Origin of the sequence: Modicisalibacter tunisiensis (assembly GCF_020148005.1) — a bacterium.
GTDB lineage: Bacteria > Pseudomonadota > Gammaproteobacteria > Pseudomonadales > Halomonadaceae > Modicisalibacter > Modicisalibacter tunisiensis.
Window position 1 is genome coordinate 3,091,906 of sequence record NZ_JAGXFD010000001.1, and the last position, 56,130, is coordinate 3,148,035.

General features: G+C 68.2%; 49 protein-coding genes and 1 pseudogene (2 of these 50 cut by a window edge). 15 read left to right on the top strand and 35 right to left on the bottom strand.

The window, feature by feature from the left end:
- Positions 1 to 678 (bottom strand): annotated as a pseudogene (egtB, locus tag KGQ91_RS14485) (ergothioneine biosynthesis protein EgtB) (it extends 623 nt beyond the left edge of the window).
- A gap of 101 nt (positions 679 to 779) precedes the next feature.
- The gene (locus KGQ91_RS14490; protein ID WP_224414604.1) at positions 780 to 1,961 is read right to left on the bottom strand and encodes a BaiN/RdsA family NAD(P)/FAD-dependent oxidoreductase; all 1,182 of its coding nucleotides are present in this window, start codon (positions 1,959 to 1,961) and stop codon (positions 780 to 782) included.
- A 117-nt stretch (positions 1,962 to 2,078) separates the two neighbouring features.
- Here KGQ91_RS14490 and KGQ91_RS14495 point away from each other — a divergent pair, with 117 nt between their 5' ends.
- The gene (locus KGQ91_RS14495; RefSeq protein WP_224414603.1) at positions 2,079 to 2,492 is read left to right on the top strand and encodes a SpoIIAA family protein; all 414 of its coding nucleotides are present in this window, start codon (positions 2,079 to 2,081) and stop codon (positions 2,490 to 2,492) included.
- Positions 2,493 to 2,531: 39 nt separating this feature from the next.
- Here KGQ91_RS14495 and KGQ91_RS14500 read toward each other — a convergent pair whose 3' ends face one another.
- The gene (locus KGQ91_RS14500) at positions 2,532 to 3,050 is read right to left on the bottom strand and encodes a hypothetical protein (RefSeq protein WP_224421308.1); all 519 of its coding nucleotides are present in this window, start codon (positions 3,048 to 3,050) and stop codon (positions 2,532 to 2,534) included.
- A gap of 259 nt (positions 3,051 to 3,309) precedes the next feature.
- On the opposite strand from KGQ91_RS14500, the gene KGQ91_RS14505 reads away from it, so the two are divergent.
- Positions 3,310 to 4,065, top strand: coding sequence for a helix-turn-helix domain-containing protein (locus KGQ91_RS14505; RefSeq protein WP_224414601.1), 756 nt, complete (start codon positions 3,310 to 3,312; stop codon positions 4,063 to 4,065).
- A gap of 56 nt (positions 4,066 to 4,121) precedes the next feature.
- The gene (locus tag KGQ91_RS14510) at positions 4,122 to 5,120 is read left to right on the top strand and encodes a ribose-phosphate diphosphokinase (protein ID WP_224414600.1); all 999 of its coding nucleotides are present in this window, start codon (positions 4,122 to 4,124) and stop codon (positions 5,118 to 5,120) included.
- 27 nt (positions 5,121 to 5,147) lie between these two features.
- Here KGQ91_RS14510 and KGQ91_RS14515 read toward each other — a convergent pair whose 3' ends face one another.
- On the bottom strand, positions 5,148 to 6,209 hold the full coding sequence (locus tag KGQ91_RS14515) for a hypothetical protein (protein ID WP_224414599.1): 1,062 nt from the start codon (positions 6,207 to 6,209) through the stop codon (positions 5,148 to 5,150).
- Positions 6,210 to 6,339: 130 nt separating this feature from the next.
- On the opposite strand from KGQ91_RS14515, the gene KGQ91_RS14520 reads away from it, so the two are divergent.
- On the top strand, positions 6,340 to 7,989 hold the full coding sequence (locus KGQ91_RS14520; protein ID WP_224414598.1) for an FMN-binding glutamate synthase family protein: 1,650 nt from the start codon (positions 6,340 to 6,342) through the stop codon (positions 7,987 to 7,989).
- A gap of 7 nt (positions 7,990 to 7,996) precedes the next feature.
- Here the strand turns inward: KGQ91_RS14520 and KGQ91_RS14525 are convergent, their stop codons facing one another.
- Positions 7,997 to 8,587, bottom strand: coding sequence for a DUF4202 domain-containing protein (locus KGQ91_RS14525; RefSeq protein ID WP_224414597.1), 591 nt, complete (start codon positions 8,585 to 8,587; stop codon positions 7,997 to 7,999).
- Between the two features lie 126 nt (positions 8,588 to 8,713).
- Here KGQ91_RS14525 and KGQ91_RS14530 point away from each other — a divergent pair, with 126 nt between their 5' ends.
- Complete coding sequence (locus KGQ91_RS14530; protein ID WP_224414596.1) at positions 8,714 to 9,736, top strand: potassium channel family protein; 1,023 nt, start codon at positions 8,714 to 8,716, stop codon at positions 9,734 to 9,736.
- 100 nt (positions 9,737 to 9,836) lie between these two features.
- On the opposite strand, the gene thpD is transcribed toward KGQ91_RS14530, so the two are convergent.
- From thpD to KGQ91_RS14555, 5 genes are all read right to left on the bottom strand, one after another.
- Positions 9,837 to 10,745, bottom strand: a complete 909-nt coding sequence (thpD, locus tag KGQ91_RS14535) for an ectoine hydroxylase (RefSeq protein WP_224421309.1) — start codon at positions 10,743 to 10,745, stop codon at positions 9,837 to 9,839.
- A 129-nt stretch (positions 10,746 to 10,874) separates the two neighbouring features.
- Positions 10,875 to 12,716, bottom strand: coding sequence for a protein kinase domain-containing protein (locus tag KGQ91_RS14540; protein ID WP_224421310.1), 1,842 nt, complete (start codon positions 12,714 to 12,716; stop codon positions 10,875 to 10,877).
- A 19-nt stretch (positions 12,717 to 12,735) separates the two neighbouring features.
- Positions 12,736 to 14,400, bottom strand: a complete 1,665-nt coding sequence (locus KGQ91_RS14545) for a dihydrolipoyllysine-residue acetyltransferase (protein WP_224421311.1) — start codon at positions 14,398 to 14,400, stop codon at positions 12,736 to 12,738.
- A gap of 25 nt (positions 14,401 to 14,425) precedes the next feature.
- On the bottom strand, positions 14,426 to 15,403 hold the full coding sequence (locus KGQ91_RS14550; RefSeq protein WP_224421312.1) for an alpha-ketoacid dehydrogenase subunit beta: 978 nt from the start codon (positions 15,401 to 15,403) through the stop codon (positions 14,426 to 14,428).
- Positions 15,396 to 16,601, bottom strand: coding sequence for a thiamine pyrophosphate-dependent dehydrogenase E1 component subunit alpha (locus KGQ91_RS14555; protein ID WP_224414591.1), 1,206 nt, complete (start codon positions 16,599 to 16,601; stop codon positions 15,396 to 15,398). Before KGQ91_RS14555 ends, KGQ91_RS14550 begins: the two co-directional genes overlap by 8 nt.
- A 352-nt stretch (positions 16,602 to 16,953) precedes the next feature.
- Between KGQ91_RS14555 and KGQ91_RS14560 the strand changes: the two genes are divergently transcribed.
- A complete protein-coding gene (locus KGQ91_RS14560; RefSeq protein WP_224414590.1) occupies positions 16,954 to 18,888 on the top strand; it encodes an aconitate hydratase in 1,935 nt (644 codons plus the stop codon).
- A 17-nt stretch (positions 18,889 to 18,905) separates the two neighbouring features.
- Here KGQ91_RS14560 and KGQ91_RS14565 read toward each other — a convergent pair whose 3' ends face one another.
- From KGQ91_RS14565 to topA, 5 genes are all read right to left on the bottom strand, one after another.
- Positions 18,906 to 19,391 carry a LabA-like NYN domain-containing protein gene (locus KGQ91_RS14565; protein WP_224414589.1) on the bottom strand — a complete coding sequence of 162 codons (486 nt, stop codon included), beginning with the start codon at positions 19,389 to 19,391 and terminating at the stop codon, positions 18,906 to 18,908.
- A gap of 30 nt (positions 19,392 to 19,421) precedes the next feature.
- Positions 19,422 to 20,252, bottom strand: a complete 831-nt coding sequence (locus KGQ91_RS14570; RefSeq protein WP_224414588.1) for a transglutaminase-like domain-containing protein — start codon at positions 20,250 to 20,252, stop codon at positions 19,422 to 19,424.
- Positions 20,253 to 20,414: 162 nt separating this feature from the next.
- A complete protein-coding gene (locus KGQ91_RS14575) occupies positions 20,415 to 20,651 on the bottom strand; it encodes a hypothetical protein (RefSeq protein WP_163649052.1) in 237 nt (78 codons plus the stop codon).
- A 103-nt stretch (positions 20,652 to 20,754) separates the two neighbouring features.
- Positions 20,755 to 21,213: a DUF6586 family protein gene (locus tag KGQ91_RS14580; RefSeq protein WP_163649053.1), complete on the bottom strand. Its 459-nt coding sequence runs from the start codon at positions 21,211 to 21,213 to the stop codon at positions 20,755 to 20,757.
- Positions 21,210 to 23,843: a type I DNA topoisomerase gene (topA, locus tag KGQ91_RS14585; RefSeq protein ID WP_163649054.1), complete on the bottom strand. Its 2,634-nt coding sequence runs from the start codon at positions 23,841 to 23,843 to the stop codon at positions 21,210 to 21,212. Before topA ends, KGQ91_RS14580 begins: the two co-directional genes overlap by 4 nt.
- A 424-nt stretch (positions 23,844 to 24,267) precedes the next feature.
- Here topA and pyk point away from each other — a divergent pair, with 424 nt between their 5' ends.
- Together pyk and KGQ91_RS14595 are read left to right on the top strand one after the other, a co-directional pair.
- Entirely contained in the window at positions 24,268 to 25,740 is a 1,473-nt protein-coding gene (gene pyk / locus KGQ91_RS14590; RefSeq protein WP_163649055.1) for a pyruvate kinase, read from the top strand.
- Positions 25,737 to 26,213 carry a methylglyoxal synthase gene (locus KGQ91_RS14595; protein WP_163649057.1) on the top strand — a complete coding sequence of 159 codons (477 nt, stop codon included), beginning with the start codon at positions 25,737 to 25,739 and terminating at the stop codon, positions 26,211 to 26,213. The genes pyk and KGQ91_RS14595 overlap by 4 nt, the downstream gene beginning before the upstream one ends.
- 7 nt (positions 26,214 to 26,220) lie before the next feature.
- On the opposite strand, the gene KGQ91_RS14600 is transcribed toward KGQ91_RS14595, so the two are convergent.
- Positions 26,221 to 28,467: a DUF3141 domain-containing protein gene (locus KGQ91_RS14600; RefSeq protein ID WP_224421313.1), complete on the bottom strand. Its 2,247-nt coding sequence runs from the start codon at positions 28,465 to 28,467 to the stop codon at positions 26,221 to 26,223.
- Between the two features lie 316 nt (positions 28,468 to 28,783).
- On the opposite strand from KGQ91_RS14600, the gene KGQ91_RS14605 reads away from it, so the two are divergent.
- Entirely contained in the window at positions 28,784 to 29,977 is a 1,194-nt protein-coding gene (locus KGQ91_RS14605; RefSeq protein ID WP_224421314.1) for an ammonium transporter, read from the top strand.
- A 16-nt stretch (positions 29,978 to 29,993) separates the two neighbouring features.
- Here KGQ91_RS14605 and KGQ91_RS14610 read toward each other — a convergent pair whose 3' ends face one another.
- The 4 genes from KGQ91_RS14610 to KGQ91_RS14625 all read right to left on the bottom strand — a co-directional run bounded on the left by KGQ91_RS14610 (position 29,994) and on the right by KGQ91_RS14625 (position 34,391).
- The gene (locus tag KGQ91_RS14610) at positions 29,994 to 30,338 is read right to left on the bottom strand and encodes a DUF533 domain-containing protein (RefSeq protein ID WP_224421315.1); all 345 of its coding nucleotides are present in this window, start codon (positions 30,336 to 30,338) and stop codon (positions 29,994 to 29,996) included.
- A gap of 76 nt (positions 30,339 to 30,414) precedes the next feature.
- A complete protein-coding gene (locus KGQ91_RS14615; RefSeq protein WP_163649063.1) occupies positions 30,415 to 31,050 on the bottom strand; it encodes a tellurite resistance TerB family protein in 636 nt (211 codons plus the stop codon).
- A gap of 109 nt (positions 31,051 to 31,159) precedes the next feature.
- The gene (gene oadA / locus KGQ91_RS14620) at positions 31,160 to 32,965 is read right to left on the bottom strand and encodes a sodium-extruding oxaloacetate decarboxylase subunit alpha (protein ID WP_163649065.1); all 1,806 of its coding nucleotides are present in this window, start codon (positions 32,963 to 32,965) and stop codon (positions 31,160 to 31,162) included.
- Positions 32,966 to 32,975: 10 nt separating this feature from the next.
- Complete coding sequence (locus KGQ91_RS14625) at positions 32,976 to 34,391, bottom strand: acetyl-CoA carboxylase biotin carboxylase subunit (RefSeq protein WP_163649066.1); 1,416 nt, start codon at positions 34,389 to 34,391, stop codon at positions 32,976 to 32,978.
- A gap of 178 nt (positions 34,392 to 34,569) precedes the next feature.
- Here KGQ91_RS14625 and KGQ91_RS14630 point away from each other — a divergent pair, with 178 nt between their 5' ends.
- Complete coding sequence (locus KGQ91_RS14630; protein ID WP_224421316.1) at positions 34,570 to 35,556, top strand: LysR family transcriptional regulator; 987 nt, start codon at positions 34,570 to 34,572, stop codon at positions 35,554 to 35,556.
- Between the two features lie 181 nt (positions 35,557 to 35,737).
- Positions 35,738 to 36,790, top strand: coding sequence for a lipoyl synthase (gene lipA / locus KGQ91_RS14635; protein ID WP_224421317.1), 1,053 nt, complete (start codon positions 35,738 to 35,740; stop codon positions 36,788 to 36,790).
- Between the two features lie 78 nt (positions 36,791 to 36,868).
- On the opposite strand, the gene lipB is transcribed toward lipA, so the two are convergent.
- From lipB to KGQ91_RS14690, 11 genes are all read right to left on the bottom strand, one after another.
- The gene (gene lipB, locus KGQ91_RS14640; RefSeq protein ID WP_224421318.1) at positions 36,869 to 37,522 is read right to left on the bottom strand and encodes a lipoyl(octanoyl) transferase LipB; all 654 of its coding nucleotides are present in this window, start codon (positions 37,520 to 37,522) and stop codon (positions 36,869 to 36,871) included.
- Positions 37,522 to 37,833 carry an HP0495 family protein gene (locus KGQ91_RS14645; protein WP_224421319.1) on the bottom strand — a complete coding sequence of 104 codons (312 nt, stop codon included), beginning with the start codon at positions 37,831 to 37,833 and terminating at the stop codon, positions 37,522 to 37,524. Before KGQ91_RS14645 ends, lipB begins: the two co-directional genes overlap by 1 nt.
- Before the next feature lie 268 nt (positions 37,834 to 38,101).
- A complete protein-coding gene (locus KGQ91_RS14650; protein ID WP_377172515.1) occupies positions 38,102 to 39,325 on the bottom strand; it encodes a D-alanyl-D-alanine carboxypeptidase family protein in 1,224 nt (407 codons plus the stop codon).
- A gap of 45 nt (positions 39,326 to 39,370) precedes the next feature.
- The gene (locus KGQ91_RS14655) at positions 39,371 to 40,333 is read right to left on the bottom strand and encodes a septal ring lytic transglycosylase RlpA family protein (protein WP_224421320.1); all 963 of its coding nucleotides are present in this window, start codon (positions 40,331 to 40,333) and stop codon (positions 39,371 to 39,373) included.
- Complete coding sequence (mltB, locus tag KGQ91_RS14660; RefSeq protein ID WP_224421321.1) at positions 40,330 to 41,361, bottom strand: lytic murein transglycosylase B; 1,032 nt, start codon at positions 41,359 to 41,361, stop codon at positions 40,330 to 40,332. The genes KGQ91_RS14655 and mltB overlap by 4 nt, the downstream gene beginning before the upstream one ends.
- 52 nt (positions 41,362 to 41,413) lie before the next feature.
- Positions 41,414 to 42,559, bottom strand: a complete 1,146-nt coding sequence (gene rodA / locus KGQ91_RS14665) for a rod shape-determining protein RodA (protein WP_224421322.1) — start codon at positions 42,557 to 42,559, stop codon at positions 41,414 to 41,416.
- The gene (gene mrdA, locus KGQ91_RS14670) at positions 42,546 to 44,438 is read right to left on the bottom strand and encodes a penicillin-binding protein 2 (RefSeq protein ID WP_224421323.1); all 1,893 of its coding nucleotides are present in this window, start codon (positions 44,436 to 44,438) and stop codon (positions 42,546 to 42,548) included. Before mrdA ends, rodA begins: the two co-directional genes overlap by 14 nt.
- A gap of 89 nt (positions 44,439 to 44,527) precedes the next feature.
- On the bottom strand, positions 44,528 to 44,995 hold the full coding sequence (gene rlmH / locus KGQ91_RS14675) for a 23S rRNA (pseudouridine(1915)-N(3))-methyltransferase RlmH (protein ID WP_163649079.1): 468 nt from the start codon (positions 44,993 to 44,995) through the stop codon (positions 44,528 to 44,530).
- Complete coding sequence (rsfS, locus tag KGQ91_RS14680; RefSeq protein WP_163649085.1) at positions 44,992 to 45,354, bottom strand: ribosome silencing factor; 363 nt, start codon at positions 45,352 to 45,354, stop codon at positions 44,992 to 44,994. The genes rlmH and rsfS overlap by 4 nt, the downstream gene beginning before the upstream one ends.
- A 36-nt stretch (positions 45,355 to 45,390) precedes the next feature.
- A complete protein-coding gene (nadD, locus tag KGQ91_RS14685) occupies positions 45,391 to 46,032 on the bottom strand; it encodes a nicotinate-nucleotide adenylyltransferase (RefSeq protein WP_163649151.1) in 642 nt (213 codons plus the stop codon).
- 28 nt (positions 46,033 to 46,060) lie between these two features.
- A complete protein-coding gene (locus KGQ91_RS14690) occupies positions 46,061 to 47,338 on the bottom strand; it encodes a glutamate-5-semialdehyde dehydrogenase (protein WP_224421324.1) in 1,278 nt (425 codons plus the stop codon).
- 199 nt (positions 47,339 to 47,537) lie between these two features.
- On the opposite strand from KGQ91_RS14690, the gene KGQ91_RS14695 reads away from it, so the two are divergent.
- Genes KGQ91_RS14695 through KGQ91_RS14705 form a run of 3 tightly spaced genes read left to right on the top strand, consistent with a single transcriptional unit; the run spans position 47,538 to position 50,698 of the window.
- On the top strand, positions 47,538 to 48,350 hold the full coding sequence (locus KGQ91_RS14695) for a hypothetical protein (RefSeq protein WP_224421325.1): 813 nt from the start codon (positions 47,538 to 47,540) through the stop codon (positions 48,348 to 48,350).
- Positions 48,351 to 49,295 (top strand): diguanylate cyclase domain-containing protein, encoded by a 945-nt coding sequence (locus tag KGQ91_RS14700; RefSeq protein WP_163649094.1) that lies wholly within the window; start codon positions 48,351 to 48,353, stop codon positions 49,293 to 49,295.
- Entirely contained in the window at positions 49,292 to 50,698 is a 1,407-nt protein-coding gene (locus tag KGQ91_RS14705; RefSeq protein ID WP_163649095.1) for a bifunctional DedA family/phosphatase PAP2 family protein, read from the top strand. Before KGQ91_RS14700 ends, KGQ91_RS14705 begins: the two co-directional genes overlap by 4 nt.
- Before the next feature lie 167 nt (positions 50,699 to 50,865).
- On the opposite strand, the gene KGQ91_RS14710 is transcribed toward KGQ91_RS14705, so the two are convergent.
- Genes KGQ91_RS14710 through mpl form a run of 3 tightly spaced genes read right to left on the bottom strand, consistent with a single transcriptional unit; the run spans position 50,866 to position 53,522 of the window.
- On the bottom strand, positions 50,866 to 51,489 hold the full coding sequence (locus KGQ91_RS14710; RefSeq protein ID WP_205596238.1) for a LysE family translocator: 624 nt from the start codon (positions 51,487 to 51,489) through the stop codon (positions 50,866 to 50,868).
- A gap of 52 nt (positions 51,490 to 51,541) precedes the next feature.
- On the bottom strand, positions 51,542 to 52,162 hold the full coding sequence (locus KGQ91_RS14715) for a flavin prenyltransferase UbiX (protein WP_163649096.1): 621 nt from the start codon (positions 52,160 to 52,162) through the stop codon (positions 51,542 to 51,544).
- The gene (gene mpl / locus KGQ91_RS14720; RefSeq protein WP_163649097.1) at positions 52,155 to 53,522 is read right to left on the bottom strand and encodes a UDP-N-acetylmuramate:L-alanyl-gamma-D-glutamyl-meso-diaminopimelate ligase; all 1,368 of its coding nucleotides are present in this window, start codon (positions 53,520 to 53,522) and stop codon (positions 52,155 to 52,157) included. The genes KGQ91_RS14715 and mpl overlap by 8 nt, the downstream gene beginning before the upstream one ends.
- Before the next feature lie 190 nt (positions 53,523 to 53,712).
- Between mpl and KGQ91_RS14725 the strand changes: the two genes are divergently transcribed.
- Positions 53,713 to 54,972, top strand: coding sequence for a 6-phosphofructokinase (locus KGQ91_RS14725; RefSeq protein WP_163649098.1), 1,260 nt, complete (start codon positions 53,713 to 53,715; stop codon positions 54,970 to 54,972).
- Positions 54,973 to 55,016: 44 nt separating this feature from the next.
- Here KGQ91_RS14725 and KGQ91_RS14730 read toward each other — a convergent pair whose 3' ends face one another.
- Positions 55,017 to 56,130 carry the 3' portion of a bifunctional protein-serine/threonine kinase/phosphatase gene (locus KGQ91_RS14730; protein ID WP_163649099.1) on the bottom strand. The gene runs 602 nt beyond the window's last position, so 1,114 of the gene's 1,716 nt are visible here — the last part of the coding sequence; its start codon lies beyond the right edge, outside the window; its stop codon occupies positions 55,017 to 55,019.

The window sequence follows — 56,130 nt, forward strand, 5'->3', positions numbered from 1 at the left end:
TTCGAGAAAGCGCCGGTGACGAGGGCGTTCGTTGTCGAACGAGAAGCCGGTGTCCGTCTTCGCCACGCCGATCTCCTGCACCCCGGCCGGATAGGCATGCCAGGCGAGCGGAGCCGCCTCGACGGCAGGCGACGCTGCCAGGTCACCACGGTAGACCGGGTTCAGCGGATTCTGGGCGAGAATGTGCTTGATATCCATGAGCAGCAACTCCTGATGCTGCTGCTCATGGTGCAGCCCCAGCTCGACACGCTCACGAATGACGTCGGCGTGCCCGGCCGGTGGCGCCTGCAGCAGCTGCTCCATGGCCTGGTCCACATACGCACGATAACGGTATATTTCGGCCACCGTGGGACGCGAGATCACGCCGCGACGCGGGCGCGGGAACGGCTGGCCGTGGGTCTCGTAGTAGGAGTTGAACAGGCGGTCGTAGGCCGGATCGAAGGGATGGTAGCCATTCAGGAACGGGATCAGCAGGAAGGTTTCGAAGAACCAGCTGACATGCGCCAGATGCCACTTGGGTGGACTGACGTCGGGCATGCTCTGGACGACGTAGTCTTCGGCGTGCAACGGCGCACAGATCGTCTCGCTGGCCAGGCGCGTCCTTCGATAGCGCACACTCCACGCATCGGCCAGGTCGCAGGGGGCGTCATCGACGTGCGACATGAAGGAAGAGGACATGCTGCTGCTCCTGAAAATTCCGGTGTCATCCTTGGCTGCTCGTCCTCAGCGTAGGCAGCCATGCCGGACCTTCAAGGTACTCGCCTCATTTCGCCGTGCTTTTACAGAGCCAGACCACAGGCAACGCCCGACGACCAGGCCCACTGGAAATTGTGACCACCCAGCTCGCCGGTCACATCCAGCACCTCGCCGATGAAGCGCAGCTGCGGCAGCGCCTCGACCGCGAAGGTCTTCGATGAGATCGCTCGCGTATCCACCCCGCCCAGGGTCACCTCGGCGGTGCGCCAGCCCTCGGTACCGGCCGGCTTGATCGTCCAGTGGTTGAGACGTTCCCCCCAGCGCTGCAGGCGGGCATTGCTGCACTCGGCGAGCACCCCGTCATCGGCGTGCCATTCCACCAGCGCCTGCGCCAGACGCCGGGGCAGCTGCTGGGCCAGCCAGGTCGACAGATGACGCCGCGGCGACGCCTCGCGCGCCTCGCGCAGTGCCGCCACGGCGTCCATCCCGGGCAGCAGGTCGATCTCGAGGGCGTCTCCCGGCTGCCAGTAGCTGGAAATCTGCAGCATCGCCGGTCCGGACAGGCCGCGATGCGTGAACAGCAACGGCTCGCGATAGCTCCCGTCTCGGCAGCGCACCGCTACCTCGCAGGACACCCCCGCCAGATCGGCGGCCCGCGCCTTCCACTGCGAGGTCAGGGTAAAGGGCACCAGGGCGGCACGCAGTTCGGTCACCGCCAGCCCGAACTGGCGCGCCACCTCGTGGCCGAAACCGCTGGCCCCCATCGTCGGAATCGACAGCCCGCCGGTGGCGATGACCACCGCGCCCGTGTCGAGGGTGCCGGCGCTGGTGGTCAACCGCATGCCGTCGCCGACACGCTCGACGCGCTCGATTGAGGTCTTCAGCTGAATGTCGACGCCGGCCCAGTCGCACTCGGTCAGCAGCATGTCGAGGATCGGCCGCGACGAGTCGGCACAGAACAGCTGGCCCGGCGCCTTCTCGACCGGCTCGATGCCATGGCGCTCGACCAGCTCGAGGAAATGTTCAGGGCGGTAGCGCCTGAGCGCCGAGATGCAGAAATGCGGGTTGGCAGAAAAGAAGTTCCGCGGCCCGGTCGCCAGGTTGGTGAAGTTGCAGCGCCCGCCGCCGGACATCAGGATCTTCCTGCCGGGCTTGCCGGCATGATCGATCACCCGTACCCGCCGGCCGGCGTAGCCGGCGGTCAACGCACACATCAGGCCGGCGGCACCGGCGCCGATGACCACCACATCGGGGTTGGACCTCATCCTCGCGGACTCCGGGACGACAATGAAAGCGGCATTCTACCAGCCCCGCGTCCACGGGCCAGGCCGTCGCACCGGGTTCTGCTAGGCTCAGGACATGGCCCTCACGGAGGCATTCCCATGCTCGAATGGATCGACACCCCGGCACCCCATGTACTGGCCATGCGCCTCGGCGGCCGCCTCGATGCCGACGAACTGCAGTCCATCATCGATGCCATCGAAACCGCCAAGACCCTGCACCCTCGCATCAGCCTGTACCTGGAGCTCGATGCGCTGCGCAGCATGACGCCCCCCGCGCTGCTGCGCGATATCGGCTATGGGCTCACCCAGGTCGGCCAGCTGGAGCATTTCCACCACGTGGCCATCATCTCGGACCAGCACTGGCTGCGACCGGTGGCGGCCCTGGAAAGCCGCCTGTTCGCGCCGCTGACGGTACGGGTCTTCACCAACCACCAGCAGCAGGCGGCCATGGACTGGGCCAGCGAACTGCCCGGCCGTCCGGCCCCGGCCGCCCCGAATCGGCGGGCCGGGTAACGAGATGCGGTGAAGGAAGGAGAAAGGTGGAGCCCGGCTTCAGGCGATACAGCGCTCCGAAAGGATCGGTGACAAGGTGGGGAGGTTGCCGGGTACGCTCTCGGCGATCAGCCGGCACTCGGCACGCTTCTGCTCGACGATCTCCTTGAGCAGTGGCTGCCAGGCGGTCACCGCATTGAGCCCGAACCAGAAGCGATAGCAGGCCAGGGACTGCTCGGCTCGCTGCTGCGCCTCCCGGATGAGCCGTGAGGCCATGGCCTCGTCGGTGACGAAGAAATGGCTGCAGGCCGGTGTGGCGGCCAGTACCTGCGCGTTGGCCTTCAGCGTCGCCCGCTCCACCAGCTGCATGCGCTCCGCCGTGTGCGCCAGTGACCTGACGCGCTCACGGCACTCGTCGGCAAGAATATCGAACAGCCGACTCACGGCCGGCTGGTAGGCCAGAAAGCGCAGCGACAGCTGATAGTAGAGCGCCCCCCCTTCCGCTTCATGCGCGATGGCCCGGAGACTGCCTTCCTCGGGCAGCAATGCGGTCTTTTTGCTATCGAGTGCGACCAGCATGGCACTCCCTCCCCTGTAAAAAGTGGCGTTTCCCGCCGTCCGGCCATGACATGCCATGCGGCGATCTGATTGTTCTGTCCCGTTCTTCGGCGCACTGTAGTCAGGGAGGTTTCAACAAACTTTGATGGGCGTCATACGCGCGCCGATAGCATCAAAAAGACCAGCAAACTCCCCCGGATTCGATGACGAATACCAACCTTTTGCTTCCGCCGTCCTCTTCCGTACTCATTTAATGCATATCGGGTATCGGGAGGGTGACATGACGATACACAGCCGCGTCCTGCCGCTGGCACGCCAGACCCAGGCTCGCTGCCAGTCATGCGGCCTCAGCTCGCTCTGTACACCGCTGACGCTCACCTTCCAGGAAATGGAACAGTTCAGGTCGCTGACCCGGCAAGCCCCGCCGCTGCACAAGCGTCAGGTCCTGTTCCAGCAGGGGGCGCCCTTCACCAGTTTCTTCATCGTGCGCTCGGGCAGCCTCAAGCAGTCGTCGCGGCTGCCCTCGGGCGAGGATCAGATCACCCAGTTCTTTCTGCCCGGCGAATGGGTCGGCCTCGACGGCATCGGCGATCAGCGCTACCCGGGCAGCGTGGTGGCCCTGGAAACCACCACGGTCTGCGAGGTGCCCTTCCAGCGCCTGGAGGGTGACCATCCGCTGGTCGTCGAGATGCGCAATCACCTCTTCCATGCCATGAGCCGCGAGATGCATCACGAGCGCATGCTGGTGCGCCTGCTGTTGCGCCGCACCTCCGATGTGCGGCTGGCCAGCTTCTTCATGGCCATGTCGGCACGCTTTCAGCGGCGCGGTTACTCGCCCTACTGCTTCCGGCTGGCCATGTCCCGGGGCGATATCGGCAACTACCTGGGACTGGCGGTGGAAACGGTGAGCCGGCTTCTGAGCCGCTTCCAGCAGCAGCAATTGATGGCCACCCGGGGGCGCGAATTCCAGATCCTCGATTTCGAGGGATTGCGGCGTCTCGCGGAAGGTGAAGGCCGGCAGGCCGCGCACGGCTGAACCGCCCGGATTACGCTGCGCGGCCGAGCGTCGTGATTCGCCTCAGGGAGAACGGCATGCCCTCTCGTCCCCCGCTGGTCTTCAGCCTGGCCTCCGGCAGTGACCTTGCCGACCGTGTGGCTGCATGGGCGGGTGCCGAGCGTGGCGCCCATGAGGAGCGTGCCTTCGAGGATGGCGAACACAAGATACGCCCGACCATCAGCGTGCGCGAGCGTGATGTCTATGTCGTGCAATCGCTCTGCACCAGCCCGGAACAGGCCGTCAGCGACACGCTGATACGGGTATTGTTCCTGCTCGGCGCGCTCAGGGACGCCGGGGCGGCGCGGCTGACGATGGTCGCGCCCTACCTGGGGTATTCGCGCAAGGACCGGCGCACCAAGCCGCGCGATCCCGTCACCACCCGCTACATCGGCCAGTTGTTCGAGGCCATGCACATCGACCGCATCGTCACCCTCGACGTGCATAACGTGGCGGCCTTCCAGAATGCCTTTCGTTGCCCGTCGGTGATGCTCGAGGCCAGACACGTCTTCATCGAGGCCTGGCTGGCCGGGGGGCGCCCCACCCGGGGCCTGTGCGTGGCTTCCCCGGACGTGGGAGGCGTCAAGCGCGCCGAGGCCTTCCGGGAATCGCTCGAGGCGCGGCTGGGCCAGGAGGTCGCCCTTGCCTTCATGGAGAAGAAGCGCAGCGAGGGCCGGGTCACCGGCAAGCTCGTCGCCGGCGACGTCGAGGGGCGGTGCGTACTGATCGTCGACGACCTGATCGCCAGCGGCACCACCACGACCCGTGCCGCACGTGCCTTTCTCGAGCGTGGCGCCGAACAGGTTCATGCCATTGCCACGCACGGCCTGTTTTCGGAACAGGCCGACACGATCCTCGACACCGACGACCTGACCGGTCTCATGGTCAGCAACAGCGTACCGCCGTTTCGTCTCCAGGCATCGGTGGCGAGGAGCAGGCTCGACGTGGTCGATATCACGCCCCTGCTCGGCGAGGCGATCCAGCGCCTGCACGGGGGCGGCTCGCTGGTCGAGCTCCTCGACGGCGGCGCTCCCTGAGCCGCCTTTCCGACGTTCATCCGACCCTCAGGGCACGAGTGCTTCCCGGTCGCGGCCGGCTTCGGTCAGGTACTCTTCGGCCAGATCAAGGTAGGTGCCGGCCTTGTGGCGCCAGTGCCGGGGATCGCGGCACTCCTCGTCGAGCAGATGCCAGGCCGCCAGCAGGGCTCGCAGGAGTGCGCGATAGGCCTGATAGAAGGCCAGCAGCGTCGGCGGACAGCTGTCGCCGCTGAGCGATGCGTAATGGGCGAGCACCGCCTTTCCCAGACCGGCGACCCCCATGCGCCGACACTCCATGGCCAGGAAGCCGAGTTCGTCGAGCGGGTCGAGGCGGCGCAGGTCGCGATCGAACTCCAGGCAGTCGATGATCTGGGGCGGGTCGACCAGACAGATGTGCTGCGGGCGCAGATCGCCGTGCGCCTCGACGATCCGCCCGGCAGCGACGCGCGCCTCGAAGAGCTCCGGGCACCGGGCCAGAAACGCCTGCAGCCCTGCTTCCAGGCGCCGAATGCGCCGGCGGTCCATGCCCAGGCGCGCGTCACACAGCGAGTCGGCATGCTCGGCGAGGGTGCGCCGGAAATACCCGCGATACTCGGCGCCGGTCAGCGGTTCGGGGGCGGCGCGACGGTAGAGTTCAACCAGGCGTTCGACCACCGGCTCCAGGTCGGCGCACGAGACACGACCCGCGGCGATGCGCCGGTCCAGCATCTTCCCGTGGGGGAGACGGCGCATCTCGACCAGCCAGTCCAGTACTGCGTCCCCGGGCAATGGTTCACGACGCAGACGCCATTCACCGGCCGTATCGCGCACCAGCGCGATCACCCCCAGGTAGGTGGGCGCAGCCAGGCGACGATTGAGCGCGACCTCGGCCTGGCAATTGGCGCGACGAGCGGCGAGGGTCGTGAAGTCGACATGGTCCCATGCGACCGGCTTCTTCAGCTTGTAGACCCGCTGCGGCGTGAGGAAGACACAGGACACGTGCGTCTCCACCACCTCGACGGGCGCGGTGATGCCGTAACTGCTCGAGCTCGAGAGGAAGGCGCGCTTGTCATCCAGCGACAGCGAGGCCGGGGGAACGGACCGTGGCATCGGCGAAGGCCCTTGTGCGGCGCCGGAGAGCAGAACCGACGGCTGGTCACTTCACCATAGCAGACCGGTCCGCTTGCAAAGCGTGACGCGCTGCTTTTGACTGTCCCGGATTGTCGACAGGAGCCCATCGATGCACGACCCTTCCCTGCTGAGCCGCCTTCCCTTCCGCTATGCCCCCTACACCCTCAGCCTGATCGGCCTGGTCGTCGCGCTGGCGCTCTGGCCCACCGCCCCGGGATGGGGCTGGGCGGCCCTGATCCTGGGTGCCCTGGCCGCGCTGGGCACCTACGACCTGTGCCAGAAGCGCCATACCGTGAGCCGCAACTACCCGATCCTCGCCCACTTTCGCTACTGGCTGGAGTCGATCGGCCCCGAGGTTCGCCAGTATTTCATCGAGTCGGACACCCACGCCCAGCCGTTTTCCCGCGAGCAGCGTTCCCTGGTCTATCGGCGTGCCAAGAATGTTTCCGACAAGAAGGCCTTCGGTTCGGTCCAGGATCTCTACGCCGAGGGCTACGAGTGGATGAGCCCCTCGCTGCGCCCGGCGACGATCAAGACCCACGACTTCCGGCTGGTGATCGGCGCCGACTGCGCCAGGCCCTACTCCGCGAGTGTGTTCAACATCTCGGCGATGAGCTTCGGCGCGCTCTCGGCCAACGCGATCAGCGCCCTTAACCGGGGCGCACAGCAGGGCGGCTTCTATCACGATACCGGTGAAGGCGCGATCTCGCCCTATCACCGTCACGGCGGCGACCTGGTCTGGGAGATCGGCTCCGGCTACTTCGGCTGTCGCAACGAGGACGGCAGCTTCAGCGAAGCGCGCTTCGTCGAGAATGCCACCCTCGAGGCGGTCAAGATGATCGAGATCAAGCTCTCTCAGGGCGCCAAGCCCGGGCACGGCGGGATTCTTCCCGCGGCCAAGGTGACCCGCGAGATCGCCGCCACCCGCGGGGTGCCACTGGGCCAGGACGTGGTGTCACCGGCCGGGCACTCCGCCTTCACCACACCGCTGGAGATGATGGCCTTCATCGCGCGGCTGCGCCAGCTGTCCGGCGGCAAGCCGGTGGGTATCAAGCTGGCCATCGGCCATCCCTGGGAGTGGTTCGGGCTGGTCAAGGCGATGCTGGAGAGCGACACGCGACCGGATTTCATCGTCGTCGACGGCGGCGAAGGCGGCACCGGTGCCGCCCCGCTGGAATTCATCAATCGCCTGGGCATGCCGCTGACCGAGGCCCTGCTGCTGGTCCACAACACCCTGGTCGGTGCCGGGCTCCGCGAGCGAATCCGCGTCGGCGCCTCGGGCAAGATCATCTCGGCCTTCGACGTGGCCCGCACCATCGCCCTGGGGGCCGACTGGTGCAATGCCGCCCGTGGCTTCATGTTCGCGCTGGGCTGTATCCAGTCGATGTCCTGCCACACCGACCGCTGCCCCAGCGGCGTGGCGACCCAGAACCCGCACCGCGGTCGCAAGCTGGATGTCGACGACAAGTCGCGGCGCGTCGCCCAGTTCCACGAGAACACCCTGAAGGCGCTGGCCGAGATGCTCGCCGCCGCCGGACTGACGCATCCCGAGCAGCTCGGCCCCGAACACGTGCTGCGCCGGGCCTCGCGAACCGAGATCCAGACCCTGGATACACTCTACGCCTATCTCGAGCCGGACGAGCTGCTGCACGGGACACCGGAGCATCATGTCTTCCGCCATTTCTGGGACAGCGCCCGCGCCGATGCCTTCCATCCACCGCAGGAGCTGCTCGAGCGGCGCAGCACCAAGCTGCGCTGAGCTTCGTCTAGGCCAGCGCACGCTTGACCAGCGCCTGCGCCTCTTCCGGCAGATCGATTGTCATCGCCAGCTCGTGGCCGCGCGGCGACATCTTGGCCCAGGTCTTGCGCAGGATACGCAGGATCTTGTCGTCGTCGTGGCGTGCCGCGAAATCGGCGAACTCGTTGTCGAGAAATACCAGGCAGGCGGTATCCTCCAGGGCCTGGGTCTCGGGATCGCGCCGCAGCCCCTCCTTGCGGATCAGGCGCGCGACCCGCTCGCCGGTCGCCTCGTCGTAGCCGACATCGCGCAGCACCTCGGCCGCGGTCTGCGCCTGGCGCCGCCCCAGTTCCCGGCGCCAGGCCAGGTAACCGGGACGGTCGCGTGGATAGGCGTCCCGGGGAAGCTGCCAGCGCTGCAGGTGCTGGGCACGTACCGCCAGACGCAGGGCCTCGGACGCCTCGGGTGCCACCCGTTCCAGCCAGGCGCTCATGCAGCGGGCATAATGCAGCTCGTGGGGCAGGGTTTCACCACCAACGTCCACCCGGCGCGGGTCCTCGGCATGCAGGGCATCGAGGCGCTCGATGGTACGCACGAAGCGTGAATTGGTCCGGTTCATGACGCTTTCCTCTCCTGCATGGCTCAGCCCTTACCTTACGGCAAGCGCCGTTGGTAGTACCATGCGGCCTTGCCATGTCAGGCAAGGCGGTCAGGAAGGCCGCCCGACACACGGAAGGGAGATCCCATGTCGCAAAGTCTGTTGTTCATCGTGGCCGGCAGCGTCCTGGTGCTGCTGGCAACCTACGATGCCGCCCGCACCACCCTGTCGGCCTCGAGTTCCGGTCCCGTCACCAACCGCCTGATCAGCGTCATCTGGCAGGCCCTGTTATGGAAGCACCGGCGCCGGCCCGACCATGCCCTGCTCGCGGCTGCCGGCCCCTGCATCGCCGGCGCCCTGATGCTGAGCTGGATCGTCATCGCCTGGGCGGGCTGGTGGCTGCTGTTCAGCAGCGAGCCGCTGGCCGTGGTCAATTCGACCTCGCGCGTGGCGGCGTCGCTCAGCGAACGCGCCTATTTCACCGGCTACACGCTGACCACCCTGGGCTATGGGGACTTCGTTCCCGGCGGCTCGGCGTGGCGACTGCTGAGCGTGCTCGCCGCGGGCAACGGCCTGATCCTGTTCACCCTGGCGGTGACCTACATCGTTCCGGTGGTCTCGGCGGTCACCCAGAAACGCCAGCTGGCCCTGACGATCAGTGCGATCGGCCGCACGCCCTGCCGCATCGCCGCCGCCACCGCCGATGACGGCGACTACCGGAGCCTGGCCACCCAGCTGCAGCAGCTGCAGGGCGGCATCGCCAGCCTTGGCCAGCAGCACCTGGCCTATCCGGTCCTGCACTACTTCCACAGCCGGCACGACGACAGCGCGCTGCCGGTGGCCCTGGCCCGGCTCTACCAGGTGCTCGTGCTGCTGCAGCACACCTGCCCCGACCTGCCCGCGACGGTACGCTTTCAGCTGGCCACCACGCAGTCACTGATCGACGGCTTCCTCGCCACCCTGGGCAACGCCTTCATCCATCCGGCGCCGCGCTCGCCGCGGCTGCCCTCGCTCGAGGACTACACCACCCTCCCGGGGGTCACTCGCGATGACCCGGCCTGGCAGCGGATGCTCGAGGCGCTGGGGGATCAGCGCCTGCTGCTCGCCTACATCGAAAAGGACGGCTGGGCCTGGCACGACGTGTGGGGAGACGGACTGCCACGCGAGTGATCGCGACAGTGGTTCCGGGCGCACAATGACGCCAGGCACCCCGTGGGGTGCCTGGCGTGTCTTGCGGGGGCAGGGTTCCGGACAGCCGGGCCGTCCGGCGTCATTCCACCGGAGTCAGCGGGCGCCAGTCCTTGCGGTTGGCGAGGAATTCCGGCCGCGGCCGGTTGCCGCAGTACGGATCGTGAAGCGTGTTCTCGACACTGTTGTAGACGAAGAACAGGTTGCTGCGCGGCCAGCAGGACATGTTGATGTTGGAGCCATGCATGGTGTTGCACTCGAACATCACCAGCGAACCGGCCGGCCCCTTGGGCGCCTCGATGTCGCCCTCGACCATCAGGTCCCGCAGGCTGGCCTCGTCCGGCACGCCGATCTCCTGGCTTTTCAGCGACTCCTTGTAGTTGTCCTCCGGCGTGCGCCCCACGCAGGGCACGAACTGCCGGTGGGAACCGGGAATCAGCATCAGCGGGCCGTTGAACTCGCCGTTGTCGGTGAGGATGATCGAGCAGCTCAGAGAACGCATGCGCGGCATGCCGTCCTCGCTGTGCCAGGTCTCGAAGTCCGAGTGCCAGTCGAAGCCCTTGCCCTTGAAGCCGGGCTTGTAGTTGATGCGTGACTGGTGGATGTAGACCTCGCTGCCGAGAATCTGCTGGACCATCGCCAGCAGCCGCGGGTCCCGGGTCAGCCGGCTGAAGTGCTCGGAAACCTCGTGAATGCCGAAGACCGAGCGAATTTCCTGCTTGCCCGGCTCGAGGATGGTGCCCTCGGAGAGCTTGAGGTCCTCGTCATCCTCGTAATCGCGCAGTTCCTGCAGGAAGGCATCCATTTCCTCCTGGCCGAAGAACCCATCGAAGGACAAAAACCCCTTCCTGTCGAACTCGTCGAGCTGCGCTTCGCTGAGCGGGCCCCGGGCGCGCTGCTCGCCGTCACTGTGCACCACGGGGTCGATGCGTTCGAACATGCCCAGCTTTCGCTCCAGGCGGGTCGGGAACAGGTCCTGAGTCTCTTTCATCGCAAACTCCTCCTTTAGTCTGCCGTTGAAAGGGTCACAATTGACCGATTCCGCCCCAACGTAGTCGCCAAGTCGCGCCTACACAAACTCGGGGTGTGATGTTTCGTTACCGTGCCGGGAGCGTGGCGCTCACCCGGCGCCATGGCCGGCGCGCATGGCCTCCCGCGGGTTGCGAGGATAGAAGCGCGCCGGCAGCCGCTCGATGTGCGAGAAGCTTCGGGTGTCCTTGTAGGGCATCTTCATGTAGCCGGAAACGCCCAGCCCGCGAATCAACGGCACGGCGGCGAGCATGGCGTCGAGACAGGCACGGAACTGCACCTCGCGGGAGGGATCGAGCAGCCGGTAGTAGCTGTGAATCTTCAGGTGGGTCGGCAGGGCCTCGAAGATGATCAGCCCGGTATGATGGATCGCGTTGAGCGCCTCGAGCTGGCGCAGGATCGCCGCGGGAAGCTGCAGGAACTCCTCGGGGTCGGGGCCATCCTCGAAGTAGGAATGCACCCGGGCGCGGTCCTCGAGCTCGGGCACGGCGCTCACCTCGTAGGGCAGTGTCATGCCCGCCGGGGGCTGAAACGGCGACTCGGGATCGGTGCGGTCGATGTGTCTCGTGTCGCGGGCATTGAACAAACAGCTCTTGAAGATGCCGCGGCGGTAGATCGCCCGCGCCAGCGTGACCATGTTGTTGACCGCGGCGACGAAGGCGCGCTTGAGCGACGGATCGTGCAGGTCGAGCACGCTGTCGATGTACACGCCGTCGCTCGCCCAGCGCACCGCCAGGCCGCCCACCACGGGATACTTGCCGAGCCGGCTGACCGCGGCGAGAAAGGCCTTCTCGGTCTCGCCCATGCCCTGCATGAAGGTCCGGTAATAACGATCGAGCTGGACATCGTTGACCGCCCGCAGGGTATCGGTGGCGACCGCCTCGCGCAGGAACGCCTTGCGCGAGCTGTAGACCACGGTATCGATCTCGCCTCGCCTGGGCCTGGCCCAGACCGGGATCTGTGCCGGCTCGGCCGGCTCGGGCAGGTCGACCATCACCAGCCGCGCCAGACGCGGCATCGCGGCGAGGAAGTAGTCGCCGGCCCGGCGGCGGCGTTGCGGATCGCTGTCGAGCATGCCGTCCAGCACGCGGGCGAACTCGACGGGCAGGCCCAGCGCCGTCGCCGGGATCGCGCGGTGGCCGAAGCGACATGACTGCGCCGAGGCCAGCGCATAAAGCGTGGCGGCCGCTCCCTGCTCGTCGAAGCGGGGCGACGACAGGCCGCCGTTCAACTGCTCGTCGCCGATGAAATAGACATCGCCCAGCCGAGCGTTGGTGTGCTGCAGGTCGCCGGACATCAGCTCCATGACGTTGCTGGACACGAACTGACCGTTGGCATCGAGCTGGGCGAACACCGAGGAGCCCCAGTCGATCAGCGCCACGCGCTCGGTGCGCGGGTCGAACACCAGGTTGGAGGGCTTGATGTCGCCGTGGACGATCGGCTTGCCATGCGGCCCGGCTTCGCGACGCAGGCTGCGCAGGATATCGGCGAGCTGGGCGGCGATGTGCACCACCAGGCGCGGCGGCAGGCGCCCGTGACCCAGCGAATACTCCTCGAGGTTGCTCCCCGGCGCCCGCTCCATGACCAGGATCGATTGCCGGCGAATGCGCTGGAAGGCGACCAGCCGGGGTACCCGCGGATGATCGACCTGCTCGAGCATGAACGCCTCTTCCTCCAGGCGGTCCTGGAGGTGCCGGGGCAGGGTGATCCGCGAGAACTTGAAGACGTGATGCTCGTCACGCGCCGAGACCCCGGCAAAGACGAAGCCGTAGGCGCCCTTGCCCACCAGCTCGGTGTCGCGATAGCCGAGCTGCTCGAGCTGGGTGCGGCACAGCGCGACCCAGTCCTTGAGCTTGCGGGCATCGTCGTGACTGAGCAGATAGATCGACTGCTCTTCGGGGATGTAGAACTGTTCGAGCGTATCCCGGGCCATGCCGCCCTCCCCGTATCGCTCAGGCCATGTCGAGCAGCATGGTCTGCGGCGCCTCGAGGTAGTCCTTCCAGCGGTTGCAGAAGCGCGAGATGGTGCCGCCGTCGATGATCCGGTGGTCCCCCGACCAGGTGATGGTCATGATCGAACGCGACACCACCCTGCCCTCGGCATCGAAGCGCGGCAGGGTCTGGACCCGGCCCAGGGCGACGATCGCCACCTCCGGCGGATTGATGATCGGCGCCGCATAGGTGCCGCCCAGGGCGCCGATGTTGGAGATGCTGATGGTGCCGCCCTGCAGGTCGGCCTGCGCGACCCGGCCCTCGCGGGCGGCCTCGGTCAGCCGCGCCACCTCGGCGGCAATCTCGCGCACGCTGAGCCGCTCGACACGCTTGACGTTGGGTACCAGCAGCCCCGCTCGACTGTCCACCGCCATGCCCACATTGCAGTGCGGCTGGTAGTGGATCTCGCGGCCGTCGTCGCTGAGCCGGCTGTTGAGGATCGGATAGGCCGTCACCGCCAGGCCCAGCGCCTTCATGACCAGCGGCATCAGCGTCAGCCGGATGCCATCGCGCTCGACCAGCGGCTTGAGCCGTTCGCGCAGTGCCAGCAGCTCGGTCACGTCGATCTCGTCGCCGTAGCTGAAATGGGGAATGGTCGCCGCCGCCTCGCTCATGCGCCGGGCCATCGCCGCCCGCACCCCGCGCAGCGGCTCGACACGCACCTCGTCGTCCGCCGCCCGCTCGGCCGTGGCATGGTCGGGCGTGCTCGACGCCGCGGGCGTCGGGGTCGCCCCCTTGCCGTCACGCGCCTTCTTGAAGGCGAGGATATCTTCCTTGAGCACCCGGCCGTGCTTGCCGGAGCCCGGCACGTCCGCGAGGCTCACCCCGAGCTCGCGCACCAGGCGCCGCACCGCCGGGCTGGCGGGAATCCGCCCGTAGGGCCCCCTGCCCCTGTCCGCACTGGAACCCGCTCGGGGACGTTCGGCTGATGCCGTTTCGGTCGGGCCGCGTTCGGTCGGGCCGCGCTCGGTCGGGCCGGAACGTGCCGGCTCGTGGCGGGGTGACGGGACAGCCGCGCCGGCCTGCCGATCACGCGGTACATAGGCAAACAGCGGCGCGTGAACGCGGGCGCTCTCCCGAGGCTGGTAGTAGAGCCGCGTGACGCGGCCGGCCCGGGGTGCGGTGATCTCGACCAGCGCCTTGTCGGTCATCACGTCGACCACCGGCTGGTCTTCGTCGATCTCGTCGCCCTCGCGGATACGCCATTCCACCACCTCGCACTCGACGATGCCCTCGCCGATATCCGGCAGGATGAAGTCCTCGCTCGCCGCGTCCTCGTCCTCGCGACCGGACGCGTCGCTCGAGGGAGCGCTCGACGCGTCGGGCACCTCCGCCTGAGCCGGTGATTCCTCGGTGCCGGCGGCCGAGGCTTGCTCCAACGGCTCCCCCTCCAGCGGCTCGACGGCGAACAGCGGCGCATGCACGCGGGCCGTCTCGCCCTCGCGGTGGTAGAGACGGGTCACGCGCCCGGCGTGAGGCGCCGGTATCTCGACCAGCGCCTTGTCGGTCATCACCTCGGCGACCGGCTGGTCCTCCTCGATGACGTCGCCCTCCTGGATCAGCCACTTGACCAGCTCGCACTCGACGATGCCTTCGCCGATGTCCGGCAGAATGAAATCGCTCATGTCCTGTCTCTCCCGAACTCGCCGCTCAGTAATCGATGGTGGCCTTGATCGCCTCGAGGACCTTCAGGTGATCCGGCAGGTACTCCTTCTCCAGCGTCAGCGGGAAGGGTGTGTCCAGGCCGGTCACCCGGGCGATGGGCGACTCCAGGTAGAGAAAGCAGCGATGCTGGATGGTGGCGGCGATCTCGGCGGCGAACCCGCCGGTCAGCGGCGCCTCGTGGCTGATCACCAGGCGGCCGGTCTTGAGCACCGACTCGGCCACGGTCTCGACGTCCCAGGGCAGGATGCTGCGCAGGTCGATGACCTCGCAGGAAATGCCCTCCTTTTCCGCGAGTTCGGCCGCCTGTTCGAGGACTTCCATCTGCGCCCCCCAGGCGAGCAGGGTGATGTCCGTGCCCTCGCGGGTGATTTCCGCCTCGCCCAGCGGCAGCTCGTAGTCCTCGTCCGGCACCTCGCCGACGGCGGCGCGATACAGCCGCTTGGGCTCGAGGAACAGCACCGGATCGGGCGTGCGAATCGCGGCCAGCAGCAGGCCCTTGGCCTGGTGCGGATTGCGGGGCACGACGATTCTGAGCCCCGGGGTGTGAGCGAAATAGGCCTCCGGAGACTGCGAATGGTAATGGCCCCCCGAGATGCCGCCGCCATAGGGGGTGCGGATGGTCAGCCCGCCGACATCGAACAGATTGCCGGAGCGATAGCGGAACTTGGCGGTCTCGTTGACCAGTTGATCGAAGGCCGGAAAGATGTAGTCGGCGAACTGGATCTCGGCGACCGGCACCGAGCCCTGGGCGGCCAGGCCGTTGGCGAAGCCGACGATGCCTTGTTCGACCAGCGGCGTGTTGAAACAGCGATCGCGGCCGTACTTGTCCTGCAAGTGGCTGGTGGCACGAAACACCCCGCCGAACACCCCGACGTCCTCGCCGAAGCAGATTACCTTGTCGTCGGCGGCCATTGCCGTGTCCAGCGCCTGGTTGATGGCCTGCAGCATGTTCATGTTAGGCATCGCGCGCATCTCCCCGCTCGGTGTCGAGCGCGGGCGCGCTCTTGGGATAGGCCTCTGGATACTTGCGGATATGCGCCTTGAGCGCCTCGAGCTGCTCGGCAAGCGCCGGCGTCAACTCTTGATAGACGTCGCTGACCAGACTGTCCAGCGGCGGCGGCGGACGCTTCTCGGCGCGTTTCATGGCCTCGAGCACCTCGCGGCGGCGGGTTTCCTGCTCCTGCTTCTCTTCGTCCTCGCTCCACCAGCCCTGGCCCTCGAGCCACAGCTTCATGCGCAATACCGGGTCCTTGTCGCGCCAGGCCTCCTCCTCCTTGCGGCTGCGATAGCCCGAGGGATCGTCCGACGACGAGTGCGCGGCGAGGCGGTAGGTCATCGCCTCGATCAGCACCGGCTGGTTGTGCTCCACCGCCAGCTTGCGCGCCTCTTGCGTCGCCTGGTAGACGGCGAGGATGTCGTTGCCGTCGACGCGGATCACCTTCATGCGATAGCCGAAGGCCCGAGGGGCGATGCCATCGGCATGGAACTGCTCGTGAGCGGGTGTCGAGATCGCATAACCGTTGTTGCGACACAGGAAGATCACCGGCACCTGCAGCACCGAGGCCATGTTGAGCGCGGCATGAAAGTCGCCTTCCGAGGCCGCGCCCTCGCCGAACACGGTCAGCGTGCAGTGGCCGTCGCCGGCCAGCTTCTGGCCGTAGGCATAACCGGTGGCCTGGGGGATCTGGGTGGCCAGCGGCGAGGAAATGGTCAGGTAGTTGAGCGTCTTCGAGCCGTAGTGGATCGGCATCTGCCGGCCCTTGCCGTGATCGTGCTCGTTGCCGAACAGCTGGTCCATGAACTCGTCGAGGCCGAAGCCGCGGTAGGCCAGCGCGCCCTGCTCGCGGTACTGCGCCATGATCATGTCGCCGGGATCGAGCGCCGCGGTGCTGCCGACCACGGTACCCTCCTCGCCGGTGGACTGCATGTAGAAGCTCAGCCGCCCCTGGCGCTGGGCGGCCAGCATCCGCTCGTCGAGCACCCGGGTGAACAGCATGGCGCGATAGATGCGCAATGCCGTCTCGCGCTCGAGTTCGGGCGGTGCGGCCTGAGGGTGCAGCGTCCCGTCCTGCCGGAGCAGCTCGAGACGGGGAATGTGGAATTCATCGCCGTTCAGGAAGGTCGGTTCATGAACGATGTCCGCGCTGGCTGTTGTACTCATGCTCGTCGCTCCTTGTCGCCTTCCGGATCACGGGAGGCGTGCGTCACACCACAGGACCGGAGCCGAACGCCTCGTGAGCGAGCTCCGGACGGCAGTCGGCCGGGGCGGCGGTCGCCCCCCACACCGTCACTGTAGTCGGCGGCACCGTCGGGGGACGGAACGCGCACCGACGTGACACGGCCGGCTTTCAACGCTGGACGGCCATTCGCGTGTTGACGTTTACGTAACATAGAACACCCTCTCCGCCGCGTCAGTGACTCCGGCGTGCGACGTTAGTCGACGGGACGTGATTTTCTACACTGGAGGAGGAAAGCCATCCATTGCCGGAAGGATCCGTGAAAGGAGACACATCATGGCCATGAACGTGGCGCAGAAACTGATCGACGCTCATCTGGCGCAGGGACGCATGCAACCCGGCGAGCCGATCGCCCTGACCATCGACCAGACCCTGACCCAGGATGCCACCGGCACGATGGTGATGCTGGAGCTCGAGGCGATGGGACTCGACCGGGTCCGAACCGAGGTATCGGCGCAGTACGTCGATCACAACCTGATCCAGGAGGACAACCGGAACCCCGACGATCACCGCTTCCTGCAGAGCGCCGCCGCCCGGCTCGGGGTGTGGTTCTCGCGGGCCGGCAACGGGGTCAGCCACCCGACGCATCAGCAGCATTTCGGCAGGCCCGGCAAGACCCTGCTGGGTTCGGACAGCCACACGCCCGCCGCCGGCTCGATGGGCATGCTGGCGATCGGCGCCGGCGGCATCGACGTGGCGATGGCCATGGCCGGCGAGCCCTTTCACCTCAAGATGCCCGAGATCTGGGGCGTCAAGCTCACCAACGCGCTGCCCGACTGGGTCAGCGCCAAGGACGTGATCCTCGAGATGCTGCGCCGCCACGGCGTCGACGGCGGCACCGGGCGGATCATCGAGTACTACGGCCCGGGGCTCGCCAGCCTGTCGGCGATGGACCGCCACGTGATCGCCAACATGGGCGCCGAACTGGGCGCGACCAGCAGCGTGTTCCCCGCCGACGAGGCGGTGAAGCGCTTCCTGACGGCGGTGGGCCGTCCCGACGACTTCTCGCCGCTCGAGGCCGACGAGGGCGCCGACTACGACGTCCACGAGACCATCGACCTGTCGAACGTGGTACCGCTGATCGCCAGGCCCTCGAGCCCCGGCAACGTGGTACCGGTCCGCGAGGTCGCCGGCGAGAGCCTGTCCCAGGCCTATATCGGCTCGTCGGCCAACCCCGGCTATCGCGACTTCGCCGTCGCCGCGGAGATGGTCAAGGGCCGCCGGGTCAGCGACTGGGTCTCGTTCGACGTCAATCCCACCTCTCGCTCGATCCTCGAGACCCTGACCCGCGACGGTCATGTGCTCAGCCTGCTGGGCGCCGGCGCCCGCCTCCACCAGGCCGGCTGCAACGGCTGCATCGGCATGGGCCAGGCGCCGGCCAACGACACCAACAGCCTGCGTACCACCCCGCGCAACTTTCCCGGTCGCTCCGGCACCCGCGAGGACCGCGTGTTCCTGTGCAGCCCGGAAACCGCCACCGCCTCGGCGCTGAAGGGCGAGATCACCGATCCCCGCGATCTCGACGTCGACTATCCCCGGGTCAGCGATCCGGCCGATCCGATCCTCGACAGCCGCCACCTGATGGCGCCGCTGCCCGAACCGGAGTCCTCGCGGATCAAGCTGATCAAGGGGCCCAACATCGCCTCGTTGCCGGAGTTCGAAGCGATCGGCGACGATCTCGAACTGACGATCCTGCTGAAGATGGCCGATGACATCTCCACCGACGAGATCATGCCCGCCGGCAACGAGGTGCTGCCCTACCGCAGCAACATCCCGCGAATCGCGGACTTCTGCTTCGGCCCCGTCGACGCGGATTACGTCGGCAACGCCCACGACACCGGCGACCACACGGTGATCGCCGGGGGCAACTATGGGCAGGGGTCGAGCCGCGAACACGCCGCCATCGCACCGCGCTATCTGGGCCTGCGCGTGGTGGTGGCCAAGGGCTTCGCGCGCATCCACTGGCAGAATCTGGTCAACTTCGGCGTGCTGCCCCTGCGCTTCGACAGCGACGCCGACTATGATGCGCTGGAGTCCGGCCAGACGCTGCGTTTCTCGGGACTGCACAAGGCCCTCAAGAACGGCGACACCCTGACCGCCGAGACCCCCAGAGGCAAGATCACCCTGCGCCACGACCTGACCCCGCGACAGGTCGAGGTGCTGCTCGACGGCGGGTTGATCAACTGGATGAAGCGCCACCGCGATATCTGAGCGGTGATCCGGCGGCGCTACCCGGGTCGTGCGATCAGCAGGGTGTCGTCGATGGCAATGAACTTCGACGCCGCGCGCTTCAACGCCTCGGCGGTCAGTTCCGCCACGCCGTAGACCTCGACCGGAATGGCGAAACGCTCGGCGAGTCGATCCGCCAGCAGGGCGAAATCGCCGTCGCCGGAGACCAGCACCAGGCGCTCGACCTCGGCGGCGAGCTCGACGGCGTCGAGGGTGATCCCCACGTCCCAGTCGCCCTTGGCCGAGCCGTCACGGCGCTGGATGAACGGCTTGAGCTTCACCGTGAAGCCGATGCCGCGAAGGATGTCCTGGAAGCGGCGTTGCTGCTCGTCGCCGCGGTCCACGGCGTAGGCGAACGCGGCGACGACCTGGCGATCGGCGGTGGCCCGGCGCCAGAACGCCCGGTAGTCGAAGTGCCGGCCGAAGGCCTGGCGGGTGGTGTAGTAGACGTTCTGCACGTCGATGAGGATCGCAATGCGCTCCAAGGCTCGGCTCCCGAGGCGAGAAAAACAGGATCAGCCCGGCGCCAGTGGCGACCGGCCGTCGTCTTCATGGGTCCAGACCCGAAACGCGACCAGGCTGTTGGGGCCGAAGGTGTTGGCGATCGGCACATCGGCGGCGTCTCGACCGTAGGCGATCAGGATACGCCCGACCCGACGGTCGTTGTTGCGCGGATCGAAGGTGTACCAGCGGCCGTCGAGGTAGGCCTCGAACCAGGCATGGAAGTCCATCGGCGCGTGCGGCGGCGGAATGTCGATATCGCTGAGATAGCCGGTGCAATAGCGAGCCGGGATGTTCATCGCCCGGCAGAAGGTCACCGCCAGGTGGGCGAAGTCGCGGCACACGCCCCCCCGTTCGTGATAGACCTCCCAGGCCGACTTGGTGGCCCGGGCATACGGGTAACCGAAGCTGATGTGCCGGTGGACGAAGTCACAGATGGCCTGCACGCGCTGCCAGCCGGTGGGGCCATTGCCGAACAGCTGCCAGGCGATGTCGGAGAGCCGATCGGTCTCGCAGTAGCGGCTGCCGATCAGATACAGCAGGGTCTCCGCCGGCAGCCGCTCCACCGGCACCTGCTGCGCCTCGGGATGCATCAGGTCGGGCTGACCCGGGTCGTTGATCACCGCATCGGCGGCGATCACGGTGCGGCCGGGCGGCGCCACCAGCCGCACGCACCAGTTGCCGAACGAGTCGCGGTAGGGCTCGGTGGGCAGCGACGGCACCGTGATCAGGTAATCCGGCGCCACCAGGTCCGACGCCCGTGACGAGTGCACGTGCGTCATCACGATCATCGGCAACGCTTGCGGGCATTCGTAGACGATTTCGTAACCGATCCTCAGACGCATTTCCCTGCCCTCCCTCGCCACGCCAGTGTTGAGGGTAGCCGCTATGGCGGCAGGCGTCGTCGGGCTTCGGCGCCGGCCGGAGGGGCTCTCGCCGGGCCGAATGCAGCGCGAGGTGGCTGACGGCACCGGCTCAGGCCGGCATGGGCGTCCTGCGAGAGGCTTTCAGTGTACCGTCTCGGGAACCGAGGCCTCCTCGCGCTCGCCCTCCCACAGGGTCGTGCGCGTGATCGCGTGATCGATCATCTCGCGGGCCACCTCGAAGCGGCTTTCTCGCAGCAGCCCCGCGGCCTCTTCCGAGAAGCGGATGCGCAGCAGCGGTTCCCCCTCCCCCTCGGCGGGACGCAGAATAACCTCGCCATCGGCGAGCTCGACGATTTCCAGTACGGCGGTCTCAGACACGGTCACCTCGGTATGTCCTGTCATGACAACAAAAAACGACCACAGCGCATGGCCGTGGTCGTCATTGTCTTTGCCCCAGCTTACCACTCCCGCGCCGCGAGCGTCACCATTCGACGCTGGTTTCACGCAGGCGCGCCAGCTCGGCCTTGAATGCCTGGATGCCGGCCTGCAGCTCCTCGCCCAGGGGGCGACGATCGGCGATGGCGATCAGCGAGGCGTCGGCCTCGCGACGTGCCGCCCCCTCGACCGACTCGAGGGCGTCAAGCTGCGCGCACAAGTGCCCGAGCCAGCTTTGCGGGTCGGCACGCAGTACCCGCAGGCGCTGCAGCTCGGCAACGCTCTCGCCCTGCGATCCCAGCAGGTCGCGCCAGTCATGGCTCGCCAGGGCGGCATGCTCGGTCAGCTCGCGCAGCGCCGCGTTCAGTGCCAGGCCGAGCAGCGCCAGCGCCCCCTCCTCGCGCGCCATGCGGCGTGCCGAGGCATGCTCGTCATCGCCGACGGGCATGCCGAGCAGCAATTCGGCCTGATAGAGCAACTGGTTGGTGCGTCCCCGTGGCGTCATTTGCGCTTGTCCTCGATCTGCCAGCGGCCATCGTCGTAGGTCGCCTTCCAGCCGGACGCCTTGCCGTCCTTTTCGGTCATCACGTACTGGCTCTTGGTCTTGCGCGAGAAGCGGATCTGTGCCGGACGGCCGTCCGGGTCCTCGTCGGGCGCCTCGAGCAGGAAGCGATACTTCTCGGGCAGCGCCTCGGCATGCGCGCGGATTTCCCTGACCAGCGGCGCGCGTGTCTCGCGGTTCTTGGGAAACTGGCTCGCCGCCAGGAACAGCCCGCTCGCCCCGTCGCGCAGCACGTAGTGATCGTCGACCTTCTGGCAGGCCAGCTCCGGCATCGGGATGGGGTCCATCTTGGGCGGCGCCACCTCACCGTTGCGCAGCAGCTTGCGGGTGTTCTTGCAGTTCTCGTTGGTGCAGCCGAAGTACTTGCCGAAGCGCCCGGACTTGAGCTGCATGTCGGCGCCGCACTTGTCGCACTCGATGGTCGGCCCCTCGTAGCCCTTGATCTTGAACTTGCCGGTCTCGATCTCGTAGCCGGCGCAGTCGGGGCTGTTGCCGCAGATGTGCAGCTTGCGGGTCTCGTCGATCAGGTAGCTGTCCATCGCCGTGCCGCACTCGGGGCAGCGATGCTTGGCGCGCAGTGCATCGGTCTCGGCATCCTCGCCGGCGTCGGCGGCCACCGCCTCCTCGCCGGGGATCAGGTCGATGGTGGTCTTGCAGCGCTCCTTGGGCGGCAGGTTGTAGCCCGAGCAGCCCAGGAACACGCCGGTGGAGGCGGTGCGGATCTGCATCTTGCGCCCGCACTTGGGGCAGTCGATGTCGGTGGGCACCGGCTGATTGGGACGCATGCCGTCCTCGGCCTCGGCCCGCTCGAGCTGCTGCTTGAAATGCGCGTAGAAGTCGTCCAGCAGCCCCTTCCAGTTGCGCTGCCCCTCGGCGACCTCGTCGAGGTTGTCCTCCATGCGCGCGGTGAAGCCGTAGTCCATCAGGTCGTCGAAGGACTCGGCCAGCCGGTCGGTGACGATGTCGCCGAGCTTCTCGGCATAGAAGCGCCGGTTCTCGAGCTTGACGTAGCCGCGATCCTGAATGGTCGAGATGATCGAGGCATAGGTCGACGGCCGACCGATGCCGCGCTTCTCGAGCTCCTTGACCAGGCTCGCCTCGGTGAAGCGCGCCGGCGGCTTGGTGAAGTGCTGCTGCGGGTCGAGCGACACCAGCTGCATGGCGGTGCCCTCGGCCAGGTCGGGAAGCGTCTGGTCCTCGTCCTTCCTGCCGGTGGGCTTCATCACCCGGGTGTAGCCATCGAACTTGAGTACCCGCCCGCGGGCACGCAGCTCGTAGCCGTCGACCTCGACGGTCAGCGTGGTCGACAGGTACTCGGCGGGCGTCATCTGGCAGGCCACGAACTGCCGCCAGATCAGCTCGTAGAGCCGTTCGGCGTCGCGCTCCATGCCGCTGAGGTCGGCGGTGGTACGGGTCACCTCCGACGGCCGGATCGCCTCGTGGGCCTCCTGGGCGCCCTCCTTGCTGGAGTAGCGGTTGGGTGACTCCGGCAGGTAGCGTTCGCCGTAGGCCTCGCCGATGTAGGTCCGCACGCTGTCCACCGCCTCCCGGGAGAGGTTGGTGGAGTCGGTCCGCATGTAGGTGATGTAGCCCGCCTCGTAGAGCCGCTGGGCCAGCGTCATGGTCTTCTTGACCGAGAAGCCCAGCCGGCCGCTGGCCGCCTGCTGCAGGGTCGAGGTGATGAAGGGCGCATTGGGCTTCGAGCGGGTCGGCTTCTGCTCGCGGGCGGTGATCGCCAGCTCCGCCGTGCGCAGCGCGGCGATGCGCTCCAGGGTCTCGGCCTCGGAGGTGGGCCGGAACGGCTTGCCGTCCTGGCGGACCAGCTCGAAGCGCACCGGAGTGTCGTCACCGGCGGGCGTCAGGTCGGCATGCACATCCCAGAATTCCTCGGGGACGAAGGCGCGGATCTCGCGCTCGCGCTCGACGATCAGGCGCACCGCCACCGACTGCACGCGCCCTGCCGACAGGCCGCGGGCGACCTTGCTCCACAGCAGCGGCGACAGCATGAAGCCCACCACCCGGTCCAGGAAGCGACGCGTCTGCTGCGCCTCGACCCGGGGCATGTTGAGCGTCCCCGGCTCCTTGAAGGCCTCCTGGATGGCATTCTTGGTGATCTCGTTGAACACCACCCGCTTGTAGCGGTCGTTGTCGCCGCCGATGGTCTCGCGCAGGTGCCAGGCGATCGCCTCCCCCTCGCGGTCAAGGTCGGTGGCGAGATAGATGGCATCGGCCTTCTTGGCCAGCTTGGCCAGCTCCTCGACGACCTTCTCCTTGCCGGGCAGGATCTCGTAGTTGGCTTCCCAGCCGTGTTCCGGGTCGAGCCCCATGCGACGAACCAGCTGCGTCCAGGCCTTCTGCTTCTTGTAGACCGCCTTTTCTTCCGGCGACATCTTGCGGGTCGCCGCCGCCTGGCGCGCGCGCTCCTTGGGGTCGGAGGCATTCTTGCCCGAGCCGCTGGTCGGCAGGTCGCGAATATGGCCGACGCTCGACTTCACGATATAGTCGTTGCCGAGGTACTTGTTGATCGTCTTGGCCTTGGCCGGCGACTCGACGATGACCAGTGACTTGCCCATAGTGCTCCACTTTCGACTGGCCGGCTCCCGGCGTCGGGAACCGGCAAGGTGTCCATTGCCGACGGCGCCGGGCTGTCGGCGGAAAAATGCGCCTACCCTACCCCAGCCACCTGATTCACGCCAGTCACGGGTCGGGGCCGGCCGGGCCGCCTGCCGCCGGGCCGGCCTTCATGACACTAGCCATGACCCAAGTGCCTGCGCAAGCTTCCTCGTCGCCGCGGTACCTGCCTGCCCCGCGCGGACGAGTCTGTTTTCGGTGCTGACATCGTGCTGTAGTATTATGTAGTAAAATGACTACATAAAAGCATGGCGACGCGTGCTGGCTCGTGGAGCCCTCCCTGCCGGCCTGCAGTGGCGGTACTCGCGACGAGAATTTGCCACGCTGTTCCATGCATCGATGAAGCGCCCAACCAAGGAGACCCCCATGCCGGAAGCGTTGCACGGCCATGCCCCCATCCGTCGCACCAAGATCGTCGCCACCCTGGGCCCCGCCAGCGATCGCGAGGGCGTGCTCGACGCGATGATCACCGCCGGCGTCGACGTGGTGCGCCTCAACTTCTCCCACGGCAGCCCCGAGGACCACCGCCGCCGCCTGGTCGCGGTGCGCGAGGCCGCCGAGCGCCACGGTCGCACCGTCGCCGCCCTGGGCGACCTGCAGGGGCCCAAGATCCGCATCGCCCGCCTCAAAGAGGGCGCGGTCACCCTCGAGGAGGGCGCGCCCTTCGTCCTCGACGTCTCGCTCGATCGCGATGCCGGCGACGCCACCCGGGTCGGCTGCGACTACCAGCAGCTCGCCGAGGACGTGGCCCCGGGTGACGTGCTGCTGCTCGACGACGGCCGTCTCGAACTGGAAGTGGAGCGCGTCGAACCGCCCCGCGTGCACACCCGCGTGCGGGTCGGCGGCAAGCTCTCCAACAACAAGGGCATCAACAAGCAGGGCGGCGGGCTGTCCGCCGCGGCGCTCACCGACAAGGACCGCGAGGACCTGAAGACCGCCATCGACATCGGCGTCGACTACCTGGCGGTGTCCTTCCCGCGCTCGGCGGCCGACATGCAGCTCGCCCGCGAGCTGCTCGGCGAGGCGGGTGCCGAGATCGGCCTGGTGGCCAAGATCGAGCGCGCCGAGGCGGTCGCCGACAATGACACGCTCGACGGCATCATCCGCGCCAGCGAGGCGGTGATGGTGGCCCGCGGCGATCTCGGCGTGGAGATCGGCGACGCCCAGCTGATCGGCGTGCAGAAGCGCCTGATCCAGCGCGCCCGCACGCTCAACCGCGCGGTGATCACCGCCACCCAGATGATGGAGTCGATGATCGAGTCGCCGCTGCCCACCCGCGCCGAGGTGTTCGACGTCGCCAACGCCGTGCTCGACGGCACCGACGCGGTGATGCTCTCCGCCGAGACCGCCGCCGGCGACTACCCGGTGGAGACCATCGAGGCGATGGACCGGCTGTGCCTGGGCGCCGAGCGCGAGCGCAGCGCCCAGGAGTCGAAGCACCGCATCCACGAGGGCTTCTCGCGGATCGACGAGACGGTGGCGCTGTCCGCCATGTACGCCGCCAACCACCTTTCCGGAGTGGCGGCGATCGCCTGCATGACCTCGACCGGCTACACGCCGCTGATCGCCTCGCGGATCCGCTCGGGGCTGCCGATCGTCGGGCTGGCCCACAGTCCCATCGCCCAGCGGCGCATGGCGCTGTATCGCGGGGTGGTCTCGCTGCCCTTCGACACCACCGACATCCCCGCCGAGGACCTCGACGCCCGGGCCCTCAAGCTGCTGCGCGAGCGCGGCATCGCCGAGGGCGGTGATCACGTGATCCTCACCCGCGGCGATCACATGAACGCCCACGGCGGCACCAACACCATGAAGATCCTCGACATGGAAGCGACGTCATGAGCGCTCGCCCCGCCCGGGATGTCACGCGCACCCTGCCCGAGCGCAAGCGCATCGCGCTGATCGCCCATGACGGCAAGAAGGAGGAGCTGCTGGCCTGGGCCAGGCGCTGGAAGAGCATCCTGGCCGCCCACGACCTGCTGGGCACCGGCACCACGGCGCGGCGCGTCGCCGATACGCTGGGACTGCCGGTGGAAGGCCTGATGAGCGGCCCGCTGGGCGGGGACCAGCAGATCGGCGCGCGCATCACCGAGCAGCGCCTCGACCTGCTGATCTTCTTCTGGGACCCGTTCTCGCCGATGCCCCACGACCCGGACGTCAAGGCCCTGCTGCGGCTGGCGGCCCTGTGGAACGTACCGGTCGCCTGCAACGCGGCGAGCGCGGACTTCATGATCAGCTCGCCCTACGTGGCGGAAAACTACGACATCAACATTCCGGATGCCGGCGAGTGGATCGCCTCGCGCACCCGAACCTGACGACACCTCAGGCGCGAGGCAGTTCCGGCTTCGCGCCGCCCTCCGCCTTCTTCATCCGCTCCCTCGCGGCCTCGCGGGCGGTGTGAAACAGGGTCCGCACCCGCTCGAGCCGGATCTGGCTGCTGGCCGACAGTGGCGCGCTGGCCGCCACGACATGCTCGACGTGGGCCAGCTGCCGGTCGATGGACTCGACGGAGTCCGTGGCCAGCAGTGTCGGCAGCGCCTCGAGCGCCGCCACCGCATCGAGCTTGAGCACGAAGAACTGCTCGCGGACCACCGCCTTGAAATGCGCCAGATCGGTGCCCGGCTCGACCTCGGCCCGCGTCGCCTTCAGGCGCTGGAAGTTGCGCTCGTCGGTCGAGGGTGCGCCGCCCAGCACGAAGATGATCGCACGGACCACGGCGTCATGGCTGGTCCCCTGATCCATCTTGGCCCGCAGCTCCGCACGCCGCCGGGCGATGAAGTGCCGATGTTCCGGCGCACGACCGGGACGCCGGTTGGGCACCTCGCCCCGATCGGCGCCCAGGCCGGCCAGGATCTGCAGCCAGGGCTGCCCGTAGACCTCCAGGAACGCCCACTCGGTGGCGCGATCGCGCAGGTCACGGTAGGCATCGAGCCCGCGCACGATATTGTCGGACACGACCTGCTCGGCGGCCCGCCAGGGATTGCCGTCACCGACCGGGGCGCGATTGGCACGCACGGCATCGGCCAGCACCGGCAGCGGCACGGTCGCCGGGTTGCGATCCGAGAGCAGCTTGTAGCCCAGCCGGATCGGGTGCAGGCGGCGCATCCAGCGCGCGGCCTCGGGGGTCATCCAGGCACGCAGCCAGGGCTGCAGGTAACGCTGGTAGAGCCCCAGGTTGATCTCGGAAAGCCGCGCCACGGTGGCAAAGCGCCGCTCGTCTTCCTGCAACGGCTGGACCACGGCCTCGACATCCTCGAGCTCGCGCGGCGAGAACTCGAGCAGGTAGTCGCCGTCGACCGACCCGCTGGCCGACGCCGGACGCTCGGTGACCTGGGTCTCGTACAGGCCCGGCGGCAGGATGTCGATGTAGTCCATGTTGGCGGTGAACTCGGCGTGCTCCTTGCGCGAGACACTGCTCGAGACGAAGATCCCCAGGTGCCCGGTGGTGTCGTGAATGCAGTAGAGGATGGTCTGCTCGTTGGCCTGGATATCGTCGACGCTGTCGTAGAGGTCGGTGATCCAGCCCAGCGCCTGAGGCGGCGGCGTGATGTCGTCGCCCCGGGAGCAGAACACCACGATCGGCGAGCGGATATTGCGCAGGTCGATGCGTCGGCCGTCGCGGGTCAGCAGCTGCGCGGTACTCAGGCGATTGCCGACGAACAGGTTGTCGACGATGTACTGGATCTCCTCGCCGGCCAGCACCACGTGCCCGCCCCACCAGCGCTCGAACTCCAGATAACGCTCGGCCTCGCTGTCGACGTTGGCGAACAGCCGATACTGCTTGCTCCACAGGGTGTTCGACGGGTTGAGCTTCTCGAAGTTCTGCACCAGCCAGGCGCCGTCGAAGCTGCCGGCGCCCAGGTCACTGGCCAGGGCCGTGATCCAGCTGCCGCCGGTCATGCCGCCGGTATAGCGCATCGGCGCCCGGCCGCGCTCGCCCGCCCAGTAGGACAGCGGTGCGCCGGCGATCAGGATCGGGCCGAAGCAGGCAGGCTCCAGCGCCGCCGCCATCATCATCTGCCAGCCGGCCTGGCAGTTGCCGACCACCATGGGCCGCTCCGTGGTCTGCGGGTGCCGAGCGATGACGGCACGCAGGAACTCGATCTCCGCCTCGACCACGTCCTCGACGGTCTGGCCGGGCTCGGGGAACGGCAGGAAGCCGATGAAATAGCAGGGATGGCCGGCCCGCAGGGCCACGCCGATCTCGCTGTCCGGCTTGAATCCGCCGATCCCCGGACCGTGCCCGGCACGCGGGTCGATCACCACGAAGGGACGCTGATCCTCGTCGATCTCGACCCCGTCCGGGGGCAGGATGCGCAGCAGTTCGTAGTTGACCGGCCGCGCCAGCGTCCGGCCATCGACCAGCAGCTCCGTCTCGAAGCCCAGCACCGTGGGGCGCGTCTGCTCCATGTGCTCGAGGTACTGGTTGCCCCGCTGACGCATGACGTCCAGGTAGAGCACGCTGCGCTCGAGGGTATCTCGCCAGTAGTCGACGGCGGCCTGACCGATCCCCAGCGGATCCCACAGGGCGGTCAGTGACGTGGCTAGCGAAGCAGGGACGGGAAACATGGCTCGACTCCGGAAATGAGTGCTGCACTGCGGGGTAAGCATACGCTTCCCCCGGCGCCGATACAGCCCGCAAGCGCCGGAAATTCATGCGCATTTCGAGGGCAAGTCGACGTCGGTCGGCACTCACCTGGTGCAAGACCGGTGCCGACACGCACCAGAACGGTGCGCAAGGGGCGCCATTGTGGTGAGGTTCGACAACAACTCGCTGTTTTCTAAATGGAAACACTATTGGCATGTATCGTGCTTGAAAAGGGGACCTCACCCGCGGACAGCCCCGCGGCGTGCACCAGGAACCCACACAACGACACGACACGCCATGACTGACACGCCTTCCAGCTCCGACGTCCTGTTCCTGCTTCTGGGCGCCTGCATGGTGCTGGCCATGCACGCCGGCTTTGCCTTCCTGGAAGTCGGCACGGTACGCGCCAAGAATCAGGTCAACGCCCTGGTCAAGATCATCACCGACTTCGCCGCCTCGACCGTGGCCTACTTCACGATCGGCCACCTCATCGCCTACGGCTCGGGCTTCTTCGTCAGCGCCCAGAGCCTGTCGGCCGATCATGGCTATGGCCTGGTCAAGTTCTTCTTCCTGCTGACCTTCGCCGCGGCCATACCGGCCATCATCTCCGGCGGCATCGCCGAACGGGCCCGCTTCTACCCGCAGTTCACCGCCACCCTGCTGCTGGTCGGGCTGGCCTACCCCGTCTTCGAAGGCATCGTCTGGAACGACAACTGGCAGCTTCAGGACTGGCTGACCCGGACTTTCGGCCATCCCTTCCACGACTTCGCCGGCTCCGTGGTGGTGCACGGCTTCGGCGGCTGGGTGGCGCTGATGGCGGTGCTGGCCCTGGGTGCGCGGCGTGGGCGCTATCCTCGTCATGGCGCGGTGGCCGCCCACCCGCCGTCGAGCATCCCCTTCCTGGCGCTGGGCGCCTGGACCCTGACGGTCGGCTGGTTCGGCTTCAACGTGATGTCCGCGCAGACCCTCGACGGCATCAGCGGCCTGGTCGCCGTCAACTCGCTGATGGCGATGGTCGGCGGCATCCTGGCGGCCATGGCGCTGGGCCGCAACGACCCGGGCTTCATCCACAACGGGCCGCTGGCCGGGCTGGTGGCGGTCTGTGCCGGCTCGGACCTGATGCACCCGATCGGCGCCCTGGCGACGGGCGCCGTGGCCGGGGCCCTGTTCGTGTCGCTGTTCACCCTGACCCAGAACCGCTGGCGCATCGACGACGTACTGGGTGTGTGGCCGCTGCATGGCATCTGCGGCGCCTGGGGCGGCATCGCCGCCGGCCTGTTCGGTCAGTCCTGGCTGGGCGGGCTGGGTGGCGTCAGCCTGGCCGCGCAGCTCGTGGGCACGCTGGGCGGCATCGTTCTGGCGGTCGTCGCCGGCGGCATCGTCTATGGCGGGATGAAGCGGCTGGTGGGTATCCGTCTCAGCGAAGAGCAGGAGTTCGAGGGCGCCGACCTGGCATTGCACCGGATCAGCGCCACGCCGAATCGCGACTGAAGCGCCGCCATTCTACTCAGACAGACGGCGGGTCCTCGCCCCGCGGCGGAACTGCCGGCGGCTCGCCCGAGGGCGATTCGAAGACTTCGGGCGGCTCGGCCGTGCCGGTCGAGCCGCCGGGTGCCGCGGCTTCCGAGGGCCTGCCGCGCTGTCGCTCCCGCTCCCGCCATGCCAGGGCCCCCAGCCCCGCCACGGCGCCGTACTTGATCACCTTGCCCAGGGCACTGCGACCATGGCGGCTGCTCAGCAGCAGCCCCAGTGCCCCGCCGGTCAGCATGCTGCGCGTATCCAGGCGACATGCCTGACCGCAGCAGCGATCGAGCCAGCGGCTCACCTCATCCTTCGCCTGCCTGTCATCCATGCGATTCTCTCCTGTGTGTCGATGACCATGCACCTTGCGCCCCGCACGCCGTGCGGGGCCATCATGCCCGGGCGTCTCAACCGCCGTTCGCGGTCCTGGCCTCGAGCGCCTCGACCACCTCGCTTCCCAGCCCGAGCGAGGCGGCAAGCTGGTCGAGCCAGGCTCGCTCCATCGGATTCTGCACGTCGATGATGGCGACACTGGCCAGATACATTTCACGCGCCGCCTGGGGCGAGTCGGCGTCCATCGCCAGCTGCCCGGCATCCAGCGGCGCCTGGAGCTGCTCGTCCACCCAGGCCAGCAACGGCGGGTCGGCTCCCAGCGCATCGATCTGCTCGACCAGCTGGGCGCGCTCGGCGGCATCGATATGGCCGTCGGCCCGGGCGGCGGCGATCATCGCCTTGAGCAGCGCCATGCTGCGAGCTTCAAGGGCCTCGCCCTGCAGCTGTTCCAGTGGCTCGCCATCGTCGGGCACGGCCGTTTCGCTCGTGTCCCGACCGGCCTGGTGCGACTGCCAGGCGCGCCAGGCCAGCGTTCCCAGCCCGGCCAGGGCGCCGTACTGGATCGCCCGTCGGCCGGCACGCCGCCCGCGATGGGTTCCCAGCAGGATTCCCAGGGCGCTGCCGGGCACCAGTCGGCGTGGATCCGGGCTGCGCTTGCCGCGGCTGCCGGCCTGCTTCATCAATTCCTCGAGCATTCCCCTGGCGTTCATGACACGCTCCCGATCCGCCTGAAGACGCTGTCAGCATAGGTGATAGCCGCCCGAGACGAAAAAGCCCGGCATTGATGCCGGGCAAGCAAGTGGTGTCGAGCGTGCCGTGTCACTCGATCTCGATCAGCACCTCGCCGGGGGTCACCCGGTCGCCGCGCGACACGTGCACGGCCTTGACGCTGCCGGCGACCCGGGCATGCACCTCGGTTTCCATCTTCATCGCCTCGGTGATCAGCACGGCCTGTCCCGCCTCGACCGCGTCGCCGACCTCGACCAGCACGTCGACGATGTTGCCGGGCATCGAGGTGGTCACGTGACCGGGCGCGGAGGCCTTGGCGCGCCCCGACTCGCCGCCGCCGACATAATCGTCCTTGGCCTCGAAGACCACCTCCTCGGGCATGCCGTCCAGGGTCAGGTAGACCTGGCGCTTGTCGCCGGTGCGCCCCACGCCGGTGATCTGCACCTCGTAGGACTCACCGTGCACGTCGATGACGAACTCGGTGGGCACGCCCTCGGTCACCGGGCGCTCGGCCGGCTCGGCGCTGGGCAGCGGCTCGGGCGACAGCGTGCCGTCGCGGCGACCCTGCAGGTAGTCACGTCCCAGATCGGGGAACATGGCGAAGGTCAGCACATCCTCCTCGCTCTCGGCCAGCTCGCCGATCTCGCCGGTCAGGCGTGTCATCTCGGGCGACAGGCTGTCGGCCGGCCGCCCCTCCTCGACCGGCTCGTTGCCGATGGCCTGGCGCCGGACGGTCTCGTTGACCTCGGCCGGCGGGTGGCCATAGCCGCCCAGCAGGTAACGCTTGACCTCGTTGGTGATGCTCTTGTAGCGCTCGCCGGTGAGCACGTTCATCACCGCCTGGGTGCCGACGATCTGCGAGGTCGGCGTGACCAGCGGCGGGTAGCCGAGGTCGGCACGCACCCGCGGGATCTCGGCGAACACCTCGCGGATCTTGCCCAGCGCGTTCTGTTCCTTGAGCTGGTTGGCGAGGTTGGACATCATGCCGCCCGGCACCTGATTGATCTGTACCGAGACGTCCTCGCGGGTGAACTCGCTCTCGAAGGCGGCGTACTTCCCGCGCACCTCGCGGAAGTAGTCCCCCACTTCCTTGAGCGCCTCCAGATCCAGCCCGGTGTCGTAGCCGGTGCCCTGCAGGGCGGCGACCATCGACTCGGTGGAGGGATGGCTGGTGCCGCCGGCGAACGCCGAGTTGCAGGTATCGATGTGCCGGCAACCGGCCTCGATCGCCTTGAGCTGGCACAGCGCCGAAAGCCCGGAGGTGGCGTGGGCGTGCAGCTGGATGGGTACGTCGACGGCCTCGCTCAGCGCGGCGACCAGCTCCTCGGCGGCATACGGCGTGAGCAGCCCGGCCATGTCCTTGATGGCGATGGAATCGGCGCCCATCTCGACCAGCCGCCGCGCCTGGTCGACGTACATCGCCAGGGTGTGCACCGGGCTGACCGTGTAGCACAGCGTGCCCTGGGCGTGCTTGCCGCTGGCCTTGACCGCGGCCATCGCGGTCTCGAGGTTGCGCAGGTCGTTGAGCGCATCGAACACCCGGAAGATGTCGATGCCGTTCTCCGCGGAACGGGCGACGAAGCGCTCCACCACGTCATCGGCGTAATGCCGATAGCCGAGCAGGTTCTGGCCGCGCAGCAGCATCTGCAGCGGCGTGCTGGGCAGCGCCTCCTTCAGCGAGCGCAGGCGCTCCCAGGGGTCCTCTTTGAGGAAGCGCACGCAGGCGTCGAAGGTCGCCCCGCCCCAGACCTCGAGGGAGTGGAAGCCGATGGCGTCCAGCTGCGGGCAGATCGGCAGCATGTCCTCGGTGCGCATGCGGGTGGCGATCAGCGACTGGTGACCGTCACGCAGCACGACGTCGGTGACGTGGACCCGGTCGGGTTGCTTCGGGCTCATGAATCTCTCCTTATAGTCCGGCGTGGGCGGCGATGGCGGCAGCGATGGCCAGCGCGACCTCTTCGGGGTTGCGCTTCACCGAGTAGTTGAGCAGTTCGGGATGCGCCGGGACGAAGCCGGTATCGAACTCGCCGCTGCGGAAGTCGGGATGGCGCAGGATCTCCTGGTAATAGGGCGCGGTGGTCTTGACCCCCTGCAGACGCATGTCGTTGAGTGCCCGGATGCCCCGGTCCAGGGTTTCCTCCCAGGTCAGCCCCCAGACGATCAGCTTCAGGCACATCGAGTCGAAATACGGCGGGATCGTGTAGCCGGTATAGATTGCCGTGTCGGTGCGCACCCCGGGGCCGCCGGGCGCGTAGTAGCGGGTGATGCGGCCGAACGACGGCAGGAAGTCGTTGCGGGGATCCTCGGCATTGATGCGGAACTGGATCGCGTAGCCGTGGTGGTGGATGTCCTCCTGGCGGAAGGCCAGCTTGAGCCCGGCGGCGATGCGGATCTGCTCACGGACGATGTCGACCCCGGTGATCGCCTCGGTGATGGTGTGCTCCACCTGGACGCGGGTGTTCATCTCCATGAAGTAGATCTCGTTGCCCTTGACCAGGAACTCCACGGTGCCGGCGTTCTCGTAACCCACCGCCTTGGCGGCGCGCACCGCCAGCTCGCCGACATAGGCGCGCTGCTCGGGGGTCAGCTGCGGGCTGGGGGCGATCTCGATGAGCTTCTGGTTGCGGCGCTGGATCGAGCAGTCGCGCTCGAACAGATGGATGACGTGACCGTGGCGATCGGCGAGGATCTGCACCTCGATGTGGTGCGGCTCGACCACGCACTTCTCCATGAACACGTCGGCGCTGCCGAAGGCCTTGGTGGCTTCGGAAATCACCCGCTCCCAGGCCTGCTCGAGCTGCCGGGCATCGTCGCAGCGGCGGATGCCGCGCCCGCCGCCGCCCGAGGTGGCCTTGAGCATCACCGGGTAGCCGATCTCGTCGGCCAGGGCGAGGGCCGCCTCGCGGCTTTCCAGGTTGCCCTGCGAGCCGGGCGTCACCGGCACGCCGGCCTCTCGCATCGCCGCGCGCGCCGCGGTCTTGTCGCCCATCCGTGCGATCACCGAGGCATCCGGGCCGACGAAGGCGATCCCCGCCTCGGCGCAGATGCGGGCCAGGTCGGCATTCTCGGAAAGAAAGCCGTAGCCGGGGTGAATGGCATCGCAGCCCGTCTCGCGGGCCAGGTCGACGATGCGGCGCGGATCGAGATAGCCCGCCAGGGGATCGTCGCCGACGAAGTGGGCCTCGTCGGCCCGCTTGACGTGCAGCGCGAAGCGATCCGGCTCGGTATAGATGGCGACGGAACGGATCCCCATTTCGGCACAGGCGCGCACGATCCGTACGGCAATCTCGCCGCGATTGGCGATCAACAGTTTCCGGAACACAGGCTGTCCTCCAGGGTTGCGTCCACGACGGGCATGCGAAAAACTCAAGGGTGGCTTGTCCGTTGCCGCGGCCGTGTTGGGTGTGGCTTTTACGCTACCCCGGGCAAACACCAATAGAAAAATTGATATTTTTTTGCCAACCTATAAGGTAGCGCTTATACCTGTAACGGAAACCGCCATGTCGCGCCCGCACCTGCTCAACAGACTGACCTTTCGCCAGCTTCAGGTCTTTCAGGCCGTTCACCGCCAGCAATCCTACTCGCGCGCGGCCGAGCAGCTGGGCCTTACCCAGCCCGCGGTCAGCGCCCAGATTCGCCAGCTGGAACAGGCCCTCGAGCAGCCGCTGTTCAAGTACGCCGGCAAGACCCTGCACGTGCTGCCCGCCGCCGATGCCCTGGCGGCCACCGTGCAGTCGATCTTCGGCCAGGTGTCGAGCCTGCAGATGGAGCTCTCCGAGCTGGCCGGCACGATCCGTGGTGAACTCAATCTCACGGCGGTTTCCACCGCCCAGTATGTGGTGCCGCATATCCTGGCGCGGTTCCGTGCCCGCTATCCGGAAGTCCATATCCGACTGCGGGTGTGCAATCGCGGCCAGGCGCTGGAGCGTCTGGCCGAGCGGCGCGACGACCTGGTGATCATGGGCATGGTGCCGGACGACGCCAATCTGGCCTTCATGCCCATCCTCGACAACGAGATGATCCCCATCGTCTGGCCCGGCCACCCGCTGCTGACCGCCGCCAAGCCCACGCTGGAGGACTTCACGCAGCATTACGTGCTGATGCGCGAGCCCGGCTCCGGCACACGCACCGCCTTCGAGGAGTTCGTCGCGCGCGAGCGTGTCTCCCTGGCACACACCCTGGAGATGGGCACCAACGAGGCGATCAAGCAGGGTGTGATGGCGCATCTCGGCGTGGCGGTGCTGCCGCGACTGGCGGTTCAGCTCGAGCTGGCTTCCGGGCTGCTGGCCTCCCCCGACCTGCCCGGCTTTCCGCTCAAGCGCTCCTGGTGCACGGTCTACCCCAAGGACCGCTATCCGACCCCGGTCACCGAGCTGTTCATGCGCTTCGTGCGCGAGCTGCTGCCCGAGCTCAACGCCCACTTCAAGGCTCCCCTCGAGCCGGCCCCCGGCCCCAGCTTCGTGTGCCTGCCGATGGTCGACGCCTGAGCGCCGGACCGGCCCGCGCCTGTCCAGAACCGGGCCTCATGTGGTATGTTGGGGCCATCGATCCACGCATCATCCGTCATGCCCGGCCGCCCGGAATCGCCACTCGGCGCAGCGTTCATGCCCCCGTGGCATTGCCGGCGTTCCGACGCCACCGGCCGGCTTGCAGAGAGGCTCAAGAACCATGAGCGACACCCCTTCCCAGCGCGTCACCAGTGGCAAGAAGTACCGTAACGATCACGGCATCGCCGCCATCAAGGATGGCATGAAGTCCCGCAGCCAGAGCGAAGGCGGTGGCGTCGGCGGGCGCAAGCCCCAGTGGCTGCGCGCCCAGATCCCCGGTGGCGGGCGCTTCGACGCCGTGAAGCGCAACGTGGCCGAGCATCGGCTGAGCACCGTCTGCGCCGAATCGCACTGCCCCAACATGGGCGAGTGCTGGAGCAACGGTACCGCCACCATCATGCTGATGGGCTCGGTGTGCACCCGGGCCTGCCGCTTCTGCGCCGTCGACACCGGCAACCCGCGGGGCTGGCTCGACGCCGAGGAACCGGCCAACACCGCCAAGTCGGTGGAACTGATGGGGCTGCGCTACGTGGTGCTCACCTCGGTGGACCGCGATGACCTGCCGGACGGGGGCGCCAGCCACTACGCCGACTGCATCCGGGCCATCAAGGCGCACACCCCCGACGTCGCCGTGGAGGCGCTGACCCCGGACTTCGACGGCGCACCCAGCGCCATCGAACAGGTCGTCGACTCCGGTCTCGAGGTGTTCGCCCAGAACGTCGAGACCGTGGAGCGCCTGACCCAGCGCGTGCGCGACCCGCGCGCCGGCTATCGCAAGACCCTCGATGTCCTCGCCCACGCCAAGCGTCACCGCCCCGGGGTGATCACCAAGACCAGCCTGATGCTGGGCCTGGGCGAGACCGAGGAGGAGATCCTGCAGACCTTCGACGACCTGCGGGCCATCGGTGTCGATATCGTGACGCTGGGCCAGTACCTGCAGCCGACGCGCAACCACCTGCCGGTGGAGCGCTGGGTGACCCCCGAGGAATTCGAGCGCTACCGGGTGCTGGGTCTGGAAAAGGGCTTCATGGAAGTGCCCTCGGGCCCGCTGGTGCGTTCCAGCTATCGCGCCGACCGGGTGTTCGAGAAGAACAACCTGGGCCTGGCCGCGCCCGCCGAGGTGCCCGGCCAGTCCGCCGATCCGAATCGCATCGACGCCGTCAACGTGGGCTGAGCGTCGCGCCTGCCGCCCATGAAAAACCCGGCGAGCTTCAGGCCGCCGGGTTTTTCATGCCCGCTTCTCACTCACGGACTACGCCTCTGCCAGGCTCAGCTCACGGCCGAGCTCACGGGCCAGGCACTCGGCCAGCTGTTCCGCCACCGTCTCGATAGCCGGGCAGTCATCGACCAGGTCGGCAAGGCGCGTCATCGTCATGCCGGCATAACCACAGGGATTGATGCGCAGGAAGGGAGACAGGTCGCCGTCGACGTTGAGCGCCACGCCGTGGAAGCTGCAGCCGCGCCGAATGCGCAGCCCCAGCGACGCGATCTTGGCCTCGCCCACGTAGACCCCCGGGGCATCGGGACGCGCTTTCGCCGCCACGCCGTACCCGGCCAGCAGGGCGATGACCGCATTCTCCAGCGCCGTCACCAGGTTGCGCACGCCCAGACCGGCACGCCGCACATCGAGCAGCGGATAGAGCACGACCTGACCGGGCCCGTGATAGGTCACCTGCCCGCCGCGATCGGTGGCCACCACCGGAATGTCGCCGGGCATCAGCAGGTGCTCGGGCTTGCCGGCCTGCCCCTGGGTGAATACCGGCTCATGCTCGACAAGCCAGAACTGGTCGGGCGTATCGGCGTCACGCTGGTCGGTGAGCTCGCGCATCGCCTGCCAGACGGGCAGATAGTCGCGCCGCCCGAGTCGCTGGACCTGAATCGGCGACCGGCCGCTGTCGCTCGCCATCACACCACCATGTGCACGCGACCGGTGGCCTTGAGCGAGGCGAACAGCGCCTCGAGCTGGTCGTTGCCGGTGGCGGTGATGGTCACGCGGACGGAGCGGAAGCGGCCGTTGCGGCTGTCGACGGCAGTGATGGTGGTGCGATCGACGCCCGGGGCATGCTGCTCGACGATCTCGATCACGACTTGCTCGAAGTCCGGCGCGGCATCGCCGACGATCTTGATGGGATAGTCGCAGGGAAACTCGACCCGCGGCCGCTCGACACCGGAGGGCGGCGTCTCGACCCGCAGGTCGCGCAGGGATTTGTCGTTCATGAGGGTCACTCGGTGAAAGCCATTTCCGAGTATTCTACGCAACCTGTACCGGTCGACCAAGGTCGACCGGTACCCAGGGCAAGCGTGGCGCCCGGCAATCGACCACCACCGGGCGCGGGGTGGCCTCAGGGTTTGTCCGAAAAGTCGGCGAGCGAAGATCAGGCAAGGCGAAAATCAGCGAAAAAGCGGAGTTTACAGAGTGTAAATGAGCATTTTGAGCTGATTTTCAACGCCGCATGACCGAGCGCAGCCAGTTTTCAGACAAAGCCTAGAACAGGCCGGTCACGAACAGCACGATCGAGTCCCAGATGCGCTTGAAGAAGCCGCCCTGCTCCACGCTCTGCAGCGCCACCAGCGGCTGCTCGCGAATCACCTTGTCGCCCAGCTTGACCTGCAGCGACCCCAGCTGCTGGCCGGCCTGCACCGGTGCCTTGATGGTTTCCGGAATGTTCAGCTTGGCGGTCATCTCGTCGCGGCGTCCCTGCGGCACGGTCAGGTAGATGTCCTGAGTCACCCCCAGCTTGAGGTTATCGCGTGCCCCGCCCCAGATGCGCGGCTGGTTGAGCACGGCGCCACGCTGGTAGAGCTTGAAGGTGTCGAAGAAGCGGAAGCCGTAGCTGAGCAGCTTCTGCGACTCCTGGGCGCGGGCCTCGTCGGACTGGGTGCCCATCACCACGGAAATCAGCCGCATGTCGTCCTGCTTGGCGGACGACACCAGGCAGTAGCCGGCCTCCTCGGTGTGCCCGGTCTTGAGGCCGTCCACGGCCGGATCCCGCCACAGCAGGCGGTTGCGATTGGGCTGACGAATATCGTTGTAGGTGAAGTACTTCTTGGAATAGATCTGATAGTGATCCGGATAGTCCCGGATGATGTGACGGGCGATCGTCGCCAGGTCGCGGGCGGACGAGTAGTGGTCCTCGTGGGGCAGCCCGGTGGCGTTGGCGAAATGGGTATTCTCGAGCCCCATGCGCTGCGCCTGCTGGTTCATCAGGTCGGCGAACGACGACTCGGAACCGGCGACGTATTCGGCCAGGGCCACGCTGGCATCGTTGCCCGACTGGATGACCACGCCGTGCAGCAGGTCATCGACCTTGACCCGGGTGCCCTCGCGCACGAACATCCGCGACCCGCCGGTGCGCCAGGCATGCTCGCTGATGGTGACCATGTCGTCGTCGGAGATGTTGCCGTCGTCGATCTCCTTCTCGACGATATAGGCGGTCATCATCTTGGTCAGGCTGGCCGGTGGCAGCCGCTCGTCGGCGTTGTGCTCGACCAGTACCTCGCCGCTGTTGGCATCGAGCAGGATCCACGACGACGCATCGAGACTCGGCGGCGTGGGGATCATCGGCTGCGGCAGGGACTTCTGCGGCAGCCGGGAGTCCGGCTGGGGCTGCTGCTCGGCCATCACGGGCTGGATTATCGCGATGCAGAACGCGGTAACGGCAACAGCCAGACCATGCCAGGGACGAGAGGGAAAAAGGGACAGTCTCATGACGCGTGTTTCTCGTTGCTGGTTGTCAGGGAAATCCATCGATCATCATTGCTGACCGGCGGTGACGGTGAAGGCCTGCGCGAAGCCGGCCTGCTGAAGTTCTCGCCGCAGCGCTTCCAGCGCCGGCCGATCGGCCACCGGGCCGACCTGGACCCGATGCAGCCGGCCGCCGTTGTCGACGCGCACCGGCCGATCGAGACGCGACTGCAGGCGTCGGCGCAGCCGTTCGGCGTTGCCGGCCGACCCCAGTGCCGCCACCTGCAGATAGAAGGCGCCAGGGTCGGCACCACTCGCCGTGGCACCGGCGGCCGCCGACTTGCGCGACGGCAGCGGTGACACCGAGGGCGATGCGGCTGCGGGAGCGGCCCGTGTCGCCCCCGTCGTCCGCCTCTTCGTCGCTGCCTTCGCGGCGGCAACCGCTTTGCCCTCGCCCGCCGTCGACGTGCCATGCCGGGCCTGCCAGGCCACCGGGTCGATCGCCACGACACGCACATGCCCCGTGCCGTGGCGCAGGATACCCAGTCGCGCCGCCGCCGCATAGGAGAGATCGATCAGGCGGTCACCGTGGAACGGCCCCCGGTCGTTGATGCGGACGATGACCGAGCGGCCGTTGCCGGTGTTGGTGACCCGGGCATAGGTCGGCAACGGCAGGGTCCGGTGCGCGGCCGTCATCTTGTACATGTCGTAGGGTTCGCCGCTGGCGGTGTCATACCCCTGGAACTTCTTGCCGTACCAGGAGGCCGTGCCCTCCGCCGCGTAACCTTGCGGATCGGAGAGCACATGATAGGTCTTGCCCCACACCCGGTAGGTCGGCCGATTGCCACTCTCGGCCCGCGGCTCGACCCGGGGCACGGCATCGGGGACCTGCGAGACATCGGGCGGACTGTCGGGGTAGGCATCCTCGCCCATGGCGTAACGCCCGCCGCCCTGCCGGGCCCCGTCACCGGCACAGCCGGCCAGGGCCAGCAGCGTGGCCAGGGCCACCGGCCGCCACCACACGCCTCTCATGCCGACGCCTCCAGGGCCTCGCGGATCCGCTCGGCCAGGGTGGCGACCGCCATGGCATAGAGGTGGCTGTGGTTGTAGCGGGTGATGACGTAGAAGTTGCGGAAGCCGAGGCGGTAACGGGTCTTGCCGTCGGCCACGTCGAGGGCCAGCGGGATCACCTGGCGATCCGCCGCCAGACCCGACTCCTGCGCGCGGATACCGGCGGCGGCCAGGGTATCGATGCGCTCGTAGGGCGGCCGGGTGCGATTGAAGGCGATGGCATCGGGCGGTGTGGCGGGGCCCGTCGCCGCGGCGACGATCGGCGCCCCCGCCTGCCAGCCATGCCGGGCGAAGTAGTTGCCGACACTGCCGATGGCGTCGACGGGGTCATGCCACAGGTCCCGCTTGCCGTCGTCGTCGAAGTCCACCGCGTAGGCCTGATAGCTGGTGGGAATGAACTGGGGATAGCCCATCGCCCCGGCATAGGAGCCCTCCAGCGAATCGGGGTCGACCCCCTGCTCGCGGGTGAGGGTCAGGAAGGCCGCCAGTTCGCCGCGGAAGAAATCGCCCCGCGACGGATGGTGGAAGGCCAGCGTGGCCAGCGAATCGAGCACACGATGGCTGCCGGCATGGCGCCCGTAGTAGGTTTCCACGCCGATGATCGCGGCGATCACCTCGGGCGCCACGCCATAGGTGTCACGGGCCCGCTCGAAGGCGTCGCGATGGGCACGCACGAAGTCGGCCCCCGCCTGGATGCGTTCCGGCTGGATGAAGATGTCGCGATACTCGTCCCAGCGCAGGTGGCGCTCGGGTGCCTTCGACATCGCCTCGAGCACGCCCTGGCGATACCGGGCCTGCTTCAGGGCCTTTTCCAGCCAGCCACGGTCCGCGCCGGAGGCCACCTGGGCATCGACCCAGCGGGCGATCGCCGGATGCGTGCCCGGATCGAATGTCTCGTCGGCCCCCGCCGGCAGGGCCGCCAGCAGGCAAACGCCACCCAGCAGTCCCGCACGCAGCGCACGTTGTCGACGGTCCAGCCACTTCCTCATTGTCGTCGAATCTCCCTGTTGGCCGATGGTCACCGCCATCGGAGATGGCGGCTCAGCGCGGCAGCAGCCGCCGGTGCCCGTGAATCGCCATGAGAATACCGAAGCCGGTCAGCAACGTCACGCTGGAGGTCCCGCCGTAGCTGACCAGCGGCAGCGGCACCCCGACGATCGGCAGGATGCCGCTGACCATGCCGATGTTGACGAATACATAGATGAAGAAGGTCAGGATCAGGCTGCCGCCGACCAGCCGGCCGAAGGTATCGTGGGCCTGATTCGCCATCACCAGCCCGCGGCCGACGATCAGCAGGTAGACGGCCAGGAAACTCAGCATGCCGATCAGCCCCAGCTCCTCGCCGAGCACCGCGACGATGAAGTCGGTGTGGCGCTCGGGCAGGAACTCCAGCTGCGACTGGGTGCCCATCGTCCAGCCCTTGCCGAAGATGCCGCCGCTGCCGATCGCCGTGGTCGACTGGATGATGTTCCAGCCCGAGCCCAGCGGGTCGCTTTCCGGGTTGAGGAAGGTCAGCACGCGCTGACGCTGGTAGTCGTGCATGTTCATCCACAGCAGCGGCAGCGCCGAGCCGGCCAGCAGCCCCAGCACCCCGACGATACGCCACGAGATGCCGGCCAGTAGCACCACGAACACGCCCGAGGCCGCCACCAGCAGCGACGTGCCCAGATCGGGCTGCCGGGCGATCAGCAGCACCGGCACGGCGATGATCGCGGCGCACACCAGCAGGTCCGGCAGGCTCGGCGGCAGGGCCCGGCGGTGCAGGTAGGCGGCGATCATCATCGGCATCGCCACCTTCATCAGCTCGGAGGGCTGAAAGCGGATCACCCCGGGGATCACCAGCCAGCGCTGCGCGCCCATGCCGATATCCCCCATCAGCTCGACGGCGATCAGCATCAACAGGCCCGCCCCGTAGGCCACCGGTGTCCAGCGACACAGCGTCTTCGGCGAGAACTGGGCGACGATCACCATCGCCGCGAGCGCCACCCCGAGGCGCATCGCCTGGGCCTCCACCACCGACAGCCGCTGGCCACTGGCACTGTAGAGCACCACCAGGCCGCCGCCCAGCAGCAGCAGCAGGAAGGCGCACAGCCAGGGATCGAGATGGATGCGCGTCCACAGCGTCACCCGTCGCTTGACGCGGGCGTTCCGCGGATAATGCAGAAGGGCCGAATCACGGAGTCCCATGGGTACCTCGTTCGCCAATTTCCGCCGCGGCCTTGTCCAGCGCCTTGTCGTCGGGCAACAGCCAGGCATCGGTGATCGCTCGCGCCAGCGGTGCGGCATGGGAGCTGCCGCCGCCAGCGTTTTCCACCACCACGGCCACGGCGATCTGCGGATCGTCGATCGGCGCGAAGGCGGTGAACAGGGCGTGATCGTGCAGGCGCTTCTCGAGCTCGTCGGCGTTGTAGCGCTCGTCGTTGCCCAGCGTGAACACCTGTGCCGTGCCGGACTTGCCGGCCATGCGGTACTCGAGGCCGGCGCCGACGCGCCGCGCCGTTCCCTCGCTGCCGCTCATCACCTGGCCCATGGCATTGCGCACCAGATCCCACCACTTGTCGTCGAGCTTGATGTCGGGCTTGGCAGGCGGCGGGTCCACCGGCTCGTCGCCGATCCGCCTGGCCAGATGCGGGGTCACCCACTGGCCACGGTTGGCCAGCACCGACAGCGCCGTGGCCATCTGCAGCGGCGTGGCCAGCCAGTACCCCTGGCCGATGCCGACCGAGAGCGTTTCGCCGGGGAACCACACCTGCCCCTTGCGCTCGCGCTTCCACTCCCGCGAGGGCATCAGCCCCTTCGAGGCGCCGTAGACGTCGTAGCTGGTGTCCTCGCCGAAGCCGAAGCGGTGCATGAAGGCCGACAGCCGGTCGATGCCCAGTTCGTGGGCCAGACGGAAGAAGTAGGTATCGTTGGACACCTCGATGGCGCGCCGCATGTCCACGCGCCCGTGCCCCCAGCGCAGCCAGTTGTGATAGCGCCGGTCGAACCCCGGCAACTTGTAGTAGCCCGGATCGAAGATCGTCTTGTCGGGGGAGATGACATCGTTGGCCAGCCCGGCCAGCGCCATGTAGGGCTTGACCGTCGAGGCCGGCGGATACTGCCCGCGCACCGCCCGGTTGTAGAGCGGCAGGTCGAGGTCGTTGCGCAGGGCGCGATAATCCTTGCGGCTGATGCCGGTGACGAACAGGTTGGAATCGAAGCCCGGCGACGAGGCCATGGCGAGGATATCCCCGGTCTGGGGCTGAATGGCGACGATCGCGCCCCGCTGGCCATCGAGCAGGTCGTAGGCCAGCTGCTGGAGACGCTCGTCGATGGTCAGCACGATATCCTGCCCCGGCACCGGGTCGGTGCGCCCGATCTCCTTGACCACCCGCCCCCGGGCATTGGCCTCGACCTGGCGCAGCCCCGCCTTGCCGTGCAGGACCGACTCGTACTGCTTCTCGACCCCGGTCTTGCCGATGAAGTGGGTACCGGCGTACTCGCCGCTGTCCAGCTCGCGGAGCTCCTCGGCGTTGATGCGTCCGACATAGCCGAGCACATGGGACATGATCAGCGGGTCGGGGTAGTAGCGCAGCAGCTGCGCCTCGACCTCGATCCCCGGCAACCGATAGCGGTTGACGGCCAGCCGCGCGATCTGGCGCTCGTCCAGCTCGCTCATCAGCAGCGCCGGCTGGTAGGGGCGCTGACGCTGGTAGGCACGCTTGTGGAAGACCTTCGCCTTCTCGGGGGGAAGGTCGAGGATGTCGACCAGCAGCTCGAGGGTGGCATCCAGATCGTCGACCCGTTCGGGCACGATGGTCAGGTTGTAGGTGGGACGATTCTCGGCCACCAGCCGGCCGTTGCGGTCATAGATCAACCCCCGGGTCGGCGGCAGCGGTTCGACCCGCACCCGGTTGTCCTCGGAGCGCGTGGTGTAGACCTGGTGCTGGACGACCTGCAGGTAGACCAGCCGCGTCACCAGCGCGCCGGACATCAGCACCACCAGCGCCGCCGCCAGCAGCGAGCGGTTGCGAAAGACGCGCAGCTCCTGCTCGGGATTCTTCAGCGCATCGCGACGTTTACGCATCGCGACCCGCGGCTGGCATCAGGCATGACGAGACGGCGGGCGCTCGGGATCGGCGGTGGTGGCTGCTACATGGTGACATCGATACGTCGTCAGCGGTGATAGGGATGGCCCACCAGGAGCGTCCAGGCCCGGTAGAGTTGTTCGGCGAGGATCAGCCGCACCATGGGATGCGGCAGGGTCAGGGCAGACAGCGACCAGCGCTGGTCGGCCGCCGCCGACAGCCCCGGCTCGAGACCGTCCGGGCCGCCCACCAGCAGCGCCACGTCACGCCCCGAATGACGCCAGTCGTCGGCTTCCCGGGCCAGGCGCTCGGTGGACCAGGCCTTGCCGCCGACTTCCAGCGCGACCGTCAGCTCGTCGCCGCGCAGGCGCTCGCGCATGCGCTGTCCCTCGAGCGTCACGGCCCGGGCCACGTCGGCATTCTTGCCGCGTGCCCCGGGAGCGATCTCGACGATCTCGAGCGCGAAGTCCCGCGGCAGGCGCTTGCGGTACTCGTCGACACCGCGCTCGACCCAGTCGGGCATGCGGTTACCCACGGCGATCAGGCGTACCTTCACGCCCGCCCTCCGCCGACCCGCTCCTCGACGTCGGCAGGCATGTCGGCCCACAGGCGTTCCAGATCATAGAGTCGACGGGTTTCCGGCATCATCACATGCACCACGACATCGCCGAGATCGATCAGCATCCATTCGTCGCCGGCCTTGCCCTCGACCCCCAGAGGGCGCACGCCGGCTTCCTTGGCCTTCTCGACCACGTTGTTGGCCAGTGCCGCCACGTGGCGGGACGAGGTCCCGCTGGCCACCAGCATGATATCGGTGACGCTGGTCAGCGCCGAGACATCGAGTTCGGCGATGTCCTGCCCCTTGAGTTCCTCCAGGGCATCGATCGCCAGGGTCTTGAGTGCGTCGGTCTGCATAGCTCCTCGTAAGCAACGGTCTCGTCAGACGCCATTCTACCCCGACAATTCCTGCCAGCGGTAAAGATCGTGCACACGAATGTAATCCTCCACCGCCCGGGGCAGCAGATAACGCACGCTGCGCCCCTCGGCCAGCCGCTCGCGCAGCCCCGTCGCCGAGATCGCCATGCGGCTGGGCAGGCGCAGGTGCAGCACGCCGCCGGCGGAACGGGCGAACAGCGCGCCGGCGGTGTCGACCTCGCGCCCCGCGATCAGGCGATTCACTTCGGCGGGCAGTGCCTGGCGATGGTCGGGGCGATCGATCACCACCACGTGGGCCAGCTCGAACAGCCGCTGCGGGTCGCGCCACTGATGCAGCTTGAAGAAGGCATCGGCTCCCACTGCCATCACCAGCCGTGCCCGGGCGCCGTAGTCGCGGCGCAGGGAGGCCAGGGTGTCGCCGCTGTAGGAGGGGCCCTGACGACGCAGCTCGCGATCGTCGGCGACCAGCCCCGGGGTGTCGCCGATCCCCGCCTCGAGCATCGCCAGGCGCCGGGCGGCGTCGACCCCGGGGGCGCGGCGATGCGGCGGCACGTGCGCCGGGATCATGTGCACCCGATCCAGCCCCAGGGCCTCGTGCAGTTCCACCGCGCTGCGCAGGTGCCCCAGGTGCACGGGATCGAAGGTGCCACCCAGCATGGCGATGCGGGCGGGACGGCCCGCGGGATCACCCACGGATCTGGCCGTCACCGAGTACCACGTACTTGCGCGTGGTCAGCCCTTCGAGTCCCACCGGGCCGCGTGCGTGCAGCTTGTCCGTGGAGATGCCGATCTCCGCGCCGAGGCCGTACTCGAAGCCATCGGCGAAGCGCGTCGAGGCGTTGACCATCACCGAGCTGGAGTCCACCTCGGCCAGGAAACGCCGTGCCAGCGAATAGGATTCGCTGACGATGGCATCGGTGTGGTGGGAGCCGTAGGTCTCGATGTGGGCGATCGCCTCGTCGATGCCCTCGACCACGCGGATCGCCAGCACCGGCGCCAGGTATTCGGCATGCCAGTCGGCCTCCTCGGCCGGCGTCACCTCGGTCAGCACGGCCCGCGTCCGCTCGCAGCCGCGCAGCTCGACGCCATGTTCCGCGTAGGCTTCGGCCAGCCGCGGCAACAGCTCGGCGGCCACCGGTGCGTCGATCAGCAGCGTCTCCATGGTATTGCAGGTGCCGTAGCGCTGCGTCTTGGCATTCACGGCGATGGCCAGCGCCTTGTCCAGGTCGGCCGTGGCATCGACATAGACGTGGCAGACCCCGTCGAGGTGCTTGATCACCGGCACCCGCGCTTCCCGGGACACCCGCTCGATCAGCGACTTGCCGCCGCGCGGGATGATCACGTCGACGAACTCGGGCATGGCGATCAGCCGGCCCACCGCGGCGCGATCGGTGGTCGCCACCACCTGCACGGCCGCTTCCGGCAGCCCGGCCTCGGCCAGGCCGGCGGCGATGCAGTCGGCGATCGCCGCGTTGCTCTCGCTGGCCTCGGAGCCACCGCGCAGGATGCAGGCGTTGCCGGACTTGAGACACAGACTGGCGGCTTCCAGGGTCACGTTGGGCCGCGACTCGTAGATGATCCCGATCACCCCCAGCGGCACCCGCATCTGCCCCACCTGGATGCCGCTGGGCCGGGCGCGCAGGCCATCGATCTCGCCGACCGGATCGGGCAGCGCGGCCACCTGCTCGAGCCCTTCGATCATGGTGTCCAGGCGTCGGTCGTCGAGCGCCAGACGATCGAGCAGCGCGGCATCGAGCCCGCCGGCACGCCCGCGCTCCAGGTCGCGGGCATTGGCGGCCAGCAGCGTCTGCCGCGACGCCTCGACCTGGCGTGCCATCGCCAGCAGCGCCGCGTTCTTGCGCCCGGTCGGCAACCGCCGCAGCGCCACGCTCGCCTGACGCGCCGCGCGCCCCAGCTGCTGCATGTAGGTTTCCACGTCGGTGATCGCTGAGTGTCGTGACATGCCCGGAAATCTCTCCATACTCGACACGTCGTGCCGGCCCCGGAAGATCGGGCGGCCGTCGTGATTCAGGAAAATGCGTAATACGAGTCGTCGCCGAAGGGGCGGGTATCGTACAGTGTCGGCTATTCGAAATGGAGATCAATACTAAGCCACCATGGAGAGCAAGTTCAAAGCGAGGGACCACCGCCGGCTCGTCCTGATGACCGCCGCGACCCTGCTGCTGCTGGCGGCGGGGGCGCAGGACACCCTGTTGCGCCTGGTACTGGCGCTGGCCGCCCCGGGCCTGATCTGGCTCTGGCACCGCGCCGACGGGAACTGGCGCGCCGCGGAGGTGTGGCTGCCGGCCCTGCTCGCGATGCTGCTGACCCTCGCCCTGCTCGAAGCCCCCGAGCGCTATCCGATGTGGCTGTGGGGCTGGGTCGGCGTGCTCGCCCTGCCCCAGCCGCTGCCGATGCGCCTGGCTGTCCTGCTGCTGACGGTCGTCGGTTACTGGCAGGTCCAGCCGCTGCTGCCCACCGAGACACGCCTGCTCGCCGCCCTGGTGCTGGCCGCCCTGGGGCTGCTGGCCTGCGGCCAGGCCGTGGCCTTTCAGCGATCGCGACGTCATGCCGACTGGCGCCCCCTGACCCTGCCCGGCATTGCCGTTCACTCACGCCGGCAACTGGAGCGCGACCTGAGCCGCGAGATCGCGCGTACCGACCGCGAGGGCTCTTCCGCCATGCTGGTCCTGCTCCAGGCACGCCCCGGCCAGCTCGCCGAACTGGCGCGCCTGCTGGATCGGCATGTGCGCCGCTACGAGGGGCTCTACCAGTGCGATCGTCGCACCCTGGCCGCCATCCTCATCAGCCGGACCCCGGCGGAATCCCGTCAGCGCCAGACCCACCTGCAGGCCGCCCTGCCGGCCGGCGCCCATCTGCGCCTTGCCGGCCTGACCCCGGCGCTGGCGCTGCCCGAGCAGATCCGCGCCCTGACGCTGCAGAACCAGCCGGTCACCGACGCGGGAGCCCTGTGAATGCGCGACTTCTCCCAGCGCGACTACGACCGCCTGTTTCTCGTCGTGTATATCGGGGGGATGCTGCTGATCGCCAGCCACGCCCTCTGGCACTACCTGATGGGGCATTACGAGGCGATCCTGCTGCCGGCCCTGCTGACCCTGCTGCTGGCCGGCGCGCTGTTCGTGCGCCTGGCCAACCCCGGTCTGCACCGCATGGCGACCTATGCGGTCCTGATCAGCGGCTACCTGCTGACCGCCGCCGACCTCGCGGCTCATGACACTCAGGCCTGGCTCTGGCTCGGCGTCCCCCCGACCCTGACCTTCCTGCTGCTGCCGCTGGCACCGGCGACGCTGCTCAATCTGTCGCTGACCCCGGTCTGGCTGCTGCTGGCCGTCCCGATCCCGATGCTCTGGCAGGCCGGGCTCGCCTACCTGACCCTGATCGGCCTGTTGTCGCTCCCCGCCCGACTGGCGCTCCAGCGTCGCTTTCCGCGGCGGGACAGCGAACAGCCCGATGCCCAGTGCGATGCCCTGTCACACCATGCCCTGGCACTGCGCCTGACGGCCGAAGTGGAGCGTGGCCGCGCGCTCAAGCGCCCGCTGGCCGTGCTGGTGATCCACCTGCCCCAGCTGGAAATGGCCGAGGAGCAGTTCGGCAGCCATCTGCTGCAGGCCCTGCTCACTCGCGCCTGCGCCACCATCCAGGCCAACTGCCGCCAGCACGATCTGCTCGGCCGGGAGCGCGACTCGCTGTTCTGGCTGCTGCTGCCGGATACCGGCGAGGCCGGCGCCCTGATCGTTCGCGAGCGACTCCTGCAGGCCCTGAACCGTGACGTCTTCGCCGAAACCGGGGCCATTCAGGCACGCATCCGCAGCGAACACCTGCTGCCCGGCGACACCCTCGAACGCTTCGAACAGCGCCTGGCGGCGGCCGGCCTGAAACTGCTGGAGCCAAGTCCGTGACCGCAACCGACTGGATCTCGACGCTCACCCCGTCACCCGGCTGGCTGTACCTGATCTTCCTGCTCATCGCCCTGGTCGAGTCGCTGGCTGTGGTCGGCCTGCTGGTTCCCGGGGTGGTGCTGATCACCGCCGCCGCCTCCCTGGCGGGGCATCACGAGCTGTCCATCACCCTGGCCCTGCTGGCCGCCGCCGCGGGCGCCATCCTCGGCGACGGCATGAGCTTCCTGCTGGGCTACCGCTACCGCGAGCGCATTCCCACGCTCTGGCCATTCCGGCGCCACCCCGAATGGCTGGCCCGCGGCGCCCGCTTCTTCCAGCGCCACGGCGTGCTCTCGGTGCTGATCGGGCGTTTCGTGGGGCCGGTACGTCCGGTGGTGCCGTTGATCGCGGGCATGATGCACATGCGACCCGCCACCTTCCTGTGGTCCAACATCGGCTCGGCGCTGCTCTGGGCCCCGGCCTATGTGCTGCCGGGCTATCTGCTGGGCCGCACCTGGCAGCAACTGCTGGCCCTGCCCCACGACAGCCGACGCTGGCTGATCATGCTGGCGATGCTGGTGGTCGGCCTGCTGGTCACGTTCTCGCTGCTGCGCCGCCAGCTCGACCATGACGGCTGGACCTATCGCCGGCTGGCCGCCCTCGCCGACCGCCACCCGGGCGGGCGCCGGCTGTGGGAGGCACTGGTGCCCGCGGGCACCGACAGCGGCGTGCCGCTGGCGTCGCTGCTGCTGCTGCTGACCAGCCTCGCCGCCCTCTCGGGGTGGACGCTGTGGGTGCTGCACCAGGACGGCCCGCTGCCCATGGACCAGCAGCTCCAGGCCCTGCTCGTCGATCTCCAGCATCCGCGGCTCACCCGACTGGCCGAGCTCATGGCCAGGCTCGGTGACACCTACGGCGTCATCGCCCTGGTCGTCCCCTGGCTGGCCTGGATGGCCCGGCGGAAACTGGTCGCCCTCGGACTGCACTGGCTCGGCGCCCTGGGCGGCATCGCCCTGGCCAACACGCTGTTCAAGCACCTGGCAGGGCGCGTACGCCCCGACATCCCCGACTACCTCGCCGGATCATTCTCCTACCCCAGCGCGCACACCTCGACCGCCGTGGTGCTCTACGGCCTGGCCGCCGCCTTCGTCGCCGACGGCCTGGCACCGCGCTACCGGGCGTCGGCCTACTGGCTGGCGGTGCTGATCTGCGTGCCCATGGCCCTGTCACGCCTGGTGATCGGCGTGCACTGGCTCAGCGACCTGGTGGGTGGCGCCCTGCTGGGGCTGGTGGTCTGTGCCCTCGTGCGCCTGAGCTACCACCGCTTCGCCGCCCGCCGGCCGCCACGCCCGCCGTGGCTGGCCCTGCTGCTGGCCTCCGCGGTCCTGCTGGCGGCGCGCCTCGCCTGGCTGCCGCACGCCTGAGCCGTGCGCAGAGGGAGTTTACAAAAGTCACGAGCGACGGTCAGGCAAGGCGAAATCAGCCGCGAAAGCGGACTGGGCTTGCACACGAGTTCACGAGAGGGTAAATGAGCCTTTTGAAACTGATTTCAACGCCGTATGGCCGAGCGCAGTCATTTGTAAGCACCCTCTCAGCCCAGCGCCAGCCAGGCCCCCACCCCGACCATCAGGGTCCCGGCAATGCGGTTGAGCAGGCGCACATTGCCACTGCGGCTGAGCAGATGGCTCGCCGTGCGCCCGCCGACGGCATAGAGCAGCAGACAGCACAGTTCGATCGACAGGATCATGCCCACCAGCCAGCTCAGCTGCGGCGCCAGCGCCAGGCGGGCATCGAGAAACGGCGGCAGCAGGGCGATGAAGAAGGCCCAGCCCTTGGGGTTGGCCACGGCGGTGACGAACCCCTGGACGAACAGCTGCCCCCGCGAGACGTCGCGGGCGGCGCGCGGTTCATCGGGAATCGCCATGCGTCCACGCGAGCGCCACATCTGCCAGCCCAGCCAGGCGAGATAGGCCCCGCCCAGCCACTTGAAGATCGCGAACAGCGCCGGCTGGCGCAGCATCAGCGTCGCCACCCCGCCACCGGCGGCGGCCGCCACCAGCCCCACCCCCAGCAGCTCGCCGATCATCATCCACAGGGCCCGGCGCACCCCCACCGTCATGCCCAGCACCATCGACAGCGTCATGCACATGCCCGGGGTCAGCGACACCATGAAGAAAGTCGGGATAAAGACCGACAGCAGCGAAGGATTGATCATCAGGCAGGGTTCCGTGTTGCGAATCCGAGAATCGACAGGGTGACGGCCTGGCCTACTCCCCCCAGCGCGGCATCAGCGTGTGAGCGATGCCCAGCTGGTTGAGGATCCGTGCGACGATGAAGTCGATCAGCTCGTCGACGCTCGCCGGGCGGTGATAGAAGCCGGGCGCCGCCGGCAGTATCACCGCACCCAGGCGACTGAGCGCGAGCATGTGCTCCAGGTGGATCGCCGACAGCGGGCTCTCCCGCGGCACCAGCACCAGTTGCCGGCGCTCCTTGAGCGCCACGTCGGCGGCGCGCTCGATGAGGTTGTTGCTCGCCCCGGTGGCCACCGCCGACAGCGTGCCCGTCGAGCAGGGGCAGATGACCATGGTGCTCGGCGCCCCGGAACCCGACGCCACCGGCGCCATCCAGTCCTCGCGGCCGAAGCAGCGGATCTGGCCCGGTCTCGCCCGGCTGCGTTCGATCAGCGCCTCGGCCAGGCGCGCCGGCTGGGCCGGCAGGTGCACGTCGGTCTCGGTGGCGATCACCATGTGCGCGGCCTTGGAAATCATCACCCAGACCTCGTGGCCGGCCGCGACCAGGCAGTCGATCAGGCGCAGCCCGTACTGGGCGCCGGAGGCCCCGGTCAATGCCACCGTCACCGGCGGCTCGAAGGTTTCGCGCTCAGCCATGGCGGGCCTCCAGGGCGGCCAGCAACTTCTCGTGGATGCCGCCGAAGCCGCCGTTGGACATCACCACCAGCCGATCGCCGGGGCGCGCCGTCTCGGCGAGGGTCGCCACCAGCGCCTCGAGGTCGTCGGCCCGCTGTGCCGGCACCGGCGAGGCGGCCACCACCGCATCCAGCGACCAGTCCAGGCCGGGCGGCTGATACCACCACACGGCATCCGCGTCGGCCACGCTCTCGCCGAGGCGCGCCTTGAGGGTGCCCAGGCGCATGGTGTTGGAGCGCGGTTCGATCACCGCCAGCAGCCGCCCGTTCGGGGTCGCCGCGCGCAGGCCGTGCAGGGTGGCCTGGATGGCCGTGGGGTGATGGGCGAAGTCGTCGATCACCTGAATGCCGGCGACCTGCCCGCGCACCTCCTGGCGCCGCCGCGGCGAGGCGAAGCGCGAAAGCGCCGCGCAGCCCCGCGCCAGATCGACGCCACAGGTTGCCGCCGCGGCCAGCGCCCCCAGGGCATTGCGGGCGTTGTGCGCGCCGCTCAGCGACCACTCGACCACGGCATCCTCATTGCCGTGCATCACGCGAAAGCGCCCGTCGTCGGCACGCTCCGAGGCCCAGCGCCAGGCGCTGTCCGCCGCGTCCCCGAAGCGCTCGACCGGCGTCCAGCAGCCCATTGCCAGGACCCGCTCGAGGGCCGGCTCGCCATCGGCGGCCAGCACCCGCCCGTCGCCGGGCACGGTGCGCAGCAGGTGATGGAACTGGCGCTCGATGGCCGCCAGGTCGGGGAAGATGTCGGCATGGTCGAACTCCAGGTTGTTGAGCACCACCACATCCGGCCGGTAATGCACGAACTTGGAACGCTTGTCGAAGAAGGCCGTGTCGTACTCGTCAGCCTCGACCACGAAGGGCGCATCGGGGGCGCCGAGGCGCGCCGAGATACCGAAGTTGCGCGGCACCCCGCCGATCAGGAATCCCGGACTCATCCCGGCGGACTCCAGCAGCCAGGCCAGCAGGCTGGCGGTGGTGGTCTTGCCGTGGGTGCCGGCCACCGCCAGCACGCGCCGCCCGGGCAGGATGTGCTCGGCCAGCCACTGGGGCCCGGAGACATACGGAAGGCGGGCCTCGAGCAGCGCCTCCACTTCCGGGTTGCCGCGGGAGAGCGCATTGCCGACCACCACCAGGTCGGGGCGCGGCGAGAGGTTCTCGGCGGCATAGCCGTCGCACAGGGCGATGCCGGCGGCCTCGAGCTGGGTACTCATCGGCGGGTAGACGTTGGCATCCGAGCCGCTGACCGTCAGCCCCCGCTCGCGGGCGAGCAGGGCCAGGCTGCCCATGAAGGTGCCGCAGATACCAAGGATATGCACATGCATGTCAGGAGTTCCCCGCCGGAGTGAGTCGCCGGGACGCCGTGCGGGCGCCGCCACAGGCGGGTGAGCCTAGCATGGGGCTCTCGACCGGCGCCACAGGCCCGCCGCCGTGCAGCTGGCGCCGCTTTCGGCTATGATGCACGGTCGTTCCCCCCTCGCAAGCCCAATGACCAGCAGGAGCAAAGGAAGCCCCATGGCCCAGCACAATGCCTTCTATGCCCAGTCCGGTGGCGTCACCGCCGTCATCAACGCCAGTGCCTGCGGCGTGATCGAAGCGTGCCGCCGTCACGGCGATCGGATCGGCAAGGTGTATGCCGGACACAACGGCATCATCGGCGCCCTGACGGAAGACCTGATCGACGTCTCCCAGGAGTCCGACGAGGCCATCCGTGCCCTGCGCCACACCCCGGGCGGCGCCTTCGGCTCCTGCCGCTACAAGCTCAAGGACATCGAGAGCCACCGCGCCCAGTACGAGCGCCTGATCGAGGTCTTCAAGGCCCACGACATCCGCTACTTCTTCTACAACGGCGGCGGCGACAGCGCCGATACCTGCCTCAAGGTCTCCCAGCTCTCCGAGAAGATGGGCTACCCGCTGACCGCCATCCACGTGCCCAAGACGGTCGATAACGACCTGCCGATCACCGACAACTCGCCCGGCTTCGGCAGCGTCGCCAAGTACATCGCCACCTCCACCCGCGAGGCGGCGCTGGACATCGCCTCGATGTGCGCCACCTCGACCAAGGTCTTCGTGCTCGAGGTCATGGGGCGCCACGCCGGCTGGATCGCCGCCGCCGGCGCGCTGGCCGGCAACGGCGAGGGCGAGCCGCCGCACCTGGTGATCTTCCCCGAGGTGGCCTTCGACCGCGGCGCGGTGATGAAGCGTGTCGAGGAGTCGGTCAAGCGCTATGGCTACTGCGTGGTGGTGGTCTCAGAGGGCGCACGCTACGCGGACGGCACCTTCCTGGCCGACGCCGGCAACACCGACGCCTTCGGTCACCGCCAGCTGGGCGGCGTGGCGCCGACCCTGGCCGGCATGATCAAGCAGGATCTGGGCTACAAGTACCACTGGGCGGTCGCCGACTATCTGCAGCGCGCCGCGCGCCACCTGGCCTCGAAGACCGATGTCGACCAGGCCTATGCCGTGGGCAGGGAGGCGGTGGAGCTGGCGCTGGCCGGCAAGAACGCCATGATGCCGGCCATCAAGCGCGTCAGCGACGACCCCTACGAGTGGCGCGTCGAGGCCGCCCCGCTGGCCGAGGTCGCCAACAAGGAGAAGTTCATGCCCCGCGACTTCATCCGCGAGGACGGCTTCGGCATCACGCCCGTCTGCCGGCGCTACCTGGCGCCGCTGATCCAGGGCGAGGACTTCCCGCCGTTCGAGAACGGCCTGCCCATGTTCGCCTCGCTGAAGCTGGCCAAGGTCGAGCGCAAGCTGCCCACCTTCGAACTGTGAGGGCCGCCCCCGCCCGCCGCGACTTGCCGGCGGGCGGGGCGAACTCAGCGAATCAGCCAGGACAGCACCAGCAGCAGCAGCAGCACGCCGGCGACCGCCTGCCAGAGGTTGGCCGGCTCGCGCAGCGCGGGCCTTTCCTCCTCCGCGGAAGCACGGCGCGGGTCGCGCAGGGCCAGCAGGAACTCCGACAAGCGGCGGAAGCGCAGCGCCCGCTGCGGGTCCAGCGCCCGCTTGAGGGCCTCGTCGAGGGCCACCGGCACCTCGGGATTGACCAGCCGTGCACTGCGATAGTGCATCTGCTCGAGGCCGGTGTGGCTGCGCAGCTCATGCGGTGGCTGCGCATAGGGCAGCCTTCCGGTCAGCAGCCAGTAGATCACCGAAGCCAGCGAGTACTGGTCGCTGCGCCGCCCCACCTCCGTGTCCAGGGCATACTCCGGCGCGCTGTGCTCGCTGAGCCCCACCTCGCGGGCCAGCTCGCGGGCCATGGCGTCGTCCTCGCGCCGGTGGCAGGCGCCGAAGAAGCCCAGCACCACCCGCCCGTGCGGGTCGAGCAGTATCGTGTCGGGCCTCAGCTGCTGGAAGAGCACGTCGCGCCGGTGCAGGGCCTGCACGGCCTTGGCCAGCTGGCGCGCGATGTCCAGCCGCTGGGACAGCGTGGCCTGCGGGTGACGGCGCGCCCAGTCGGCGAGCGTCTCGCCGTTCACCGGCTCCGTCAGGTAGTAGAGGTAACGGTGGGGGCGCCCGATGTCGATGCGCCGGGGAATGAACGGCGAGCGTACCCGATCGACGATCCACTGCTGCAGCAGAAAGTGCTCGAGGTAGGCATTGCGGCTGGAGAGCTCGGGACTCGGCGCGCGCAGCACCATCTCGCGCCCGCCGTGGACGTCGCGTACCCGGTAGACCCGTGTCTTGGCGGTCCGCGACAGCACGGCCAGCACCTCGAACCCGTCGAGGCGCTCCCCCACGTCCAGCTCCGGCGGCACGGGCATGCTGCCGTACACCGGCTCGGGGGCGTCGGGCTCACGCTCCGGCAGGCGATCGATGCGCACCAGCTGGAAGCAGAACTGCTCGGCATCGTAGCCGCGTGCACCGGCACGCTGCTGGGCGGCCTCGGCCAGCCGCTCGCAGGCCGCGTCCAGGTCGCTGACGTCGGAGCGG

Excerpts from the sequence above, each read along its gene's own strand:
- KGQ91_RS14580 (WP_163649053.1), bottom strand. The coding sequence starts at position 21,213 with ATGACGCCACGGGGACGCACCAACCAGTTGCTCTATCAGGCCGAATTG.
- KGQ91_RS14515 (WP_224414599.1), bottom strand. The coding sequence starts at position 6,209 with ATGCCACGGTCCGTTCCCCCGGCCTCGCTGTCGCTGGATGACAAGCGC.
- KGQ91_RS14655 (WP_224421320.1), bottom strand. The coding sequence starts at position 40,333 with ATGAGAGGCGTGTGGTGGCGGCCGGTGGCCCTGGCCACGCTGCTGGCC.
- KGQ91_RS14540 (WP_224421310.1), bottom strand. The coding sequence starts at position 12,716 with ATGGCCCGGGATACGCTCGAACAGTTCTACATCCCCGAAGAGCAGTCG.
- oadA (WP_163649065.1), bottom strand. The coding sequence starts at position 32,965 with ATGAGCCCGAAGCAACCCGACCGGGTCCACGTCACCGACGTCGTGCTG.
- KGQ91_RS14650 (WP_377172515.1), bottom strand. The coding sequence starts at position 39,325 with ATGAGACTGTCCCTTTTTCCCTCTCGTCCCTGGCATGGTCTGGCTGTT.
- KGQ91_RS14525 (WP_224414597.1), bottom strand. The coding sequence starts at position 8,587 with ATGAACCGGACCAATTCACGCTTCGTGCGTACCATCGAGCGCCTCGAT.
- pyk (WP_163649055.1), top strand. The coding sequence starts at position 24,268 with ATGCCGGAAGCGTTGCACGGCCATGCCCCCATCCGTCGCACCAAGATC.
- thpD (WP_224421309.1), bottom strand. The coding sequence starts at position 10,745 with ATGAAAGAGACTCAGGACCTGTTCCCGACCCGCCTGGAGCGAAAGCTG.
- topA (WP_163649054.1), bottom strand. The coding sequence starts at position 23,843 with ATGGGCAAGTCACTGGTCATCGTCGAGTCGCCGGCCAAGGCCAAGACG.
- KGQ91_RS14570 (WP_224414588.1), bottom strand. The coding sequence starts at position 20,252 with ATGCGTCTGAGGATCGGTTACGAAATCGTCTACGAATGCCCGCAAGCG.
- lipB (WP_224421318.1), bottom strand. The coding sequence starts at position 37,522 with ATGGCGAGCGACAGCGGCCGGTCGCCGATTCAGGTCCAGCGACTCGGG.
- KGQ91_RS14630 (WP_224421316.1), top strand. The coding sequence starts at position 34,570 with ATGTCGCGCCCGCACCTGCTCAACAGACTGACCTTTCGCCAGCTTCAG.
- KGQ91_RS14690 (WP_224421324.1), bottom strand. The coding sequence starts at position 47,338 with ATGTCACGACACTCAGCGATCACCGACGTGGAAACCTACATGCAGCAG.
- KGQ91_RS14605 (WP_224421314.1), top strand. The coding sequence starts at position 28,784 with ATGACTGACACGCCTTCCAGCTCCGACGTCCTGTTCCTGCTTCTGGGC.
- rsfS (WP_163649085.1), bottom strand. The coding sequence starts at position 45,354 with ATGCAGACCGACGCACTCAAGACCCTGGCGATCGATGCCCTGGAGGAA.
- KGQ91_RS14555 (WP_224414591.1), bottom strand. The coding sequence starts at position 16,601 with ATGAGTACAACAGCCAGCGCGGACATCGTTCATGAACCGACCTTCCTG.
- mltB (WP_224421321.1), bottom strand. The coding sequence starts at position 41,361 with ATGAGGAAGTGGCTGGACCGTCGACAACGTGCGCTGCGTGCGGGACTG.
- KGQ91_RS14695 (WP_224421325.1), top strand. The coding sequence starts at position 47,538 with ATGACCGCCGCGACCCTGCTGCTGCTGGCGGCGGGGGCGCAGGACACC.
- KGQ91_RS14560 (WP_224414590.1), top strand. The coding sequence starts at position 16,954 with ATGGCCATGAACGTGGCGCAGAAACTGATCGACGCTCATCTGGCGCAG.
- KGQ91_RS14600 (WP_224421313.1), bottom strand. The coding sequence starts at position 28,467 with ATGTTTCCCGTCCCTGCTTCGCTAGCCACGTCACTGACCGCCCTGTGG.
- KGQ91_RS14530 (WP_224414596.1), top strand. The coding sequence starts at position 8,714 with ATGTCGCAAAGTCTGTTGTTCATCGTGGCCGGCAGCGTCCTGGTGCTG.
- KGQ91_RS14615 (WP_163649063.1), bottom strand. The coding sequence starts at position 31,050 with ATGAACGCCAGGGGAATGCTCGAGGAATTGATGAAGCAGGCCGGCAGC.
- lipA (WP_224421317.1), top strand. The coding sequence starts at position 35,738 with ATGAGCGACACCCCTTCCCAGCGCGTCACCAGTGGCAAGAAGTACCGT.
- mrdA (WP_224421323.1), bottom strand. The coding sequence starts at position 44,438 with ATGCGTAAACGTCGCGATGCGCTGAAGAATCCCGAGCAGGAGCTGCGC.
- KGQ91_RS14700 (WP_163649094.1), top strand. The coding sequence starts at position 48,351 with ATGCGCGACTTCTCCCAGCGCGACTACGACCGCCTGTTTCTCGTCGTG.
- KGQ91_RS14495 (WP_224414603.1), top strand. The coding sequence starts at position 2,079 with ATGCTCGAATGGATCGACACCCCGGCACCCCATGTACTGGCCATGCGC.
- KGQ91_RS14595 (WP_163649057.1), top strand. The coding sequence starts at position 25,737 with ATGAGCGCTCGCCCCGCCCGGGATGTCACGCGCACCCTGCCCGAGCGC.
- KGQ91_RS14710 (WP_205596238.1), bottom strand. The coding sequence starts at position 51,489 with ATGATCAATCCTTCGCTGCTGTCGGTCTTTATCCCGACTTTCTTCATG.
- KGQ91_RS14725 (WP_163649098.1), top strand. The coding sequence starts at position 53,713 with ATGGCCCAGCACAATGCCTTCTATGCCCAGTCCGGTGGCGTCACCGCC.
- KGQ91_RS14645 (WP_224421319.1), bottom strand. The coding sequence starts at position 37,833 with ATGAACGACAAATCCCTGCGCGACCTGCGGGTCGAGACGCCGCCCTCC.
- KGQ91_RS14500 (WP_224421308.1), bottom strand. The coding sequence starts at position 3,050 with ATGCTGGTCGCACTCGATAGCAAAAAGACCGCATTGCTGCCCGAGGAA.
- KGQ91_RS14505 (WP_224414601.1), top strand. The coding sequence starts at position 3,310 with ATGACGATACACAGCCGCGTCCTGCCGCTGGCACGCCAGACCCAGGCT.
- KGQ91_RS14715 (WP_163649096.1), bottom strand. The coding sequence starts at position 52,162 with ATGGCTGAGCGCGAAACCTTCGAGCCGCCGGTGACGGTGGCATTGACC.
- nadD (WP_163649151.1), bottom strand. The coding sequence starts at position 46,032 with ATGCTGGGTGGCACCTTCGATCCCGTGCACCTGGGGCACCTGCGCAGC.
- KGQ91_RS14520 (WP_224414598.1), top strand. The coding sequence starts at position 6,340 with ATGCACGACCCTTCCCTGCTGAGCCGCCTTCCCTTCCGCTATGCCCCC.
- KGQ91_RS14610 (WP_224421315.1), bottom strand. The coding sequence starts at position 30,338 with ATGGATGACAGGCAGGCGAAGGATGAGGTGAGCCGCTGGCTCGATCGC.
- KGQ91_RS14550 (WP_224421312.1), bottom strand. The coding sequence starts at position 15,403 with ATGCCTAACATGAACATGCTGCAGGCCATCAACCAGGCGCTGGACACG.
- mpl (WP_163649097.1), bottom strand. The coding sequence starts at position 53,522 with ATGCATGTGCATATCCTTGGTATCTGCGGCACCTTCATGGGCAGCCTG.
- KGQ91_RS14545 (WP_224421311.1), bottom strand. The coding sequence starts at position 14,400 with ATGAGCGATTTCATTCTGCCGGACATCGGCGAAGGCATCGTCGAGTGC.
- rodA (WP_224421322.1), bottom strand. The coding sequence starts at position 42,559 with ATGGGACTCCGTGATTCGGCCCTTCTGCATTATCCGCGGAACGCCCGC.
- KGQ91_RS14510 (WP_224414600.1), top strand. The coding sequence starts at position 4,122 with ATGCCCTCTCGTCCCCCGCTGGTCTTCAGCCTGGCCTCCGGCAGTGAC.
- KGQ91_RS14490 (WP_224414604.1), bottom strand. The coding sequence starts at position 1,961 with ATGAGGTCCAACCCCGATGTGGTGGTCATCGGCGCCGGTGCCGCCGGC.